This window comes from Oceanicella sp. SM1341 (assembly GCF_003448965.1).
Classification (GTDB): Bacteria; Pseudomonadota; Alphaproteobacteria; order Rhodobacterales; family Rhodobacteraceae; genus Paroceanicella.
The window spans coordinates 1-57,671 of the sequence record NZ_QRGC01000018.1; the positions used below are offsets into that span (position 1 = coordinate 1).

A 57,671-nucleotide genomic window follows, 5' to 3' on the forward strand; every position below is an offset into this window, starting at 1 on the left:
AGTGGGCGGTGATCCGGGCGGGCGCGTGCGCCCACGGGGCGGCCGGGCTGCGCGGCGCGTGGCGGGCAGCCCGCGCGGCGGGAGCGGCGGCGCGTGGTCTGTCGGAAGGGTTGCCCGCGCGATGAAGCGCGGGCCCGGTGCTGCAAGGCGCGGAGCCGGCGAGGAACCCGGCTGCACCCGGGCGGTCCGCGCCCGGGTCAGGAGGGCCGCGAGTGGCCTTCGCGGCCGGGGCACGGGGCCCGGCGCTGTCTCGGACCGTGTGGGGGCGCGGGGCCGGGGCACGGCGAACTCCGTCGCGCGCCGCGGGAGTTGCGAGGCAGGCGGCCGTTCGCTCCGCACCCGGCTGATCGTGGCAGGCGGCCGGCCGGGCGTGGGAGCGGGCGCGGCATGATCGGCCTGCTCACCCGCATCCCGCTGCGCGTGGCCCTGCGGCTGGTGCTGGCGCTGCAGGTGGGCCTCGGCATCGCGCTGGTGGTGGAGGACACGCGCGAATTCTGGGGCATGCCGGGCGCGCCCGACGGCCCGCTGCCCACCGCGCCGGTGAGCCCGGGCGACCAGACCCGCCGCTACGACCCCCGCGCCGTGCCGCGCGCCCCGGGCCGCGAGGCGCCGGGCGGGCCGGTGCGGTTCTCCGACCAGCCGGGCGACCTCACCTTCCGCTTCGAGGACGGGGGGGATCTGGGCCGCGTGCTGCTGCTTGAGGGGCAGATCGGGGCGGGGGACTCGGACCGGCTGGAGCGCGCGCTCGACGGCGTGGAGCCGCCCGACACGGTGGCGCTGCACTCCCCCGGCGGCGACGTGCGCGAGGCGCTGCGCATGGGCGCGCTGATCCGCGAGCGCGGCTTCGACACGGCGGTGACGGCGGGCGCGGCCTGCAACTCGGCCTGCCCGCTGCTGCTGGCGAGCGGGGTGGAGCGCATCGTCTCGCGCGAGGCCTGGGTGGGCATGCACCAGGCTTACATGGCGCCGGGCACGATCATCCCCTCGCGCGACGCGGTGATCTCGATCCAGGCGCTGCAGGCCGAGGTGCTGGCGCATTTCGAGGCGATGGGCGTCGACCCGCTGGTGCAGGTGCCGGCGCTGCGCACGCCGCCCGAGGAGGCCTATTTCCTCGTGCCCGAGGAGCTGGAGCGCTACCGCCTCGCCACCCGCATCACCGGCTGACCTGCCGGGCCTGCCGCGGCGTGCCGGGGCAGGGCGACGTCCCGTGCCCCGGGCTGCGGGCGTCCCGGCGCGCAGTCCGGTTGTCCATGAACGGCGGTGCGGGTGGCGGCTCCCGGAGGGTGGCCGCGGGGCCCGCCGGAGGTTCGGCGCCGTGACGCGCCCGCCCTCCGGAGCGGGCCGCTGTTCGGCTTGCGGGCTTTCGGAGCCGGAGGCGGGCATCGCCGGGTGCCGCCGCGCCCCGGGCGGCTCCGGTCCGGGCCGCCAGGCGGGGGAGGCGCTCCGGGGTGCGACGGGCTCGGAGAACCGCCGCCCGGTTGGCGCGATGGTCCCGAGGCCGCGCTGCAGCCGCGCGGTACGCGCGGCCGGGCCCAAACCGCAGGAGACCTGCCCGAAGGGCGGGGCGACGGAGGGCGGGAGGGCTCCGGCCGGGCGCCGCGCGGCCGCGGGCAGGGAGCGCTCCCGTGTCGGAATCACCTGTCGGTGTTTCCGCCTTTGGGCCGGGCCGGGCGCTGCGCGCCCGGCGGGCGCCCGGATCGGGGCGAGTGCCGTGGTCGGGCCCTGACCTGTCGGGCGGAACGCCCGCCTCGCCGAGGGGGCTTGCGCCCCCGCAGCTCGCCGGGCGTGGCGAAGGCCCCGGAGGGCCTCCGCCGGCGCGGCGCCCGGGGGGGGGGCTTCGCTCCGGCGATCGTGTTTGCCTGATCGGCGCGGCCAGGGTGCCGGGGCCGGGGCCGGCCCTTCCGCCCGGGCGACCAGCCCGGGCCGCGCCCGACCCTCCCCCCGGGGAGGGCGCGATGGCGATGTCGGGTGCCGCTCAGCCGTCGTCCGGGGCTTTCACGATAAACCGCCGACCACGCAGGTCGATGCGCCCACCCAGGGTCGGGCGCGGCCCTTCGCGCCTGGCGGACGCCCTGGGAGAGGCGGTGTGAAAGGGAAGTCGCGCGCCGGGTGGGGGCAGGGCATGCGGGCTCCCGGCTCCCGGCTCCCGGCTCCCGGCTCTCGGCTTCCCGCTGGCGCGGGTGGCGGGTTCGGGGCCGTGCGGGGGGCTGGGGGAGCCGGAAGGGGGGGCGGCTTCGGGCAGTGCGCCTGCATGCGGGGCCCGGGATTTCGCGCCGGTGGCGTTTCACGATTTCGTGCGGCGCGGGGGAGCGGGGGGTGACGAAACGGGAATGGGGGCCCGTGTGTGGCAGGGGAGGCCGGCGGGGCGGGGAGAGAGCGGCGGCAGGCGGTGTGGCCGGGGCATAGGCTCTGGATCGGGGCGGCGGTTGCGGGTAGACTGTGACAAATTCGAGAAAATCGAGGCAGTACTACAGGCAGATCCGAAAGGGCTGAATCCATGACAGACATGGTCTTCGGCACCGTTGCCGCCCGTCCGGGCGAGCCGGTGCTGTCGCGCTGGTGGCGGACGCTGGACCGCTGGACCCTCGCGGCGACGGTGGGGCTTTTCCTGATCGGACTGCTGCTCGCCCTCGCAGCCTCGGTGCCGCTGGCCGAGAAGAACAACCTGCCGCAGTTCCACTACGTGATCCGCCAGGTGGTGTTCGGCATCGTCTCGCTCGCCGGCATGCTCTGGCTGTCGATGCAGAACCCGGTGACCATCCGCAGGCTCGGGGTGCTGGGCTTCGTGGCGGTGTTCCTGTCGATCTGCGCGCTGCCGGTGCTGGGCACGGATTTCGGCAAGGGCGCGGTGCGCTGGTACTCGCTGGGCTTCATCTCGCTGCAGCCCTCTGAATTCGTGAAGCCGGTCTTCGTGATCCTGGTGGCCTGGCTGATGGCGGCGAGCTTCGACATCGCCGGCCCCCCGGGCAAGCTGCTCTCCTTCGTGATGGCGGCGGTGCTGGCCGCCCTGCTGGCGCTGCAGCCCGATTTCGGACAGGCCGCGCTGGTGCTCGCCACCTGGGGGATGATGTATTTCGTCGCCGGCGCCTCGATGCCGCTGCTGGTGAGCCTCGCGGGCGTGGTGAGCGCGGTAGGCTTCGTGGCCTACAACAACTCCGAGCATTTCGCCCGGCGCATCGACGGGTTCCTCGCCTCCGACGTGGACCCGACGACCCAGCTCGGCTTTGCCACCAACGCCATCCGCGAGGGCGGGCTCTTCGGCGTGGGCGTGGGCGAGGGCACGGTGAAATGGCGCCTGCCGGATGCGCATACCGACTTCATCATCGCCGTGGCGGTGGAGGAATACGGGCTCGTCCTCTGCGCGCTGATCATCGCGCTGTTCCTCGTGGTGGTGCTGCGCTCCTTCGCGCGGCTGCAGCGCGAGCGCGACCCGTTCGCGCGGCTGGCGGGCACCGGGCTCGCGGCGCTGTTCGGCATGCAGGCCTTCATCAACATCGGCGTGGCGATCCGGCTGCTGCCGGCCAAGGGCATGACCCTGCCGCTGGTGAGCTACGGCGGCTCGTCGCTGATGGCGGCGGGGATCACGCTGGGCTTCCTGCTGGCGCTCACCCGGCGCCGGCCGCAGGACGAGCTGACCGAGGCGCTGGTCGAGGGGCGGCGGCGGTGACGCCGGCTCCGCGCCCCGCCCGGCCGTCGCTCCCACCCGCCCGCCCCGCGCCGTCCGGCCGGGGCGCGGAGCCGGGGGCCCCGGCGTGAGCGAAAGACTGCTGGTGATTGCTGCCGGGGGCACCGGCGGCCACATGTTTCCCGCCCAGGCGCTGGCCGAGGAGATGCTGGCGCGCGGCTGGCGGGTGAAGCTTTCCACCGACGAGCGCGGTGCGCGCTATGCCGGGGCCTTCCCGGAGGCCGTGGTGCGCGAGGTGGTGGCCTCGGCCACCTTCGCGCGCGGCGGGCTGGCGGGCAAGCTCGGCGTGCCGCTGCGCATCCTCCGGGGCGTGCTGGCCGCGCGGCGGGCGATGCGGGCCGACCGGCCGGCCTGCGTGATCGGCTTCGGCGGCTACCCGGCCATTCCGGCGATGACCGCGGCCTGGGCGCTGCGCCTGCCGCGGCTGATCCACGAGGCGAACGGCGTGCCCGGCCGGGTGAACCGGCTCTTCGCGACACGGGTGAACCGGGTGGCCTGCGGCATCTGGCCCACGGCACTGCCCGAGGGCGCCGAGGCGGTGCACACCGGGAACCCGGTGCGTGCCGCGGTGCGGGCGCGGGCGGGCGCGGCCCTGCCGGGGATGGATGACCGCCTGTCGCTGCTGGTGATCGGCGGCTCGCAGGGGGCGAGCCTGTTCTCGAGGGCCGTGCCGGAGGCGGTGGCGCTGCTGCCCGCGCCCCTGCGCGCCCGGCTCGACGTGGCCCAGCAGGTGCGCGGCGAGGATGGCGGCGTGCTCGCCCGCTACCGCGAGCTGGGCGTGGCGGCCGAGACGGCACCCTTCTTCGAGGACGTGCCGGAGCGGCTGGCGCGGGCGCACCTGGTGATCTCGCGCTCCGGCGCCTCCTCGGTGGCGGATATCTCGGCCATCGGCCGGCCCTCGGTGCTGGTGCCCTTCGCCGCGGCGATGGACGACCACCAGACCGCCAACGCCCGCGGGCTGGTGGGCGCAGGTGCCGCAGTTGCCCTCGCGGAATCGGCGTTGACGCCGGAGGCGCTGGCAGGGCATATCGCCGCGATCCTGAATTCACCCGAGAAAGCCGCCGCGATGGCGGATGCCGCGCGCGCCGAGGGGCGCCCGGATGCCCATGTCCGTCTTGCCGATCTCGTCGAGGCCCTGTCCGGAGAGACCCTGTCGGGAGGCGGGGCCGCCTGAAGCATCGTTCCGAAGGAAACGCACCATGAGCCCAGCAACGCGCCTGCCCCAGGACATCGGCATCCTGCATTTCGTCGGCATCGGCGGCATCGGCATGTCCGGCATCGCCGAGGTGCTGCTCAACCTCGGCTACCGGGTGCAGGGCTCCGACCTGCGGGCCTCGAAGATCACCGAGCGGCTGGAGCGCATGGGCGCGGAGGTGTTCATCGGCCAGCGGGCGGAGAACCTCGGCGAGGCGGAGGTGGTGGTGATCTCCTCGGCCATCAAGCGCGGCAACCCCGAGCTCGACGCCGCCCGCGAGCGCGGCCTGCCGGTGGTGCGGCGCGCCGAGATGCTGGCCGAGCTGATGCGGCTCAAGAACAACGTCGCCGTGGCCGGCACGCATGGCAAGACCACCACCACCTCGATGGTGGCGGCCCTGCTCGACGCGGGCGACCTCGACCCCACGGTGATCAACGGCGGCGTGATCCATGCCTACGGCTCCAACGCCCGGCCCGGTGCGGGCGAGTGGATGGTGGTGGAGGCCGACGAGAGCGACGGCACCTTCGTGAAGCTGCCGGCCACCGTGGCCATCGTCACCAACATCGACCCCGAGCATCTCGACCATTACGGCTCCTTCGAGGGCGTGCGCGCGGCCTTCGAGACCTTCGTCTCCAACATCCCGTTCTACGGGCTGGCGGTGTGCTGCATCGACCATGCGGAGGTGCAGTCGCTGGTGGGCAGGATCGACGACCGGCGCATCCTCACCTACGGGTTCTCCCGCCAGGCCGACCTGCGGGCCGAGAACCTGCGCTACGAGGCCGGCGTCGCGCGCTTCGACGTGGTGTTCCAGGGCGAGGGCCACCGCATCGACGGGCTGAGCCTGCCGATGCCGGGCGACCACAACGTCTCCAACGCGCTCGCGGCCATCGGCGTGGCGCGCCACCTCGGCGTGTCGGATGACGAGATCCGCATGGCGCTGGGCGCCTTCGGCGGCGTGAACCGGCGCTTCACCCGGGTGGGCGAGGTGAACGGTGTCACCCTCATCGACGATTACGGCCACCACCCGGTGGAGATCGCCGCGGTGCTGAAGGCCGCCCGGCAGGCCACCACCGGCCGGGTGATCGCGGTGCACCAGCCGCACCGCTACTCGCGCCTGCACGACCTGATGGAAGACTTCTGCACCTGCTTCAACGACGCCGACGTGGTGGCGATCACCGATGTCTATGCCGCGGGCGAGACCCCGATCGAGGGCGCCTCGCGCGATGCCCTGGTGGCGGGGCTGAAGAGCCACGGCCACCGCCGGGCGCTGGCGATCACCGGCGAGCCCGACCTGGCCGCGCTGGTGCGCGCCGAGGCGGGGCCGGGCGACATGGTGGTGTGCCTCGGGGCCGGCACGATCAGCGCCTGGGCGCATGGGCTGCCCGCCGCCCTCGCCGAGGCCGAGGCGCCGGGGGCCGACACGCTGGTGTGAGCGCGGCCCGGGGGCCTTCGCCCCGCGGACCGTGACGGATGAAGCCTTCCGGGGCAGGGCGGTGCTTTCGCCCGGCTCCGGGGGCGGTTAAAGACGGTGCCATGACCCTGATCGCCGACACCCTGCCGCCCCTGCGCGGCACCCTCACCCCGGACCGCGACATGGCCGGCCTCTCCTGGCTGCGCACCGGGGGGCCGGCGGACATGCTCGCCCAGCCGGCGGACCGCGACGACCTCGCCGCCTTTCTCGCCGCCCTCGACCCCGGGGTGCCGGTGATGCCGGTGGGCGTGTGCTCGAACCTCATCATCCGCGACGGCGGCCTGCCGGGGGTGACCCTGCGGCTGGGGCGTGGCTTCAACGGCATCGAGATCCTGCCCGGTCACCGGGTGCGGGCCGGGGCCGCGGCGCTCGACGCCCATGTGGCGCGCAAGGCGGGCGAGGCGGGCATCGCGGGCCTCGAGTTCCTGCGCACCATCCCCGGCGCCATCGGCGGCGCGGTGAAGATGAACGCCGGCTGCTACGGCACCTACACCGCCGACGTGCTGGAGGAGGTGACCCTCCTCACCCGCGCGGGCGAGACCCGGCGCCTCACTCCCGCCGAGATCGGCTTCGCCTACCGCTCCTCCGCCCTGCCGGAGGGCTCGGTGGTGGTGGAAGCGGTGTTCGCCGGCCGGCCGGGCGACCCGGCGGAGATCGCCGCGCGCATGGAGGAGGCCCTCGCCCGCCGCGCCGCCAGCCAGCCGGTGAAGGAGCGCACCTGCGGCTCGACCTTCCGCAACCCCGCCGGTTTCTCCTCCACCGGCCGGGCCGACGACGTGCACGACCTCAAGGCCTGGAAGCTCATCGAGGATGCCGGCTGCCGGGGCCTCTCGCTGGGGGGCGCGCAGATGTCGCCCATGCATGCGAATTTCATGGTGAACACCGGCGGCGCCACGGCGGCAGACCTCGAGGACCTGGGCGAGGAAGTGCGCAAAAGAGTTTTGAATACCAGCGGAATAGCGCTAGACTGGGAAATAATGCGCGTCGGCCGTCGCGCACCGCTTTCCCCCGCCTCCGCCGCCCGCTGACCGACGTGTCGCCCGGGCCCTGACCGGGGCCGGCTGGGCAGGATGACGGGCGGGGCGGGCGGAAGCGCTTTCGGCGTGACGCCTCGCGCCGCAGGCGCGGTGACAGCCCCGCGCCGCAGGCGCGGAGACAGGAGTCCGCCGCAGGCGCGGTGACAGCCCCGCGCCGCAGGCGCGGAGACAGGAGTCCGCCGCAGGCGCGGTGACAGGCCCGCGCCCGAGGCGCGGTGAAAAGACCAGCCGCACGGCGATGCGGTGACCAGCCGGCGACCGGATTTCGGCGCGTCGGGAAACAGGCCCCGGAACAAGGGGCACGAGACCCCGGAAGCGGGGCAGAAAACGAGGCGGGCATGTCGAGCAGGACACAGCCCCGGATTGCGGTTCTGATGGGTGGCCCCTCGGGCGAGCGCGAGGTGTCGCTCGTCTCGGGTCGCGAATGCGCCGCAGCGCTCCGGAGCGAAGGATACGAGGTGGTGGAGATCGATGCCGGCGAAAGCCTGGTGGAGGATCTGCGCGCCGCCGCCCCCGATGTCGCCTTCAACGCGCTGCACGGGCGCTGGGGCGAGGACGGCTGTGTCCAGGGCCTGCTCGAGTGGCTGCGCATCCCCTACACCCATTCCGGCGTGCTGGCCTCGGCCCTCGCGATGGACAAGCTGCGCTCCAAGGATGCCTATGTCGCCGCCGGCCTGCCGGTGGCCGAGGCGATGCTGGTGCCCTCCGGGGAGATCAGCCGCGCCCACCCGATGCCGCCGCCCTATGTGGTGAAACCCTACAACGAGGGCTCGTCGCTGGGGATCTACTTCGTCTCCGAGGGGGCCAACGCCCCGGCGAAGATCGACGGCGCGATGCCCGAGCGGATGATGGTGGAGCAATACGTGCCGGGGCGCGACCTCACCGTGGCGGTGATGGACGGCCGCGCGCTCGCGGTCACCGACATCATCACCGAGGGCTGGTACGACTACTCGGCGAAATATACCGCCGGCGGCTCGCGCCACGTGGTGCCGGCCGAACTGCCCGAGGAGATCACCGCCGCCTGCCTCGACTATGCCGAGCGCGCCCATGCCGCCATCGGCTGCCGCGGCGTGAGCCGCACCGATTTCCGCTGGGACGAGAGCCGCGGCCTCGACGGGCTGGTGCTGCTGGAGACCAACACCCAGCCGGGCATGACCCCCACCTCGCTCGCGCCCGAGCAGGCGGCGCACAAGGGCATCTCCTTCGGCGCGCTCACCCGCTGGCTGGTGGAGGACGCCTCGTGCAGCCGCTGATCGCCGAGCGCGACACGCCGCCCCCCGCACCCGCCCCGGCCCCCGCGCCGAAGGTGAAGCGCGACCCCGCGCCCTCGCGCATCCGCTACCGGCTGGGCCGGCTCTGGCTGCGCCCCTGGGTGCGCGCCGCGGTGCGCATCTGGATCCCCACGCTGGTGCTGGGCGGCACCGGCTGGCTGCTGTTCTCCCAGCCCGAAACCCGTGCGGCCATCGACAGCGTGTACGCGAAGGCCGTCGACGCGGTGCGCGAGCGGCGCGAGTTCCGCCTCGTGGGCATGAGCATCACCGGCGCCTCGGAGCCGCTGAAGGCGCAGATCGCCGAGGCGGTGGGCGTGGCCTTCCCGGTCTCCTCGCTCGACCTCGACCTCGGCCAGGTGCGCGAGCGGGTCGAGGCGCTGGCGGCGGTGCGCGAGGCGCGCGTGTCGGTGGTGGGGGAGAACGTGCTCTCGCTCAACGTGATCGAGCAGCAGCCCGCCGCCATCCTGCGCGACGGGGCCGACCTGGTGCTGCTCGACACCGAGGGCCACCGCATCGCCCAGATCGCCGAGCGCGGGGTGCGCGCCGACCTGCCGCTGCTGCTGGGCACCGGGGCCGAGCGCTCGGTGCCCGAGGCGCTGGCGCTCCTGCGCATCGCCCGGCCCATCGTGGGGCGGCTGCGCGGCTTCGTGCGCGTGGGCGAGCGGCGCTGGGACATCGTGCTCGACCGCGGCCAGCGCATCATGCTGCCCGAGAAGGGCGCGCTCTCGGCGCTGGAGCGGGTGATCGCGCTGCAGCAGGCCGAGGACCTGCTCTCGCGCGATGCCACGCGCATCGACCTGCGTGACGGCGACCGCCCGGTGCTGCGCCTCACGCCTTACGCGATCGGCGAGATGACCCGCCAGCGCGAACCGGAACCGCAAGGAGAAGAGACATGAGTTCCCGCCTTTTCGAGAGCCAGCGCTACATGCGCGACCGTCTGCGCTCCGCGCTGCGGCGCGGCGTGGTGGGGGTGATCGATATCGGGTCCTCCAAGATCTCCTGCCTGATCCTGAAGGTGGACGTGGAGCGGCTCGACGCCCACCGCGCCGACGGGCTGGGCGCCCAGGGCGGGCTCGACGCGCTGCGCGCCATCGGCTTCTCCTCCACCCGCTCGCGCGGGGTGTCGATGGGCGAGATCGCGGTGATGGACGAGACCGAGCGCGGCATCCGCACCGTGCTCGCCCAGGCGCAGAAACACGCCAACCAGCGCGTGGACCAGGTGATCGTCTCCATCGCCGGCGGCCAGCCGCGCTCCTACGGCGTGTCGGGCGAGGTGGGGGTGGCCAATGGCGAGGTCTCGGCCATGGACATCGGCGCGGCGCTCGCGGCCTGCGACATGCCCTCCTTCGGCGAGGGGCGCGACGTGATCCACGCCCAGCCGGTGAACTTCACCCTCGACCACCGCACCGGCCTCGCCGACCCGCGCGGCCAGGTGGGCGCGCGGCTCTCGGTCGACATGCACATGCTCACCGTGAGCCATGCCGCCATCCGCAACATCGCCCATGTGGTCAAACGCTGCGACCTCGACCTCGCGGGCGTCGCGGTCTCGCCCTATGCCTCCGGCCTCTCGGCACTGGTGGAGGACGAGATGGAACTGGGGGCTGCCTGTGTCGACATGGGGGCGGAGACCACCTCGGTGTCCGTCTTCCTCAAGCGGCACATGATCTTCGCCGACATGGTGCGGCTCGGCGGCCAGCACATCACCCAGGACATCGCCCAGGCCTTCGCCGCCCCGGTGGAGGACGCGGAGCGCACCAAGACCCTGCACGGCGAGCTGCAGGCCACCGGCATGGACGACCGCGAGATGCTCGAGCTGCGCCGCATCGGCGCCGACCGCGAGTACGAGCGCCGGCAGATCTCGCGCACCGAGCTGATCGGGGTCATCCGCCCGCGCGTCGAGGAGATCCTCGAGGACGTGCGCGCCAGCCTCGACGCCGCCGGTTTCGAGTACCTCCCCTCCCAGCGCGTGGTGCTGACGGGCGGCACCAGCCAGATGCCGGGCATGGAGGACCTCGCCAGCCGCATCCTCGGCCGGCAGGTGCGCATCGGCCGGCCGCTGCGCATCCAGGGCCTGCCGCTGCCCGCCACCGCGGCGCCGTTTTCGGCCACCGTGGGCCTCGCCGCCTACGCCGCCCGGCCGCAGGACGAATGCTGGGATTTCGACCTTCCCGCGCGCCACGGCCCGCTGCGGCTGCGCCGCGCCATGCGCTGGTTCAAGGAGAACTGGTAAACCACGGGGCAGGGGCGATTTTACCCCTGCGAACAACCCCTTGGTTAACCATTTCGGGCCATTTTCGGCCATATTCCGGCGTGACCGGCCACTAAGTTTAGGTTAAACTTTCGAATCAACACCACATCGAGCCTGTGGAGGGCCGGGAGGCAACCGGCAACTACCTCTCCAGGAGCGGGTGGGAGGCGCCGCGCAAGCGGCACGAGAACGCCGCGAAAATGTGGCCGGGCAGAAAACACAGGCGGAATTGCTATGACCCTCAATCTGAGAATGCCGGAGGAGCGTGAACTGCGCCCTCGTATCACTGTGTTCGGCGTCGGCGGTGCCGGCGGCAACGCGGTGAACAACATGATCGCGAAAAACCTCGAGGGCGCCGAGTTCGTGGTGGCGAACACCGACGCCCAGGCCCTGCAGCAGAGCCGCGCGCCGCGCTCCATCCAGCTCGGGTCCGAGGTCACGCAGGGTCTTGGCGCGGGTGCGAAGCCCGAGGTCGGCTGCGCCGCCGCGGTGGAGAGCATCGAGGAGATCGTCGATCACCTCGCCGGCTCCCACATGTGCTTCATCACCGCCGGCATGGGCGGGGGCACCGGCACCGGTGCGGCCCCGATCATCGCCAAGACCGCGCGCGAGATGGGCATCCTCACGGTGGGCGTGGTCACCAAGCCCTTCACCTTCGAGGGCACCAAGCGCATGCGGATCGCGGAGAGCGGCATCAACGACCTGCAGTCGGTCGTCGACACGCTGATCATCATCCCGAACCAGAACCTGTTCCGCCTCGCCAACGAGAAGACCACCTTCACCGAGGCCTTCATGCTGGCCGATGACGTGCTCTACCAGGGCGTGAAGGGGGTCACCGACCTCATGGTCCGCCCGGGCATCATCAACCTCGACTTCGCCGATGTCCGCTCGGTGATGGACGAGATGGGCAAGGCGATGATGGGTACCGGCGAGGCCGAGGGCGAGGATCGCGCCATCCAGGCCGCCGAGAAGGCCATCGCCAACCCGCTGCTCGACGAGATCAGCCTGAAGGGCGCGCGCGGCGTGCTCATCAACATCACCGGCGGTGACGACCTCACCCTGTTCGAACTCGACGAGGCGGCCAACCGCATCCGCGCCGAGGTCGACCCGGAGGCGAACATCATCATCGGCTCCACGCTCGATCCCTCGATGGAAGGCGTGATGCGCGTGTCCGTGGTGGCGACCGGCATCGATGCAGTGGCCCGCGCCGAGGCGCCGCCGATGCCGCAGCGCCGCCAGGCCGAGGCCCCGCGCCCGGCCGCCGAGGAGGCCGCCCCCGCGCCGCAGGCCGAGGCCCCGGCCGAGCCGACCGCCGCGATCCACACCTTCGTGCCGCCGCAGAACCCGCATCACGAGGAGCCCGTGCAGCAGGCCGCCCCGGCCCCCGCGCCGGCCGAGCCGCAGTACGCGCCGCAGGCCGCGGCCGAGCCCGAGGTGGCCCGCCGCGGCGAGCCGTCGCCCGAGACCCTGCGCCGCCTGCAGGCCGCGGTGAACAAGGTTCCCGGCGAGCCGGCCGCCGCCGCCGCCGCCCCGCAGCGCCCGACCGCCGAGCAGGCCCACAGCCTCGCCCAGGCCGAGGAGCGCGGCGCGCTGAACCGGCTCATCCACCGCATGACCGGCCAGCAGGCCGCCGCCGGCCGCGAGGCCCCGGCCCCCGCCCCGGCCGAGCGTCGCCAGCCCGAGATGCGCCAGCCCGGCCGCCGGGTGGACGAGGACGAGCAGGCCCGGATCGACATCCCGGCCTTCCTGCGCCGCCAGGCGAACTGATCGCGAGATCCCTGTCCGGCACCGGCCCGCTTGCCGGTGCCGCCCCGCACCGGGCGCCGCCCGGCTGACCGGCCGCACCGCCTGCGGCAGCGCGGGGTCGGGCCCGCCTCTCCCTCGAGGCAAACCCGGACCACCTCGAGCCGGCCGCACCCCGCGGCCGGCTTTTCTCGTCTCCGGGCCTGCGCGAGTCGCCCGTCCCGCGCTGCCGCGAGGCGCGGGCAGGGGCCGCGCGCACGGCCCTGTTGCAGAATTCCGCACAAATTTCGTGATCGGCGCCCGCCGTGTCATCCGCGGCGCGGAACCGGCGGAAAACGCTCATGAACAGGGAGAATCGGAACACGGGCGGCCTGCCGCGCGTTGGCTCCTACACCGGGTGCGTGCAAACGAGCGCACCTCCTCCCGGGGCATGTTGCAGAGCGTCACAAAGAGTGAATTGAGCAGACAGGCCCCGCCGCCTATTTGATACTCGGACAATAGTTAAGAAAAACATCGAGCGCGGGTGAAGACATGCAAACCACATTGAGACGCGAATTCTCACTGGTCGGGACTGGCCTGCACTCCGGGCGTCCTGCACGGCTCACCGTGCGCCCCGCCATCGCGGAACACGGCATCTGGTTCAAGCGCGTCGACGTGCGGGACCGCGATGCCCTGGTGCCCGCCGCCTGGGACGCGGTGTCCGACACCACGCTCAACACCCGCATCGCCAATGCCTCCGGTGTCACCGTCTCGACCATCGAGCACCTGATGGCCGCGCTTTCGGGCTGCGGCGTGTCGAACGCGCTGGTGGAGATCGACGGGCCGGAAGTGCCGATCATGGACGGCTCCGCCCGGGTGTTCGTCGACGCGATCCGCGCCACCGGCCTGCGCAGCCTCAACGCGCCGCGCCGGGTCATCCGCGTGCGCAAGCGCGTGGAGGTGGAGCAGGGCGGCGCCCGCGCCATCCTCGAGCCCGCGGACCGGCTGGAGATCGACTTCGAGATCGAGTTCGCCGATGCCGCCATCGGCCACCAGCACAAGGCGCTGAGCATGGTCAACGGCACCTTCGCCGACCAGCTCTCCGACAGCCGCACCTTCTGCCGCCAGGAAGAGGTGGACATGATGCGCGCGCGCGGGCTCGCCCTCGGCGGCACGCTGGAGAACGCCATCGTGGTGGAGGACGGCCGGGTGCTGAACCCCGAGGGCTTCCGCCACGCCGACGAGTGCGTGCGCCACAAGATGCTCGACGCGGTGGGCGACCTCGCGCTGGCCGGCGCGCCGATCATCGGCCGCTACACCGGCATCCGCGCCGGCCACGGCCTCACCAACAAGCTGCTGCGCAAGCTGTTCCTCACCGACGGGGCGATCGAGTTCGTCACCGCCGCCGAGGACGCGCCCTACCTGCAGGGCTTCCACCAGCCGGCGCTCGGCCTCGCGGTCTGAGCCGGTACAGGTCGGAAGCACCGGCCGGAACACGTGCGAAGGGCCCGGAGCGGGCCGGAACGGGGCGCCTGAGGGGGCCGGTTCCGGCCGCTCCGGGCCCTTTTGCATGTCCGGCGGCGGGGTGGTATGGCCTGCACGAGATCGTGGGCGGCCCCGCGCCCCGATACCTTTTGGCAAGCCGGTTTTCTCGTGGTATGCCCGGTGCCGGACGGCAGGGGCGCCCCGGGGCGCCCGGCCAGGGATGAAGTTCTAAGAGGATGGTGATGGCTCAGTTTGGCAAGGCCCTGACCGGTGCGGCATGCGCAGTGATGATCCTGCTGGCAGGATGCAGCGGCAGCGACGAAGATCAGCTGACCCAGGACGACCGCCCGGCGGACCAGATCTACGCAGACGCGGAACAGCAGCTCGACCTCGGCAATGCCGAGGAGGCCGGGCAGCTCTTCGACGATGTCGAGCGGCTCTATCCCTACTCGAGCTGGGCCAAGCGCGCGATGATCATGTCGGCCTACGCCTATTACCAGGGCCAGCAGTTCGACAAGGCCGAGCAGGCGGCGCGCCGCTACCTCGACTTCTACCCCGCCGACAAGGACGCGGCCTATGCCCAGTACCTCATCGGCCTGTCCTACTACGACCAGATCGTCGACGTGGGCCGCGACCAGGAGCTCACCCTCAAGGCCCTGCGCGCCCTGCGCGAGACCGAGCTGCGCTACCCGGGCACCGAGTATGCCCGCCAGGCCAAGCTGAAATACGACCTCGCGATGGACCATCTCGCCGGCAAGGAGATGGAGATCGGGCGCTATTACCTCAAGCGCCACCACTACCTCGCCGCCATCAACCGCTTCCGCGCCGTGGTGGAGGAATACCAGACCACATCCCAGACCGCCGAGGCCCTGCACCGGCTGGTGGAGTGCTACCTCGCCCTCGGCCTCACCGACGAGGCCCAGACCGCGGGCGCCATCCTCGGCCACAACTTCGCCGCCTCCGACTGGTACCAGGACAGCTATGCCCTGCTCACCAACCGCGGGCTGCGGCCGGAGGCCACCGGCTCGGGCTGGCTGAAGTCGATCTACGACCAGGTGGTTCTGGGCCGCTGGCTCTGAGCGTTCCGGAAGGCACGACATGCTGCACGGGCTCACGATCCGCGACATCGTCCTGATCGAGGCGCTGGACCTCGGTTTCCGGCCCGGGCTCAACGTGCTCACCGGCGAGACCGGGGCCGGCAAGTCGATCCTGCTCGACGCGCTGGGCTTCGCGCTCGGCGGGCGGGGGCGCGGCTCGCTGTTGCGCGAGGGGGCGGCGAGCGGCTCGGTCACCGCCGAGTTCGACCTCGAGGAGGGGCATCCGGCGCGGGCCATCCTCGCCGAGGCCGGCCTGCCGGCGGGCGACGAGCTGATCCTGCGCCGCCAGATCGACGCCCAGGGCCGCAGCCGTGCCTTCGTGAACGATGCCCGCTGCGGGGCGGAGGTGCTGCGCGCCCTCGCCGACACGCTCATCGAGATCCACGGCCAGCAGGACGACCGCGGCCTGCTCGACCCGCGCAACCACCGCGCGCTGCTCGACCAGCACGCCGGCGCCGCGGCGCTGGTGGAGGACACCCGGGCCGCCTGGCGCGGGGTGAGTGCCGCGCGTCGCGCCCTCTCGGAGGCCCGCGCCGCGCAGGAGAGTGCCGCCGCCGATGCCGATTACCTGCGCCACGCGGTGGCCGAGCTCGCCGAGCTCGACCCCCAGCCCGGCGAGGAGGAGGCGCTCGACATCGCCCGCCGCCGCATGCAGGGCGCCGAGCGCATCCGCGAGGACGTGGCCCGCGCCGCCGAGGCGCTGGGCCCCTCCGGCGCCGAGGGGCTGATGGGCGACGCGAGCCGCTGGCTCTCCGGTGCCGCCGATGGCGCGGAGGGCGATCTCGACGAGGCGCTGGACGCGCTGGAGCGCGCGCTCACCGAGCTGGGCGAGGCGCAGCAGGGGGTGGAGCGCGCGCTCACCGCGCTCGATTTCAGCCCGCAGGAACTGGAGCTGGCCGAGGAGCGGCTCTTCGCCCTGCGCGGCCTCGCGCGCAAGCACCGGGTGATGCCCGACCAGCTGCCCGAGCTCGCCGAGGCGCTCACCGCCCGGCTGGCGATGATCGAGGGCGGGGAGGAGAGCCTCGCGGCGCTCGAGCGCGCCGTCACGGAGGCCGAGGCGCTCTATGACCGCCACGCGGGCGCGCTGAGCCGGCTGCGCGCCGAGGCGGCCGGGCGGCTCGACGCCGAGATCGTGGCCGAGCTCGCGCCGCTGAAGCTGGAGCGGGCGCGCTTCGTGACCGCCATCAGCCCGGCCGAGCCCGGGCCCGAGGGGCGCGACGAGGTGGTGTTCACCGTCTCGACCAACCCCGGCACCGCGCCCGGCCCGCTCAACCGCATTGCCTCGGGGGGCGAGCTGTCGCGCTTCCTGCTGGCGCTGAAGGTCTGTCTCGCGGCGCGCTCCGGCGGGCTGCCGATGGTGTTCGACGAGATCGACCGCGGCGTGGGCGGGGCCACCGCCGCCGCCGTGGGCCGCCGGCTGGAGGCGCTGGCCGAGGGCGGGCAGGTGATGGTCGTCACCCATTCGCCGCAGGTGGCCGCGCGCGGCGCGCATCACTGGCGCATCCGCAAGTCGGTGGAGGGCGGGCAGACCCGCACCGCCGTCGAGAAGCTCGACGCGGAGGAGCGCGGCGCCGAGATCGCCCGCATGCTTTCCGGCGAGACCGTCACCCCCGAGGCCCTCGCCGCCGCCCGCGCCCTCATCGAGAGCTGAGCCCCGCGGGGCGCCGGCGCGACCGTGCCGGCGGGCCCGGGGCGCCGACGGCCTGTCCGATACCGGGTGGCAGGCGCGCCGATGCGGCTTCGGCATCGCTGTTCGCGTCGCCTGTTCCGCAGGCCTCGGCCAGTGCCCCGATCCCGGTGTCAGCGCGCTACCTCCGGCGTGCCGCGCCCGGGCGCTGCGGTGGGATCGGCGCTTGGCGGCCGTGCGGCGAGCGGGCATGCTGGGGCCCGGTCAGGACGGGGAGGGCGCGGGTGAGATCCTTCGACGAAATCCATGCCATCGCCGCCGCGCGGAAGGGCGGGGCGGAGGCGCTGGAGCGGATGTTGCCGCAGCCCGTGGCGGTGGAGGCGTTGCGCGCCACCACGGATGACCGCTGGCTGTCGACCATGGCGCGCTGCCTGTTCCAGGCCGGGTTCAACTGGCAGGTGATCGAGGCGCGCTGGCCGGGCTTCGAGGCGGCGTTCGGCGGGTTCGACCCCGCCCGGGTGGCGATGTACCACGACGCGGAGATGGACCGGCTGCTCGCCGACAGCCGCATCGTGCGCAACGGCGCGAAGCTCGCCGCCGTCACCGCCAATGCCGGTTTCCTGCGTGCGATCGCGCAAGAGCACGGCAGCATGGGCGCCTTCGTGGCCGGCTGGCCGGTGTCGGACCATGCCGGGCTGCTGCGCCTGCTCTCGCAGCGGGGCGCGCGGCTGGGCGGGGTCACCGGCCAGCGGGTGCTGCGCGAGATGGGGCGCGACGGCTACCTGCTCTCCGCCGACGTGAGCGCGCGGCTGGTGGCCGAGGGGGTGGTGGCGAAGCCCCCGTCATCGCAGCGCGACATGGCGGCGGTGCAGGCGGCGTTCAACGCCTGGGGCGCGCAATCGGGGCGCAGCCTCGCGCAGATCAGCCGGGTGCTCGCCTTCAGCATCGGCTGAGCCGGGCTCTGGACGTCGCGCCCGCCCGGGCCTAGGCTCCGCGCCGGCCCGGGCCTGTTCCCGGCTGTCAGATCGAGAATCGGCCGATGCGCCTGTCGTTTTCCGCCGCGTGCGCCGCGGTGCTGCCCTGCCTCCCCGCCGCCCCCGTGCCGGCGCAGGAGGCGCCGCCCCATGTCTCCGAGAGCATCCTGCAGCGCCAGGAGGGCATGTACGCGATGGAGGCGGCGCTCGACGCGCTGGAGCGGATGACCGATGGCAGGCTCGCGCCCGACACCGGGCTCGCCATCGACCTCGCGGTGCGGCTGTCGGTCTGGGCCGGCAGCCTGGCCGACGCCTTTCCCGACACGCCGGCCAGCCGCTGGGGCCCCGCGAGCCGCGCGCGGCAGGAGGTCTGGACCGATCCCGGCGGCTTCCTCGCCCGGGCGCTGGCGCTGGAAGAGGCGACCGGCGCGCTCACCCGCGGGCTCGCCGCCGGGGGTGCCGCGCTGGTCGGCCCGCAAACCCGCGCGGTGCGCGCCGCCTGCACCGCCTGCCACGCCGGGTATCTCGCGCCCTGAGCCCCGAGCCTTGAGCCTTGAGCCCTGAGCCCTGAGCCCTGAGCCCGGGCGCAGGCGCGACGGCCGAGGGCAGGGGGCGGAGGCATGTCGGGCAGCCGGACCCGCCGAGGGCCATGGCGGGGCCCGCGCGCGGGGCGCGCGGGCGGGGGCGTCAGTTCACCTGCACCATCTTGCCGGGGTTGAGGATGTTGGTGGGGTCGAGCGCGCGCTTGATCTCGGCCATCACGGCCCAGGCGGCGCCGTGCTCCTCGTCCATGTATTTCATCTTGCCCAGGCCCACGCCGTGCTCGCCGGTCACGGTGCCGCCCATCTCGAGGGCGCGGGTGTTCATGCGGTGGGCGAGTTCCTTGGCCTCGGCCAGCTCGGCCGGGCTGTCGGGGTCGATGAGGATGGCGCAATGGTAGTTGCCGTCGCCGACATGGCCCAGGATGGTGGCCTCGAGCGAGCTTGCGTCGATGTCGGCGCGGGTGACGGCCACCGCCTCGGCCAGGCGCGAGATCGGCACGCAGACATCGGTGGTGAGCGCCCAGCAGCCGGGGCGCAGCGCCTTGGAGGCGTAGTAGGCGTTGTGGCGCATGTGCCAGAGGGCGTTGCGCTCCTCGGGCTTGTTGGTCCACTGGAAGTCGCCGCCGCCGAACTCGGCCACGATCTCGCCCACCCGTTCGGCCTGCTCGGCCACCGCGCTCTCCGAGCCGTGGAACTCGAGGAACAGGTGCGGCTTCTCGGGCATCGCGGTGCCGGCATGCACGTTGAAGCCGCGGATGGAGATGGAATCGACGAACTCGATGCGGGCCACCGGGATGCCCATCTGGATGACCATCTGCACGGCGCTCACCGCGGTCTCGATGTCCTCGAAGGCGCAGATGGCCGAGGAGATCGCCTCCGGCTGGCCGTGCAGCTTCACGGTGAGCTCGGTGATGATGCCCAGCGTGCCCTCGGAGCCGACGATGAGCCGGGTGAGGTCGTAGCCGGCCGAGCTCTTGCGGGCGCGCGAGCCGGTGCGGATGACGCGGCCGTCGGCCAGCACCACCTCGAGGGCGAGCACGTTGTCCTTCATCGTGCCGTAGCGCACCGCGGTGGTGCCGGAGGCGCGGGTGGCCGCCATGCCGCCGAGCGAGGCGTTGGCGCCCGGGTCGATGGGGAAGAACAGGCCGGTGGCGCGCAGCTCGGTGTTGAGCGCCTCGCGGGTGACGCCGGGCTGGATGGTGGCGTCGAGATCCTCGTCATGCACGGCGAGCACCTTGTCCATCCGGCTGAGGTCGAGGGTGATGCCGCCGTGGAAGGCGAGGGCGTGGCCCTCGAGCGAGGTGCCGGTGCCCCAGGCCACCACCGGGCAGCCTTCCTCGTGGCAGATCCTCATCACGCCGCTCACCTCCTCGGTGGTCTCGGGGAAGGCCACGGCATCGGGCAGGGTGACGGGGTAGTAGCTCTCGTTCTGGCCGTGGTGGTCGCGGATCGCCTCCGACGTGCTGAGACGGTCGCCCAGCAGGTTGCGCAGGCGGGCAATGGCGGTATCGTGCGGCATCGAAAGCTCCTCGGGCGTGCAAATCGGGCGTCACCATAGGCCCGCGCCGCCCGAGACGGAAGAGGACACCGCATGCCCGTCACCGACCGCCCCTTCACCGCCCCGGAGCAGACCGTCGAGCCCGGCTGGATCGACTACAACGGCCACATGAACGTGGGCTACTACTCCATCGCCTTCGACCGGGCGATCGAGCATTTCCTCACCGATGCGCTGGGGGTGGGCGAGGCCTGGGTGGCCGAGACCGGGCAGGGGCCCTACGCGCTGCAGAGCCACATCCACTACCTCGACGAGCTGCTGGAGGGGGCGGCCTTCCGGGTGAGCTTCCGCCTGCTCGACGCCGATGCGAAGCGGCTGCACGTTTTCGCCGAGATGACCCGGGTATCCGACGGCGCGCTCTGCGCCACGCTCGAGCAGCTGCTGATGAACGTCGATCTCACCACCCGCCGCTCGGTGGCCTATCCGGAGGCGGCGCAGGCCCGCATCGCGGCGCTGTGCCACGCCCATGCCGGGCTGGAGCGCCCCGCCCAGGCCGGCGCGCCCATCGGCATCCGCCGCAAGGGCTGAAGACGCGGTGCACGCACGGGGGGTTGCACTTTGTTGACCTATCCGTGATGAGATGATGGAGCACCCGCCCCGAAGCCCTTGCCGGACAACGCCTCTTGCCCCCGCTCTCCCGCCCGTTTGCCGATGCCCTGACCGATCTGCGGCGCGGCTGGCTGGCGCTGCGCACCCGGGGGCCGGGGCAGGCGCGCTTCTGGCTCATCGCGCTCGCGACCGGGCTGGTGGCGGGCTACGCGGCGGTGGCGTTCCGCCTCGCCATCTCGGCCATCCAGACCTTCCTCTACGGCGCGGATGACGCGACGCTGGCCACCACGCTCGCCTCCGCGCCCTGGTATCTCGTGGTGGCGATCCCGGTGCTGGGCGGGCTCGCGGTGGGGCTGCTGCTGCAGCGCTTCACCGCCGACGGCAAGGTGCACTCGGTGGCCAACGTGATCGAGGGCGCCGCCCTGCGCGACGGCCGGGTGGAGCGGCGGGCCGGGCTGGCCTCGGCGCTCGCCTCGCTCATCACCCTCTCCACCGGCGGCTCCACCGGGCGGGAGGGGCCGGTGGTGCATCTCGGGGCCGTCATCTCCTCCTGGGTGTCGGACCGCATCGGAGCCGACGGGCTGACCGCGCGCGACCTGATGGGCTGTGCCGCCGCCGCCGCCGTGGCCGCCTCGTTCAACGCGCCCATCGCCGGGGCGCTCTTCGCGCTCGAGGTGGTGCTGCGCCATTTCGCGCTGCATGCCATCGCGCCCATCATGGTGGCGGCGGTGGCCGGCGCGGTGGTGAGCCGGCTGCACATCGGCAACGTGCCGGAGTTCCACCTGCCGGTGAACCAGCTCGAATTCTACGTCGAGCTGCCCGCCTTCATGCTGCTGGGCCTGCTGAGCGGGCTGGTGGCCGCCATCCTCACCCGCTCGGTGATGCTGGCCGAGGGCGTGGCCGACACGGTGACGAAGGCGCTCGCCATCCCGCGCTGGGTGCGGCCGGGGGTGTCGGGCTTCCTGCTGGGGCTGCTGGCGCTGGGTTTTCCGCATATCATCGGCGTGGGCTACGAGACCACGAGCAGCGCGCTGCTGGGCGAGTTCGGCTTCTGGACCGCGGTGGTGCTGACCGCCACCAAGGTGCTGGCCGTCGCCCTCACCTTCGGCGGGCGGATGGGGGGCGGCATCTTCTCGCCCTCGCTGATGGTGGGCGCGCTCACCGGGCTTGCCTTCGGCCATGTCGCCACCGCGCTGATGCCCGGCGTCTCGGGCACCGAGGCGCTCTATGCGCTGGCCGGCACCGGGGCGGTGGCGGCAGGGGTGCTGGGCGCGCCGCTCTCCACCACGATGATCGTCTTCGAGCTGACGGGAGACTGGCAGACCGGGGTTGCGGTGATGGTGTCGGTCTCGCTCGCCTCTGCCCTCGCCAGCCGGCTGATGACCCGCTCCTTCTTCCTCACCCAGCTCGCGCGGCAGAAGAAGCCGGTGGCCCTGGGCGCGCAGGATTACATCTGCTCCACCCTGTCGCTGATCCCCTTCACCCGCCCCCTCACCCCCGAGGACGCGGTGCGGGTGGAGGCGCTGGTGGCCGACGGCCGCACGGTGGAGGAGCGCGAGACCCTCGACCACGCGCTCACCCTCTTCCACGGCGGTGCCGTGCCGGTGCTCGCCGTGCTGCGCGAGGGCCGGCCGGTGGCGCTGCTGCACGAGGCCGACGCGCTGCGCGCCTTCTCCGCCGCGCTGGTGAAGGCCGCGCGGGAGGAACATTCCTGAAGCGCGCCTCGCCCTGCGGTGGAGTGTCGCAGGGCTCCGTACAACCATAAGGGTAGATCGGCCGCCGCGGGGATGCCTCAATGCTCCGGGGCGCCGCGCAATGCCGCCGGCCGTCGCGCGGCTGACGCAATTCTGTTGCCTGACCCGGTCAGAGTGCCCCCCGAACAGGCCCCCCGTGCGCGGCACGGCACAGACCCCGAGGAACCGACCGATGGCGCTCACCGACCTTTTCTTTTCCGAATACGTCGAGGGCTCGAGCAACAACAAGGCGCTGGAGCTGTATAACCCCACCGGCGAGGCGATCGACCTCGCGGCCGGCGGCTACGTGATCGAGCTCTATTTCAACGGCAGCACCACGCCGACGAGCTTCGCGCTCACCGGCAGCGTGGCCCCGGGGGAGGTGTTCGTCTTCGCCCATGCCTCGGCCGACCCCGCCATCCTCGCCGTGGCCGACCAGACCACCGGCGCCGGGCTCTTCAACGGCGATGACGCGATCGTGCTGCGCAAGGGCGCGGAGGTGCTCGATTCCATCGGCCAGGTGGGCACCGACCCCGGCACGGAATGGGGCACCGGCGCGCCGGGCACGCAGGACATGACCCTGCGCCGGATCGCCTCCCTCACCGAGCCCGACACCGACCCCACGGACGCCTTCGACCCCGCCACAAGCTGGACCGCCACGGCCACGGACGATTTCTCCGGCCTCGGCAGCCATGACGCCACGGTGCCGCTGCTGATCAACGAGATGCAGGTCTCCACCTCCTCGACCGACTGGGAGTTTGCCGAGCTCTTCGGCGCGGCGGGCGCCAGTCTCGACGGCTGGAGCCTGGTCGGGCTCGACGGCGACAGCGGCGACAGCGGGACGGTGGACCTGGCCATCAGCCTCGACGGGGCGAGCATCGGCGCGGACGGGCTGTTCCTGCTCGCCAGCCCCGCCGCCGAGAGCGCCTACGGCGTGACGGCCGACCTCGCCATCGCCGACAACAGCTTCGAGAACGGCAATTCCACCTACATGCTGGTGCGCGATTTCACCGGTGCGGTGGGCGACGACCTCGACACCGACGATGACGGCACGCTCGACGCGACCCCCTGGGCCGAGGCCGGCGACGCCGTGTCCTTCACCGATGGCGGCGGCACCGCCTATGCCGCCGCGGTGATCGGGCCGGACGGCAGCTTCCTGCCCTCCGGCGGCTTCCGGGACGGCAACGGCGGCGCCTGGTCGGAGGCCCCGCTCAACTTCTCCACCCCCGACGGCACGCCCGGCGCCGACAACCCCGCCTCCGAGGACCCCGGCGACCCCGGCGACCCCGACCCGGAGGAGATCACCCTCATCTCCGCCGTGCAGGGGGAGGGCGATGCCTCGCCCCTCGACGGGCAGGTGGTGAAGATCCGCGCCGTGGTGACCGGCGATTTCCAGGACGGCGACGCGGATGACGGCCGCAACCTCTCCGGCTTCTACCTGCAGGAGGAGGACGCCGACGCCGACGGCAATGCCCTCACCTCCGAGGGGCTCTTCGTGTTCGACGGCGCCTTCGGCACCGATGTGCAGGTGGGCGACGTGGTGACCGTCGTGGGCACGGTGACCGAGTATTTCGGCCTCACCGAGCTCGGCTCCGTCAGCTCCGTGACCGTCGAGAGCTCGGGCAACGCGCTGCCGACCGCGACGGAGATCGACCTCTCCACCGCGGGCACCACCACCAACCAGGACGGCGACATCATCCCCGACCTGGAGTTTGCCGAAGGCATGCTGGTGAGCTTCACCGAGAGCCTCACCATCACCGAGATGTTCAACCTCGACCGCTTCAACGAGATCCGCCTCATCCAGGGCGAGCGGCCGATGCAGTACACGCAAGGTAACGCGCCGGACGCCGAGGGCTATGCCGCCTATCTCGAGCAGACCGGCCAGCTCTCCATCACCTATGACGACGGGCTGAACGAACAGAACGCCCCGGTGACCAACCTCGACGGGTTCGACCCGTTCACCACCGCCAACGCCCCCTCGATGGGCGACACGATCGGCAATCTCACCGGCGTGCTCGACTACCAGTGGGCCGGCAACTCCTCCTCCAACGCCACCTGGCGGGTGCGCGCCACCGAGGATGGCGAGAACGTGTTCGAGAACACCAACCCCGCCGACACCACCCCCGAGGACGTGGGCGGCGACATCAGGGTGGCGAGCCTCAACGTGCTCAACTTCTTCACCACCATCGACGAGAGCGGGGTCACCACCGCGCTGGGCCATGACCCGCGCGGCGCCGACACGGCGGAGGAATACCAGCGCCAGCTCGACAAGCTCGTCACCACCCTGGTGGAGATGGACGCCGACGTGGTGGGGCTGGTGGAGATCGAGAACGACCCGAACTCCACCCCCCTCGCCACGCTGGTGGCGGCGCTGAACGCCGAGCTGGGTGCGGGCACCTATGACTACGTGAACACCGGCACCGTGGGGGGCGACGCGATCACCGGCGCCTTCATCTACCGCACCGACAGCGTGGAGACCCGGGGCGATTTCGCGCTGCTCGACAGCGAGGCCTTCCTCGACCCGCTCGGCACCGGCTCCGAGCTCAACCGCCCGGCCATCGCCCAGTCCTTCCGCGATCTCGACAGCGGCAAGTCCTTCACCGCGGTGGTGAACCACCTGAAGTCGAAGGGCAGCCTCTCGGGCGACCCGGCGGACGAGGACCAGGGCGACGGCGCGGGGGCCAACAACGCCACCCGCCTTGCCGCGGCACTGGAGCTCGCCGCCTGGCTCGACACCGCCCCCACCGGCGAGAAGAGCGGCCGCACCATCATGCTGGGCGACTACAATTCCTACGCCATGGAAGACCCGGTGCAGGCGCTGATCGACGCCGGTTTCGTCGACCTCGCGCAGGAATTCATCGGCGAGGAGGCGTATTCCTACGTGTTCGACGGCTTCACCGGCACGCTCGACTATGCCTTTGCCAACGAACGCTGGGCGAGCCTGGTGGCCGGGGTCACCGAGTGGCACGCGAACTCCGACGAGGCCGACGCGCTCGACTACAACACCGATTTCGGCCGTGACCCGGGGATGTTCGACGGCGAGAGCCCGCTGCGCAACTCCGACCATGACCCGGTGATCGTGGGCATCAACCTCGTGGCCGACGTGCGCATCGCGATGCCCGACGGCGAGGGCGGCTGGGACCGGGTGGAGGGTTTCGCCCGGCTCGACCGCGCGCTCGCCGCCGCCGAGGACGGCTGGCGGGTGAACGTGGACGACGGTGCGGCGATCGGGGCCTTCGGTGCGCTCACCGTCACGGCCGACGCGCTCACCTTCCGCGCCGATGCGCCGGTCTCCGGCGTGCTGAGCTTGGGCGAGGGCGTGTTCGAGATCCGCCTGCGCGGCGAGGCGGGGATCGACGTGGCCGGCAATGACGGCGCCAACCTCGTGGTGGGCAGCCACGGCGACAACGTGATCGAGGGCGGGGCGGGCGACGACCGGCTGATGGGCCGCGACGGCGCGGACATCCTCTCCGGCGGCGCGGGCTTCGACATCCTGCGCGGCGGGGCGGGGGCGGACATCTTCCGCCTCGACCTCGGCGCGGAGGTGGACGTGGCGGCCGATTTCTCTGCCGCGGAGGGCGACCGGATCGACGTCACCGCCTTCGGCTACGCCGGCTTCGCCGAGCTGCAGGACGACCTCGCGGAGCGGCACGGCAACGTGGTGCTGGCCACCGAGACCGGCGAGGTGCTGCGCCTGCGCGACACCGCGCTCACCGACCTCGGGGCGGAGGATTTCATCTTCGTCATCGCCTGAGGCGCGCGGGCCGCCCCCCGGGGGGGCTCGTTACAATGTAACTGGCCGCTTGCCCGCCCGCCGGACAGCGGCTATCTGGGGGCTGAGCCCGAGCCCGGAGAGCCCCGAGATGCCGCGTCCGCCGAACTTCCTCGCCAGCCTGCTCGCGGCCCTTCTCGGGGCGGCGACGGCCGGCGCGGCGGCCGATGCGCCGCGGGTGGTCGTCGACATCGCGCCGGTGCGCAGCCTGGTGATGCAGGTGACCGAGGGGGTGGAGATGCCCGCGCCGGGCCTGCTCATCCGCTCCGGCGCCTCGCCGCATGACTACGCGATGCGCCCCTCCGAGGCGGGCATGCTGGCGGAGGCGGACCTCGTGCTGGTGGTGGGCCATGCGCTCACGCCCTGGCTGGAGAAGCCGCTGGGCTCGCTCGCCAGCCGGGCCTACGTGATCGAGCTTGCCGAGGTGCCGGGCCTGCCGCTGCCGCCCCTGCCGCCGGGGACCGATGTCACCTCGGCGAGCGGGGCGCATGCCGCCGTCGACGCGCATCTGTGGCTCAACCCCGCCGTGGCCCGCATCTGGCTGCCGGTGATCGCCGATGCCCTGGCCGAGACCGACCCGCCGAATTCCGCCCTCTACCGCGAGAACGCCGAGGCCGCGGTGGCGCGGCTGGCGGAGCAGGAGAGGGACATCGAGCAGCGCATGCGCCCGCTCGCCCGCCGGCCCTACATGGTGTTCCACGACGCCTACGGGCATTTCGAGCATCGTTTCGGCCTCGCGCATCTCGATGCCGTGCAGCACTCGGACGCGGGCCTGCCGGGCGCCGCGCATGTCTCCGGGCTGCGCGACGAGATCACCGCCGGCGGCGTGGTCTGCGTGTTCACCGAGCCGCAGCTCTCGCCCGCCATCGCCCGGCGGCTGGTGGAGGGCACTGGCGCGAAACTCGGCGTGATAGACCCGCTGGGCAGCACCCTCGCGCCCGGACCCGGCCTCTACGCGGCGCTGATCGAGGCGATGGCCGAGAGCTTCGAGACCTGCCTCGCCCCGGGAGAGATGGAGTAGTCGCCTCCCCGGAGGGGAGCAGGACCGGATATCCGGAGGGGAGCAGGACCGGACATCCGGAGGGGAGCAGGACCGGACATCCGGAGGCGCGGAAATGCCCCGGAGGGGCGCGCGCACACCGAGGCGGGCGGGCACGGTCCCGGGCGGCGCCCGGGGCGAGGGCTGCGCGTCGCTCCCGGGGGGCGGGTGTGTCGCATTGGGCGTATCGCCGGGGGGCCGGCCCGGTCTAGGCTGCCCCGGGGGGCTCCGGCCCCCCCGCGAGGCGGGGCAGCGGCGGGGAGAGCGGCATGGAGAGCGACGGCGGGCGACGCGGGCGGGGGCGCAGGGGCGGCGGGCAGGGCGGCACCGACCGCCGGGCAGCGGCAACGGCGCTGCGGCAATCGCCCTGGAGCCTGCCGGAGATCCTCGACAGCCCCACCACCCCGCTCACCGAGGAGGGCGTGCGCGCCATCGACGACGCGGCGATGCGCATCCTCGAGGAGATCGGCATCCTCTTCCTGCATGACGGCGCGCTCGACGTGCTGGCCCGCGCCGGCGCCACGGTGGACCGCGACAGCCGCTCCGTGCGCATGGACCGCGAGATGGTGCGCGCGCATATCGCGCTGGCGCCCTCCGCCTTCACCATCACGCCGCGCAACCCGGAGCGGGCGATCGGCATCGGCGGCCGGGGCACGGTGTTCGGCAATGTCTCCTCGCCGCCGAGCTGCTCCGACCTCGAGCGCGGAAGGCGCAGCGGCGACCGGGAGAGTTTCCGCGACCTCCTGCGCCTCACCCAGCATTTCAACTGCATCCATTTCAACGGCGGCTACCCGGTGGAGCCGGTGGACCTGCACGCCTCCACCCGCCATCTCGACTGCCTGCACGACATGCTCACCCTCACCGACAAGGCGGTGCATGCCTATGCGCTGGGCCCCGAGCGCATCGAGGACGCGATGGAGATGGTGCGCATCGCCGCCGGGCTGACGCCGGAGGAATTCGACGCGGCGCCGCGCATGTTCACCAACATCAATTCCTCGAGCCCGCTCAAGCATGACTGGCCGATGCTCGACGGGGCGATGCGGCTGGCGCGGCGCGGCCAGCCGGTGGTGGTCTCGCCCTTCACGCTCGCCGGGGCCATGGCGCCGGTGACGCTGGCGGGCGCCATCGCCCAGCAGACGGCCGAGGCGCTCTGTGCGCTGGTGCTCTGCCAGGCCATCCGGCCGGGCCTGCCGGTGGTGATGGGCTCCTTCACCTCCAACGTCGACATGCGCTCCGGGGCGCCGGCCTTCGGCACGCCGGAATACATGCGCGCCACGCAGATGTCGGGGCAGATGGCGCGGTTCTACGGCCTGCCGCTGCGCGCCTCCAACGCCTGTGCCGCGAACGCGCCCGATGCGCAGGCCGCCTGGGAGAGCGGCTTCTCGCTCTGGGCCTGTGTCTCGGGCGGGGCGAACATGGTCTACCACGCCGCGGGCTGGCTGGAGGGCGGGCTCTGCGCCTCCTACGAGAAATTCGTGATCGACTGCGAGATGCTCCAGCAGGTGATGCACTACAACCGACCCGTCGGCGTGAGCGAGGCCGACCTGGCGCTCGATGCCATCGCCGAGGTGGGGCCCTCGGGGCATTTCTTCGGCGCCGCCCACACCCAGGCCCGCTACCAGGAGGCGTTCTACGAGCCGTTCCTGTCGGACTGGCGCAACTACAAGGCCTGGGAGGAGGCGGGCGCGGTGCAGACCCCGGAGCGGGCGATGGCGCGCTGGAAACGCATCCTCTCGGAATACGAGCCGCCGGCGATGGACCCGGCCATCGCCGAGGAGCTGGCGGAATTCGTCGAGCGCCGGCGCCGGGAGGGCGGGGCGCCGACCGATTTCTGAGCCCCGGGCAGGCAAAACCCCCCGCGGCGAGGCCGCGGGGGGTGTCCGGTGTCCGGGTGCGCCGGCGCGCGGCGCCGCGGCCTCCGTCAGCTCGCCGGCACCACGTCGTAGACGGTGGTGACGATCTCGCCGGTGGGCGCGATCTCGACGAGGTTGTTGCCCACGCGGGCCCAGCGGGTGCCGCTCTGCGAATGCGGCAGCTCGCCGGAGATGCGCGACGGCACGGACTGCTCGCGCACCGTGGTCGGCATCATGTTGCCGGGGGTGAGCATCTGCAGCGTCGCCTCGTCGAGCTGGCCGCCGTGATGGACGTTGGAGCCGTAAGCCTCCTTCACGATGCGGGCCACCTGGTCCTCGGTCTGGAGCTGGGCGGCGAACTCGGCGCGGCCGATATGGGTCTTGAGGTCGCGCTCGTCGTGCACCATGCCGGGTGCTGCCACGGGCTGGGCGGGAACCACGGCGGCGGAGGAGGGCGCGGTGATCACGGCGGTGGGGCCGGGCACCACGTTGCCCTGCGGCGTGCCGGTGCCGTAGGTCTGGGCCAGGACGGGGCCGGATGCGATGACGCTCACGACCGCGGCGATGGGCAGAAAGGTCCGTTTCATGGCGGAGTTCCTCCTTTGCTCTGTGTTCTCAGTCCTTGCCCTGTTTTCTCGGGGCGTGTGCTGAGCCTTCGACCGCCCCCGGGCGGCCATCTGGGTGGAAAACGCCGGCCGCGGCGGATGGTTCCGGGCCCGATCCGCGGATTGGTCCGCCCGCCGGGCGCGACAGGCGTGCGGCAGGGAGGGCGGCGCCCCCGGGGCGCGCGCGCCGGCCCGGCTCCGGGATCTCGCGAGGCGGAGCAGCCGGCCGGCCGGCGGTCAGTCGCAGGTGAAGCGGTGGCTCCAGGGGCCCCAGTCTTCCCGGTCGATGCGGCGCTCGAGAAAGCCGTAGTCGTCCTGCGAGCCGCGGATCCGGCGCCAGATGTCCTCGCCGTACCAGTAGAGGCGCCGCGCTTCCGGGGCGATGGTCTCGGCGTAGACATAGTAGATCCGGTTGCGCGTGGACCCGACGACCGTGCTCTCGCCCGGCTCGAGCGGAAACCAGCCCCGGGTGCTCCAGTCTCCCTGCGTGTCCATCATGTTGACGCCCACCTGGATGCGCCGGTCACACCGGTTCACGAGGATGATCTCGAAGGCGCGCTCCCGCGCCCCGGCGGGGAGCAGCGGGGCGGCGGGGGCCACGGGGGCGGCGGGCGGCGCCGCGGCCGGAAGCACGGCGAGCATCGTCGCGAGAAGCACGGCGAGGCGGGAGGCGGGGAAGGGGGGCAGCGCTTTCATGAACATCTCCGCGGAACGGCCCCAGCCTAGCGGCCAGTGGTTGCGCGGAGGTTTCCGGAGCGGCGGAAGGGCGCGCCGGCCCGCCTGGGCCGGGCGCGGTGGTCTGCCCGGGCCGGCGGCGGCCCGGGAGGCAGCGGGGCAGGGCCCGCCGCGATCAGTTCTTCGACTTGTCGACGAGCTTGTTGGAGCCGATCCAGGGCATCATGGCGCGCAGCTTCTCGCCGACTTCCTCGATCTGGTGGGCGTCGTTGTTGCGGCGGATCGCCTTGAACATCGGCATGCCGGCCTTGTACTCGCGCATCCACTCGGACACGAAGCGGCCGTCCTGGATGTCTTTCAGCACCGATTTCATCCGCGCCTTGGTCTCGTCGTAGGGCAGGATCTGCGGGCCGGAGTGGTATTCGCCGAACTCCGCGGTGTTGGAGATCGAGTAGTTCATGTTGGCGATGCCGCCCTCGTAGATGAGGTCGACGATGAGCTTCACCTCGTGCAGGCACTCGAAATAGGCCATCTCGGGGGCGTAGCCCGCCTCGACCAGGGTCTCGAAGCCCATGCGGATCAGCTCGACGAGGCCGCCGCAGAGCACGGCCTGCTCACCGAAGAGGTCGGTCTCGCACTCTTCCTTGAAGTCGGTCTCGATGATGCCCGAGCGGCCGCCGCCGATGGCCGAGCAGTAGGAGAGGCCGATCTCGAGCGCGCGGCCCGAGGGGTTCTGGTTCACGGCCACGAGGCAGGGCACGCCGCCGCCCTTCACGAACTCGCCGCGCACGGTGTGACCGGGGCCCTTGGGCGCCATCATGATCACGTCGACGCCCGGCTTCGGCTCGATGAGGTTGAAATGCACGTTCAGGCCGTGGGCGAAGGCGATGGCCGCACCCTCACGCAGGTTGTCGTGGATATGGGCGTAGTAGGTCTCGGCCTGCAGCTCGTCGGGCATGCACATCATGATGACGTCGGCCCAGGCGGCGGCTTCGGCGATGCCCATCACCTTCAGGCCGGCGGCCTCGGCCTTGGCGGCGGAGGCGGAGCCGGGGCGCAGCGCGACGACCACGTTCTTGGCACCGGAATCGTTGAGGTTCTGGGCATGGGCATGGCCCTGCGATCCGTAGCCGACGATGGCGACGTTGAGGCCCTTGATCAGGTTGATGTCGCAATCGCGATCGTAATAGACGCGCATCTGGCGTTCCTTCTCTCTCTGGTGGTCTCTTGCCCGGCGCGCACGCCGGAAAAGGGGGGAGGGGCCGGGCCCGGGGGCCGCGGCCGCGTGGGGTGTCAGCCGTGGCCGCGCTCGCGCTCCAGCTTGCCGGGCCCGCGGGTGATGGCGGCGACACCGGTGCGCGCCACGTTCACCAGGCCCAGCGGGCGCATGAGCTCGATGAACGTGTCGATCTTGTCCGGCGCGCCGGTGATCTCGAAGACGAAGCTCTCCAGCGTGGTGTCGACGATATGGGCGCGGAACACCTCGCCCATGCGCATCGCCTCCACCCGGTCGGCGCCGGTGCCGCGCACCTTCACCAGGGCGAGCTCGCGCTCGACATGCGGCGCCTCCACCGTGAGGTCATGCACGTCGACCACCGGCACCAGCCGGCCGAGCTGCGCCTTGATCTGCTCGATCACCTCGGGCGTGCCGGAGGTGACCACGGTGATGCGGCTGAGATGCCCGAGGTGGTCGACCTCGGCCACGGTGAGGCTGTCGATGTTGAAGCCGCGGCCGGAGAACAGCCCGATCACGCGCGCCAGCACGCCGGACTCGTTGTCCACCAGCACCGCGATGATGTGGCGCTCCACGCGCTCGGCATGCGGGTCGCGCAGGTTGTAGGCGCTTTTCGAGGAGGCGCCTTTCTTGAGGGCGAGGGCGTTCATGTCCGTCTCTCCTTTGCCGCGCTCAGACCAGGACCGCGCCGGAGGTGTCGATGGCACCATCCGTCGAGGCCTCGCCGAGCAGCATCTCGTTGTGCGCCTTGCCCGAGGGGATCATCGGGAAGCAGTTCTCGTGCTTCTCGACCAGGCAATCGAGGATGAAGGGCCCGTCATGGGCCAGCATCTGGGCGATCGCGTCGTCGAGGTCGGCGGGGTCGGACACCTGGGCGCCCTTGGCGCCGAAGGCCTCGGCGAGCTTCACGAAATCGGGCAGTGCCTCCGACCAGGACTGCGAGTAGCGCTCGCCGTGCAGCAGCTGCTGCCACTGGCGCACCATGCCCAGCCGCTCGTTGTTCATGATGAACTGCTTCACCGGGGCGCCGTACTGCACGGCGGTGAGCATCTCCTGCATGGTCATCAGCCAGGAGGCCTCGCCGGCCACGTTGATGACCAGCGCCTCCGGATGGGCGATCTGCACGCCCACGGAGGCGGGCACGCCGTAGCCCATGGTGCCGAGGCCGCCGGAGGTCATCCAGCGGTTCGGCTCGTCGAAATGCAGGAACTGCGCGGCCCACATCTGGTGCTGGCCGACCTCGGTGCAGACGTAGCGGTCATGGTCCTTCGTGAGGGCCTCGAGCCGCTCCAGCGCGTATTGCGGCTTGATGACCGTGGGCGAGGGCTTGTAGGCGAGGCATTTCATCGCCCGCCAGCCGGAGATCTGGGTCCACCAGTCCTCGATCTCGGCGGCGCGGGTGCGCGCGCCCCGGGCCCGCCAGGCCTCCAGGATGTCGGAGAGCACGTTGGCGACATCGCCGATGATCGGCACGTCGACATGGATGACCTTGTTCACCGAGGAGGGGTCGATGTCGATGTGCACCTTGCGCGAGCGCGGCGAGAAGGCGTCGATGCGGCCGGTGATGCGGTCGTCGAAGCGCGCACCGACGCAGATCATCACGTCGCAATCGTGCATGGCCATGTTGGCCTCGTAGGTGCCGTGCATGCCCAGCATGCCCAGCCAGGCCTTGCCCGAGGCGGGGTAGGCCCCGAGCCCCATCAGCGTGGAGGTGACCGGGAAGCCGGTGGAGGCGGCGAGGTCGCGCAGCAGGCGGCTGGCCTCGGGGCCGGAGTTGATCACGCCGCCGCCGGTGTAGAGGATCGGGCGCTCGGCGCGCTCGATCAGCTCGACCGCGTCCATGATCGCGTCGGAATCGCCCTTCACCTGCGGGTTGTAGTTCCACGGCCGGGTGGGCTCGGTGCCGAAATAGGTGCCGGTGGCGAACTGCACGTCCTTGGGGATGTCGATCAGCACCGGGCCGGGGCGGCCGGAGGTGGCGACATGGAAGGCCTTGTGGATGGTCTCGCCCAGCTCGTCGGTGTCCTTCACCAGCCAGTTGTGCTTGGTGCAGGGCCGGGTGATGCCGACGGTATCGGCCTCCTGGAACGCGTCCGTGCCGATCATGAAGGTGGGCACCTGGCCGGTGAGCACGATCATCGGGATCGAGTCGAGCAGCGCGTCGGTCATGCCGGTGACGGCGTTGGTCGCACCCGGCCCGGAGGTGACGAGAACGACACCCGGCTTGCCGGTGGAGCGGGCATAGCCCTCCGCGGCATGGGTCGCGCCCTGCTCGTGGCGCACGAGGATGTGGCGAATGTCGTTCTGCTTGAAGATCTCGTCGTAGATGGGAAGCACCGCACCGCCGGGATAGCCGAATACGGTGTCCACACCCTGGTCCTTCAGGGCCTGAACGACAATCTGGGCACCGGTCATCTGACGGGTCATTGGTTCATCTCCATCTCGGCGCCGGAGGCGGGCGCCGGCAATAAAAAAACCCCCGGTCCGGGGGTCATGCGCGCGGGTCCTGCGGGGTGTCCTACCTCCGCCGGGGCGCGCGCTTCCCAAGTACGATGATGCTGATGGTCATGGGCATCTTTCCTCCGCGGCCCTAGATACCACCGGATTCCCGATGGTCAACCCATAAAAGCCCCGATTTGTGTCTCGAAAGGCCGAAAACTTGTCATTTTCTTGCGACAAACCCGGCTGCGGAGAAATTTCACGTATTCCGGCGGCCGACTCGCGTGCCTGTTGCGCTGCACACCGGGCTTGCCGCGATGCGGCGCGAACCGGTTGCCGCGACGCAAGAAATCCCTTTCGCAACGCGCGGGGGCGCTCCTATAGTCGGGGCAAGGGGAACACTACCAACCGGGAGAATCCGCATGAAAACCACTGCCCTCTGCCTCGTGTCTGCGCTTGCTCTCACGGCGGGCCAGGCCGCGGCTCAGGACAAGGTCCTGAACGTCTACAACTGGTCGGACTACATCGCCGAGGACACGATCGCGAAGTTCGAGGCGGCGACGGGGGCCAAGGTCAACTATGACGTCTACGACAGCAACGAGACGCTGGAGGCCAAGATGCTGGCCGGCAACTCGGGCTATGACGTGGTCGTGCCCACCTCCGACTTCCTGCGCCGGCAGGTGGGCGCGGGGGTGTACATGGAGCTCGACAAGTCCAAGCTGCCCAACCTCGCCAACATGGACGCGCAGCTGATGAAGAACGCCGCCGTCTATGACGAGGGCAACGCGCATTCGGTCGTCTACATGTGGGGCACCACCGGCATCGGCTACAATGTCGAGAAGGTGAAGGAAGCCCTGGGCGAGGACGCGCCGCTGAATTCCTGGGCGCTGGTGCTCGACCCGGCGAACGCCGAGAAGCTCGCCTCCTGCGGCATCTCGATGCTCGACGCGCCGACCGAGATCCTGCCCATCGCGATGAACTACGCCGGGCTCGACCCCCGCTCCACCGAGCGCGAGGATTTCGAGAAGGGCGCCGAGACGCTGATGGCCGTGCGCCCCTACGTGCGCTACTTCCACTCCTCCCAGTACATCAACGACCTCGCGAACGGCGATGTCTGCGTGTCGATCGGCTGGTCGGGCGACGTGTTCCAGGCCCAGGCCCGCGCGGCGGAGGCCGAGAACGGTGTCGAGATCAAGTACGTGATCCCCGACGAGGGCGCGCTGCAGTGGTTCGACATGCTGGCGATCCCGAAGGACGCGCCGCACCCGGACCTCGCGCTGGAGTTCATCAACTTCATCATGGACGCCCAGATCACCGCCGACATCACCAACTACGTGTGGTACGCGAACGCCAACGCCGCCTCGATGCCGATGGTCGACGAGGAGATCAAGTCCGACCCGGGCATCTTCCCCACCGAGGCCGCCAAGGAGCGGCTCTGGGGCGCGCCGGTGTATGACAGCAAGGTGGACCGCGTGGTCAACCGTCTCTGGACCAAGATCAAGACCGGCGAATGAGCCAGCAGCAGTCGCAGGGAGAGGCGCCGTTCATCCGCCTCTCCGGCATCACCAAGCGCTTCGGCGATTTCACCGCGGTGAACAATCTCTCGCTCGATATCCGCCGGGGCGAGCTGTTCTGCCTGCTCGGCGGCTCGGGCTCGGGCAAGAGCACCCTGCTGCGCATGCTCGCAGGCTTCGAGACGCCCGACGAGGGCGTGATCGAGATCGACGGCCAGCCGATGATCGGCGTCGGCCCGGCCGACCGGCCGGTGAACATGATGTTCCAGAGCTACGCGCTGTTTCCGCACATGAGCGTGGAGCGCAACGTGGGCTACGGCCTGCGGCAGGAGGGGGTGGCGAAGGCCGAGATCGCCGACCGGGTGTCGAAGATGCTCGACATGGTGCGCCTGAAGCCCTTCGCCTCCCGCAAGCCGCACCAGCTCTCGGGCGGCCAGCGCCAGCGCGTGGCGCTCGCCCGCGCGCTGGTGAAGCAGCCCAAGGTGCTGCTGCTCGACGAGCCGCTCTCGGCGCTGGACGCCAAGCTGCGCGAGGACACCCAGTACGAGCTGATGCAGATCCAGGACCGGCTCAAGACCACCTTCATCGTGGTGACCCACGACCAGGAGGAGGCGATGGTGCTGGCCGAGCGCATCGGCGTGATGGACCAGGGCGTGCTGGTGCAGGTCGACACGCCGCGGCACATCTACGAGTTCCCGAAAAACCGCTTCATCGCCGATTTCGTCGGCTCGGTGAACATGCTGGAGGCCGGCGTGCTCGGGCCCGGCGGGGCGCCGGGGCTGTTGCGGGTGGATTGCCCGGGCCTCGGCGGGGTGGTGGAGGCGGCCTGCGAGGCGGCCCCCGCCGCCGGCGCGAAGGCCTGGCTCGCGGTGCGCCCGGAGAAGATCACCCTGTCGCGCGATCTCACCGCCACCACGCTGCTCGGCCAGGTGGAGGAGCTCGCCTACCGGGGCGACATGACCCAGTACCGCATCCGCATGCCCTCGGGCGTGCGGCTGAAGGTGGCGCGCACCAACCGCGCCCGCGAGGGCGAGGCCCCGATCGACTGGGACGACCAGGTGAGCGTGAGCTTCTCGCCCCAGGGCGCGCTGGTGCTGACCGACTGAGCCCGGGAGCGCGCCGGGCGCGGGGGTGTCCCCGTTGATCCGGCCTGCCCGGTCAGATCGCGTGGACCCGGTCGCGTCGGCCCGGCTCCATCGGCCCGCCCACCCGGGCCTGATCCTGGCCCCGGCGTGCGTGCCCGGCCATCGCTCCGGCCCGGGCCAGGCCGTCGCTCGATGCCCGGGCGCCCCGCGGCGCAGGCTGCGCCGCCACAGCCGGCCCGGCCGGCAGAAGTCCGAGGGGGCACCTCCCGTGCCCCCGCACCCCAGACCACAAGCGGCCCCAGGGGCCGCTCCGGACCAGGGCCCCCGGGCCCGCAGAACAGGAGAGCGAGATGAGCGACACCCCCGGCCGCTCCCGCATCGGCAAGCGCCTGGTCATCGGCATCCCGATGGTCTGGCTGCTGCTGTTCTTCCTCATTCCCTTCGCCATCGTGCTGAAGGTCTCGCTCTCGGAGGGGATGATCGCCCAGCCGCCCTACGGGCCGATCCTGGAGTGGAGCGAGGACAGCTGGCTGCCCGCCTACGTGGGCTCGCTCTTCAACTACGAGTGGCTGCTCGACGACCCGCTCTACATCACCGCCTACCTCAACTCGATCTGGATGGCGCTGGTCTCGACCTTCTTCTGCCTCGTGATCGCCTACCCGATGGCCTACCTGATCGCGCGGTCCTCGCCCTCCACCCGCACCACGCTGCTGATGCTGGTGGTGCTGCCGTTCTGGACCTCGTCGCTCCTGCGCATCTACGCGCTGCTGGGGCTGCTGAGCCCCAACGGCTACATCAACACCGTGCTGCAATGGCTGGGGGTGATCGACGCGCCGCTGCAGATGCTGCAGACCGATTTCGCGGTCTATCTCGGCATCGTCTTCACCTATCTGCCGCTGATGGTGCTGCCGCTCTATGCCACGCTCGAGAAGCTCGACGAGAGCCTGCTCGAGGCCTCGGCGGATCTCGGCGCCTCGGGTTTCGGCACCTTCTGGCAGGTGACGCTGCCGCTCTCGGGGCCGGGCATCGCGGCGGGCTGCCTGCTGGTGTTCATCCCGGCGGTGGGCGAATACGTGATCCCGGCGCTGATGGGCGGGCCCGACCAGCTGATGATCGGCAAGGTGCTCTACACCGAGTTCTTCGGCAACCGTGACTGGCCGGTGGCCTCGGCGGTGGCGATCGCGATGCTCGCCTTCCTGGTGATCCCGTTCATGATGCTGCGCAATTCCTCGGCGCTGAGGGGAGAGGTGTGATGACCCGCGGACGGCTGTTCCTGCTTCTCACCGCGGCGGTGGGCTTCCTGCTGCTCTACGTGCCGCTGCTGATCCTGGTGATCTACTCGTTCAACGCCTCGCGGCTGGTCTCGGTCTGGGGCGGGTGGTCGACGCAATGGTACGTGGAGCTGTTCCGCAACCAGGCGGTGCTGAACGCGGCGTGGATCTCGATCCAGGTGGCGGTGATCTCGGCCACGCTGGGCACCGCGCTCGGCACGCTGGCGGGCTTCGTGCTGTCGCGCTTCGGGCGCTTCCGCTTCCGGCTGCTGTTCACCGGCATGGCCACGGCGCCCATCGTGATGCCGGAGGTGGTGACCGGCCTGTCGCTGCTGCTGCTGTTCATCTCGATGGAGCAGATCATCGGCTGGCCGTCGGGGCGCGGGCTGCTTACCATCATCATCGCGCATTCCACCTTCTGCCTCGCCTACGTGGCGGTGGTCGTGCAGGCGCGGCTCACCGATTTCGACCGCTCCATCGAGGAGGCGGCGCAGGATCTCGGCGGCCGCCAGCCCTGGATCTTCTTCCAGATCACCCTGCCGGTGATCGCGCCGGCGCTGATCTCGGGCTGGCTGCTGAGCTTCACGCTGTCCTTCGACGACCTGGTGATCGCGAGCTTCGTCTCCGGCCCCGGGGCCTCGACGCTGCCGATGCTGATCTTCTCCAAGGTGCGGCTCGGCGTGAGCCCGGACGTGAACGCGCTGGGCACGCTGATCATGGCGGTGGTGGCGCTGGGGGTGGTTCTCGGCGCCTGGCAGATGCGCCGCGCCGAGCGCATGCGCCGCCGCGACGAGCAGCGCGCCATGCGCGGCGACGCCTGAGAGGGCACCGGCCGTCGCGCGCGCGGCGAGCCTTCCCCTCGGGGGGCATCGAGCCCCCGCTCGGGGAACGGGCCGCGGGCGGCCCGGCGCCCGGGCCCGGCCGGTCTCACGGCGGGGCGGTGGCGCCCGTGGCCTTGTCCGCCATCTCGGAGATGCGGGGCGGGCGCGAGGCGTGGCTTGACAGGCGGTGTCAGGCATGGCCGGCTCTCCGGCTCTCCGGCTCTCCGGCTCTCCGGCTCTCCGGCTCTCCGGCTCTCCGGCTCTCCGGCTCTCCGGCTCTCCGGCTCTCCGGCTCTCCGGCTCTCCGGCTCTCCGCCCGAATGGGGCGGGTTCCGGGGCTTGGTCGGCATCGGCTTCTGCGAGATCTGGAGTCTGCAGTTCCCCTCCTGTCACCAGATCGGGGCGCGGGCTGCCTGGTGCTGAAGCAGGTCACGGGCCAGGCCTGCCCGGCGTTTGTCGGCTCCGGGGGTGATCGGGCTTCCAGCGCGCAGCGGCGCCAGCCGGGGCTCGGCTTCAGCGGCGCGACAGCCGGGTGGCCGGGAGGGCGCGGCGTGGCTTCGGGCCGTTTCCGGCTCTCGGCAGGCGGCTGAGGTGGGCCTCGGCCGAAAGGCCGCTGCGCTCAGTCCCCGGTGGTCAGCCGGCCGGGGTAGAGGGGCGCGTCGCCGGTGTAGCTGGCGGGGTCGAGGACGGTGTCCCAGTCGAGGGGCGCGTCGGTGAGGCCGGGGAGGGTGGCGCCGAGGGTGGTGCCGTGCGCGAGGGCCTCGGCGCAGGCCCGTTTCACGAGGGCCTGGGCCTCGGGGCGGGGCATGTGGGCGGAGAGGGCGAACACCGCCGCCTCGGCCATCATCATGCCGCTGGTTGCATCGATGTCGGCGCGCATGCGGTCCGGGTTCGCTTCGATCGTTTCGGCGAGCGCCCGGGCGTGGCGCAGGGCGGCGGCGCAGCCCATGCAGAGCGCGGGCAGGGCCATCCATTCCAGCGCCCAGGCGGCGCCGTCGCGCTCCTGGGCGTGGAGCATCGCGTTCTGGATGGTGGAAAGGTCGCCGCCGGCGCGCCGGGCGAGGGTGACCAGCGCCTCCGGCTCCACCGGGTTCGACTTGTGCGGCATTGTGGAGGAGGCGCCGCCGGTGCCGGCGGAGATCTCGCGGATCTCCGACTGGGTGAGGGCGATGATGTCGGTGCCCATCTTGCCAAGCGACCCGGTGACCATGGCGAGCCAGCCGGCGAGTTCGGCGATCGTGTCGCGCGCGGCGTGCCAGGGGATCGGCGAGGCGGCGAGGCGCAGCTCGGCCGCCACCCCCTCCATCACCTCGGTGCCGCGCCCGGCGAGGGCGGCGTTGGTGCCCGAGGCGCCGGCGAGGCTGACGGTGAGCAGGCGCGGGCGCATCTGCGCGAGCCGCTCGCGGTGGCGGGCGAGGGGCGCGGCCCAGACCGCGATCTTCGCACCCAGCGTGGTGGGCGTGGCCATCTGCGCGCGGGTGCGGGCGGCGAGCACGGTGCCCGCGTGGCGCGCGGCCTGCTGCGCGAGGGTGGCCTCGAGGGCCTCGAGCCGGCCCTCCATGATCTCGAGGAAGCGGCGCAGGCGCAGCACGAGGGCGGTGTCGATCACGTCCTGGCTGGTGGCCCCCCAGTGGATCCACTTCGCGTGCTCCGGGGCCTCCATGGCCTTGCGGAAGGCGGCGACGAGGGCGGGGGCGGTGACGCCGTCCTTCGCGGTGCCGGCGGCGAGGCCGGCGGGGTCGATCTGCACCTCGCGCGCGGCGCGGGCGATGAAGAAGGCGCTGTCCTGCGGGATGATCCCGAGCCGGCCCTGCACCTCGGCGAGCGCCCCCTCGAACAGCAGCATGGCGCGGAGCTGGGCGGTGTCGGTGAAGAGCGCCGCCGCCTCCGCGTCGCCGTAGAGCTCGCGGAACATCACGCTGTCGAAGGGGGAGATAGCCATGGAGCCTCGTATCGGAACAGGGCGCTGCGGGAGGAGGGGGCGAGGGGAGGGGGCCTCCCCTCCCCAATTACGTCAGGCGGCGCGGAGCGGGAGGCCGAGGATCTCGCGCGCCTGTTGCCAGGTGGCGACGGGGCGCTCGTATTTCTCGCACAGGTCGGCGGCCTTCTTCACCAGGGCGGCGTTGGAGGGCGCGAGGGTGGTCTTGTCGAGCCGCACGTTGTCCTCCATGCCGGTGCGCGTGTGGCCGCCGAGCTCGATCGACCATTCGTTCAGCGTCGCCTGGAAGCGCCCGATGCCGGCTCCGCACCAGGTGGCATCCGGGGCGAGGCGCTTCACCGTGCGGATGTAATACTCGAACGTGTCGCGGTCCACCGGCATCGCGTTCTTCACGCCCATCACGAACTGGATGTGCAGCGGGCCCTTCAGCCGGCCGTCCTTCTGCATCGCCACCGCCTGGTGGATGTGCGAGAGGTCGAAGGCCTCGATCTCCGGCTTCACCCCGTAGGTGAGCATCTCGGAGGCGAGCCAGTCCACGAGGTCGGGCGGGTTCTCGTAGACCCGGGTGGGGAAGTTGTTCGAGCCCACCGAGAGCGAGGCCATGTCGGGGGAGAGCGGCAGCATGCCGCCGCGGGTTTTCCCCGCGCCCGAGCGCCCGCCGGTGGAGAGCTGCACGATGAGGCCCGGGCAGTGCTTCTCCAGCCCCTCCTTCAGGGCGGCGAATTTCTCGGGGTCCGAGGAGGGGGTCTGGTCGTCGTTGCGCACGTGGCAATGGGCGATGGTGGCGCCGGCCTCGAAGGCCTCCTGCGTGCTCTCGATCTGCTCGGCGACGGTGATCGGCACCGCGGGGTTGTTCTCCTTCGTGGGCAGCGAGCCGGTGATCGCGACGCACAGGATGCAGGGATTGGACATGTCGGTTCTCCGGAAAGGCATTCGGGAGGGGAGTGCCTCCCCTCCCGGACCCACCCTACGGGCGGAGCCTGTGGCTGGTGTTGCGTCAGATGTCGAAGAAGATCGTCTCTTTCGGGCCCTGGAGGTGGATGTTGAACGTGTACTCCGCCTCCCCGGTCTTCTCGGCGACCAGCGTGGCCACGCGCACCTGGTGCTCGATGCGCATCAGGATCGGGTCGGCCTTCAGCGCCTCCTCGTCATCGGGGAAGTACATCCGGGTGTGCAGGCCGATGTTGATGCCGCGCGCCACCACCCAGAAGGTGATGTGCGGCGCCATCGGCCGGCCGTCGATGAAGGGCACGGTGCCCGGGCGCACGGTCTCGAACACGTATTCGCCGGTGGCCATGTCGCCGGGCGAGCGGCCGAAGCCGGTGAAGTTGGGGTCTGCCATGCCGCGCTTCTCCTGCGGGCTGGGGTAGAGCCCCTCGGCATCGGCCTGCCAGACCTCGATCAGCGCGTCGCGCAGGGGGGTTCCGGTGCCGTCGAACACCCGGCCGCGCACGGTGATGCGCTCGCCCTTCGTGTGCTCGTTCACCATCCGGCAGCCCAGATCCTCCGGGAAGACGCCGGTGATGTCGCAGAAATTCGGCACGCAGCCGATGTGCACGTAGGGGCCCGCGGTCTGCGACGCGGTTTCCTTCAGCTGGTCCAGGCCCTGCATCTCAGTTCCCCTCCATGCGGTTCTCGAACATCGTCGAGCGGCGGCCGCGCAGCACGATGTCGAACTTGTAGGCGCGCGCGTCCATCGGGATGGTGTTGTTCATGTCGAGCGGCGCGATCAGGCTCTCCACCGCCTCGCGCGAGGGGATGGTGTTCACGATCGGGCACTGCCAGATCATCGGGTCGCCCTCGAAATACATCTGGGTGATCAGCCGCTGCGCGAAGGCATGGCCGAAGACCGAGAAATGGATATGGGCGGGGCGCCAGTCGTTCACGCCGTTGGGCCAGGGGTAGGCGCCGGGCTGGATGGTGCGGAAGCGGTAACCGCCCTCGTCATCGGTGATCGCCCGCCCGCAGCCGCCGAAATTCGGGTCGAGCGGCGCGAGGTAGGTTTCCTTCTTGTGGCGGTAGCGCCCGCCGGCATTGGCCTGCCAGAACTCCACCAGCGCGCCGGGCACGCCGCGGCCGTTCTCGTCGAGCACCCGGCCGTAGACGATGATGCGCTGGCCGATGGCGCTCTCGCCGGGCTTCGCGTAATTGTGCACCAGGTCGTTGTCGAGCTCGCCCAGCATGTTGTGGCCGAACACGGGCCCGGTCATCTCCGAGATGGTGTTGTTGAGCGAGATCAGCGCCGCCTGCGGGCTGCGCTTCACGCTGGTCTTGTAGCCGGGCGCATAGGCGGGCGGGTGCCACTGCCTGTCGCGCTGGAAATATGCTCCGTCGGACATCGCTGTCGTCTCCTTCTCTCCCTGGGCGAGACCCTGGCGGGGGATGGGGCGCGGGGGCCGCGCGCCCGGGCGGGCTCAGGCGCCCTCCATCTCCGCGTAGGTCTGCTTGATGATCTTGATGGCGTGGTTCGCCTTGGGCACGCCGCAGTAGACCGCGACATGCAGCATCGCCTCGATGAGGTCTTCCTTGGTGGCGCCGGTGTTCGCGGTGGCGCGCACGTGCATGGCGACCTCGTCGAAATTCCCCATGCCCGCCAGCAGCGCCAGCGTGACGATGGAGCGCTCGCGCTTCGTGAAATGCGGGCGCGACCAGACCGAGCCCCAGGCGCCTTCGGTGATGAAGGTCTGGAACGGCTCGTCGAAGGGGGTCTTGGCGGCCTCGGCGCGGTTCACATGCGCGTCGCCGAGCACGGCGCGCCGCGTGGCCATGCCGGCGTCATATCTCTCGGACAAGGTCGGTCTCCTTCATGAAGGCGGTGAGCACGGCGGCGACATCGGCGGGCTGTTCCACGCAGGGCAGGTGGCCGGCGCCGCGCACGAGGTGGAAGCCCGCGCCGGGGATCAGCGCCGCGGTCTCGCGCACCAGGTCGGCGGGGGTGGAGCCGTCCTCGTCGCCGGCGATGGCGAGCGCGGGCAGGCTGAGGCGGCTGGTGCTCTCGATCAGGTCGGTGTCCTTGATGGCGTAGCAGCAGCCCACGTAGCCGTCCTCGGGCGTGCGGCACAGCATGTGGCGCCAGCCGGCGAGCTCGTCGGGGTTCGCCTCGCGGAAGGCGCGGGAGAACCAGCGCGACAGGATGTTCTCCTCCAGCGCCGCGATGCCGCCCTTGTGGATTTCCTCGATGCGGGCGTCCCACATGTCGGGCGTGCCGATCTTGGCGGCGGTGTTGGAGAGCACGAGGGCGGAGACCAGGTCCGGCCGCTCCGCCGCCAGCCCCTGGGCGATCTGCCCGCCGATGGACAGGCCCACCACCATCGCGCCGCTCACCCCGAGATGGTCGAGCAGCCCGGCGGCCTCGGCCACGAGATCGCCCATGTAATAGGGGGCGGCGGGGCATTCGGACAGGCCGTGGCCGCGCTTGTCGTAGCGGATCACCCGCAGGCCCTCAGGCAGCAGGGGCAGCACCCGGTCCCAGACGCGGAAATCGGTTCCCAGCGAGTTGATGAAGAGGATCGCGCGCCCGTCCTGCGGGCCCTCGACGGCGTAGTGGATCCTCACGCCGTTGATGGTTGCGATTTGCATAGCTGGTCCCCCCTTTTGAGTGGAGTATTTCCCATGTCGGTGTGGTTATGTAAAATGAAGAATAGAGCGATCACCATAACCAGAGGGTTATCATGAACCTCGACGCCAGGCTGCGTTTGCGACATCTCCGCTGTTTCGAGGAGATTGCGCGCCTCGGATCGGTGGGTCAAGCCGCCGAGATCCTGCACATTTCCCAGCCCGCCGCCTCCAAGACGCTGCGCGAGCTGGAGGAGATGCTCGACGTCACGCTGTTCGACCGCTCGGGCCGGCGGCTGCGCCTCACCCGCGCGGGGCTGCGCTTTCGCGAGCATGCGGGCGCAGCACTTTCCTCGCTGCGCCAGGGGGTTGCGGTGGTGACCGGCAAGCCGCGCAAGCCCATGCTGCGGCTGGGAGTGCTGCCCACGGTGGCGACCGGGGTGATGCCCAAGGCGGCGCTGAGCTTCTCGCAGAGCCACCCGCAGGTGCAGCTGCGCGTGTCCACCGCGCCGAACTGGTTCCTGCTCGAGCAGCTGCGCACCCATGCGCTCGACATGGTGGTGGGCCGGCTGGCGGCGCCCGAGCAGATGACCGGCCTCGTCTTCGAGCACCTCTACTCCGAGCAGATCGCCGCCGTGGTGCGGCCGGGCCACCCGCTGGCGCTCTCGGGCGACATCGGCGCGCTGGCCGACTACCCGCTGATCCTGCCGCCGCCGGGCGCGGTGATCCGCACCACGGTGGAGCAGTTTCTGCTGGCGCGCGGGCTGGGCGGGCTGCAGGCGCGCTACGAATCCGTCTCGCTGGCCTTCGGCCGGGCGGTGGTGCGCGAGTCCGACGCGGTGTGGCTCATCTCGCGCGGCGTGGTGGAGGAGGAGCTCTCCCTCGGCCGGCTGGTGGCCATCGGCCCCGGCGGCGAGGACTGGACCGGCCCGGTCGGCCTCTCCCTGCGCGGTAACGAAACCCCGACGGAGGAGTTGCACGCCCTCATCGAGGAGGTGCGCCGGGTGTGCGAGGGCCGCCGCCTTGCCGGGATCGACCCCGACTAGGCGGCTCCTGCGAAATGCCTGCTATCCGGCGCCCTGCCGCCGCGCTATCGTGACGGAATGACAGAAAAGCCGATGGCGAGCCGGGGCAAGTCCGAAACGGCGGACAGCCGCTCCGGCCAGGTGAGATCGATTTCGCGGGCCATAGCCATTCTGCGGTCCCTCGCGGCCAGCTCGGAAGGACTGACCCTCACCGAGACGGCCGAACGGGCCGGGCTTGCCGCATCCACCACGCACCGCATCCTCACCACTCTGGAGGGCGAGCGCTTCGTGCGCTTCGAGCCCGCCACCGGCCTGTGGCAGATCGGCGTCTCCGCTTTCACCGTGGGCGCCACCTTCGCGCGAAACCGCGACATCATCGCCCTCGCGCGCCCCTACCTGCGCCGGCTGATGGAGGTGACCGGAGAGACCGCGAACATCTACGTGGAAAGCGGCGGCGAGGCGATCTGCATGGCCCAGGTGGAGAGCCGCCACACCATGCGCGCCATCACCCAGGTGGGGGGGCGGGTGAAGATGCACTGGTCGGGCGCCGGCAAGGCGCTGCTCGCCACCATGCCCGACGAGCGGGTGCGCGCCATCCTCTCCGAGCAGGGCATGCCGGCGGCCACCCCGGCCACGCTCACCACCCCCGCGGCGATGCTCGAGGAGCTCGCCCGCATCCGCAGCGCGGGCGTCGCGCATGACGCGGAGGAATTCACCGAGGGCCTGCGCTGCCTCTCCGTCGCGCTGCGCGACGAGCAGGGCCAGGGGGTGGCGGCGGTGTCGATCTCCGGCCCGGTGACCCGCCTCACGCCCGCCCGCCTGCCCGGGCTGCAGGAGGTGCTCTGCACCATCGCCGCCGAGATCACCCGCGATTTCGGCGGCGGAGGGGAAAAGGGTGAAATTCGCTCTGGACGCGGTCAGGGGGCTTTGTTATAGACCGCCTCGCCCGAGGATGAAGGCTCTGTTCCGGCGTAGCTCAGTGGTAGAGCATCGGACTGTTAATCCGCTGGTCGTAGGTTCGAATCCTACCGCCGGAGCCAGAATCCTCGGGGAAAATCATCCGCTTAACGTTAGCCACTTGCTCGCCCCTCCCGGGGGTTGACGCTTCTTGCGGGGTGGTTTGACAATTTCCGTTCCCGCAAGCTTCGCTTTTCCCAGTGTCTCGCTGGTCTCGGCGGTCCTCCGATCCGGATTGGCGTTCCTCGAATGCGGCGCGGGCTCCGGCCCGTATCGGCGTGCCTTGGCCGGCGTGGGGCCGTGGGTCGCGTTGCGGTGGAAACGCCGGGCGGGCTGCGGCATGATGCGTCTGCCGGGAAGGGGGGCGCCGCAATGGGATATCGCATCAGGAAGGGCGACGCGGACATGCAGCAGGCGCTGCGCCGCATCGCGGGGGAGCAGATCGACCGCGCCCTGGCCGAGCTGGACGATGCCGCGCTGAGCCCCGCCGCCCGGGTGCACCAGATCCGCAAGCGCTGCAAGAAGCTCCGCGGCCTGCTGCGCCTCGTGCGGCCGGCCTTTTCCGGCTTCGGCGCCGAGAACGCCACCTTCCGCGACCTCGCCCGGCCGCTCTCCGGCGCACGCGACGCCGATACGCTGATCCGCAGCTACGATGCCCTGCTCGCCGCGCAGGAGGTGGACGACCGCCGCCGCTTCGCCGCGATTCGCGCCCGGCTCACCCGCGAGGCCGGGGAGGCGCACGGCGCCCCGGCGCTGGACGACCGGCTCGAGGACCTGCGCGCACAGATGCAGGAGGCCCGGCGCCGGGCGCGGGGCTGGAGCCTCGGGCACAAGGGGTTCAGGGCGCTGGCGGGCGGGGCCGGCAAGTCCTACGCCCGGGCCCGCGAGGCGATGCAGCACGCCTATGCCCTGCGCGAGGACGAGGCGCTGCACGACTGGCGCAAGTACCTCAAGGCGCACTGGTATCACGCCCGGCTGGCGAGCCGCATCTGCCCCGGCATGATGGAGCCGCACGCGGAGGGGCTCGACCGGCTCTGCACCCTGCTGGGCGATCACCACGACCTCTGCGTGCTCGACGCGCGACTCGCCGGCGCGCCTCTCGATTTCGGGCCGCGCACCGATGTCGAGGGCTTCCGGGCCCTGATCGGGGCGCGCAAGGCCGTGCTGGAGGAGGAGGCCTTCCGTGCCGGCCGGGTGCTGCTCGCGGAGCGGCGCGAGGCACTGGTACGGCGCTGGCGCGGCTACTGGAAGCTCTGGCGTGCCGGCCGGATGACGCGTGAGCGGCTGGTGGTGAAGGCGTGAGCGCCGCGTCGCGGCAGCCTTAATCAACCGGCAAGATCGGCTCTTTACAGTCTCTCCCGGGCCAGGTGACGGCGGTGCCGGAACGGTTCCGGGCGCCTGGCCGCAGGGCGATGGAGAGAATGGGTCGGTCACCTTACATTTTCGGAATGCGGGAGCGGATCATCCTGCTCCTCCTGTTGGTCTCGCTGTCGGGAATGGCCGCCATCGGCTTCGCGACCTACAATTTCGCGCGCCAGCAGATCGTGGACAGCTGGCTGTCCCAGCTCCGCCGCATGGTCACCCAGCAGGAGCGCGAGATCCTTCAGGTCACCGGCCACTGGACCGACAGGGTGCAGGCGCTCACCGCCGCCGAGCCGCTGCCCGCCGCCGCCGCCGCGCTGTTCATGAACGGCTCGCAGGAGGCGCTGGAAACGCTGCATGCGAGGCTGGTGGAGGCGTTCGGGTCGGTTCGCCTGCTCGAGCGGCTCACGGTATGCGGCGTCTCGGGCGGCGAGATCGCGGCCGTCGGCGCTCCGCCGGCGCGCACCGGGCGCTGCCAGGGCCTGGGCGGCCGGTCGGCCGAGCGCCCGCCCGGCATCATCGACCTGTGGTTCGACCCGGTGGAGGCGCGGCTGCACGTGCTGGTGGCGGACGTGCTGCGCCACGAGGGGGCGCGGGTCGGAACGTTGCTGGCGGTGTTCGACGCCTCGGAGCTGCTCGCCACGGTCGCCGGGCATGAGGAACTGGGCCGCAGCGGCGAGCTGCTCATCGTCCGGCGCGACGCCGAGGGCCGGGTGGAGGTGCTCACGCCGCGTCGCTATCCCGTCGGCTTCGGCCCGGGCCGGGCGGCGGGGGAGGACCCCGCGGTGCTGGCGGCGCTGCAGGGGCACGACATCGCCGAGGAAAGCACCGCGATGAGCGACCGGGAGGGTGTGCCGGTGCTGGTCGCCACCGGCTATGTCCCCGCGCTGGGCTGGGGCGTGGTGGCGCGGATCGGGCGCGACGACGCGCTGCGCCCCGCGCGCGAGCTGCTCGAGACCATGGGCTTCATCTTCGCGGTGCTCTCCGTGGCGGTGCTGGTCGTGGGCGTGGTGCTGGCGCGGATGATCACCCGGCCGACACTGCACCTCGCCGATGTGGTCCGCCGGATCATGGAAGGCGACACCTCGCGCCGTGCCGAGATCCTCTCGGCCGACGAGATCGGCTATCTCGCGCGCAGCTTCAACACCGCGATGGACTTCCTCGACCGCAAGACCCGCACCCTGGAGGAGAGCGAGGGGCGCATGCGTGCCGTCTTCGACACGACGGTGGACGGTCTGGTGACCATCGACGCGCATGGCACGATCGAGGCCTTCAACCGCGGATGCGAGGAGATCTTCGGCTACAAGGCGCGCGAGGTGCTGGGCCGCAACGTGAAATGCCTGATGCCGGAGCCCTACACCAGCGCCCATGACGGCTATCTGGAAGCCTATTCCCGCACCGGCCGGCGCCAGATCATCGGCACGGGGCGGGAAGTGTCGGGCCGACGCAAGGACGGCTCGACCTTCCCGCTCGAACTGTCGGTGAGCGAGGTGATGCTCGACGACCGGCGCATCTACTGCGGCATCCTGCGTGACATCTCCGAGCGCAAGGAGGCGGAGCACCGGCTCGCCCTCACCCTGGAAGACCTGCGCATCTCCAATGCCGAGCTGGAGAAATTCGCCTATGCCGCCTCGCATGACCTCAAGTCGCCGCTGCGCGCGGTCGAGCGGCTTACCCGCTGGCTGGAAGAGGACCTTGAGCCGCATCTCGATCAGTGCAACCGCGATCGCATGGAAAAGCTTCGCGGGCGGGTGATGCGGATGGAGCAGTTCCTCGACGACCTGCTCGAGTATTCCCGGGCCGGGCGCGCGGGCACGCCGGGCGAGCCGCAGAACCTCGGACAGATGATCGAGGACCTGCGGCCGCTGGTCGACATGCCCGACGACATGTCGCTCAGCATCGACCCCCGCCTCTATCACATCCTGCTGCCGCGCATGCCGCTCGAGCAGGTGTTCACCAACTTGCTGTCCAACGCGGTGAAGCACCATGGCGCGCCCGGCGGCAGCATTTCCGTGGGAGTGCGCGAACTCCCCGACGGTTACGAGTTCGCCGTGCGCGACGACGGTCCGGGCATTCCCGCCCGCTTCCATGACAGGGTGTTCGAGATGTTCCAGACACTGAAACCGCGTGACGAACGCGAGGGCAGCGGCATGGGGCTGGCCTTCGTGAAGAAGATCGTGACGGCCCGGCGCGGACAGGTGCGCATCCTGTCCGGAGAGGGGGAGGGCGCCTGCATCGTCTTCACCTGGCCGGTGGCCATGCCGCTGAAGATGCTTGCAAGGGAGGCCTGAAGCAATGCTGGGCGAAACTGTGAACATCCTCCTGCTCGAGGACGACGAGATCGACGCCGAGGAGGTGACCCGGGCCTTGAGGCGCCGGCAGATCGAGCATCCGCTCCACGTGGCCCGCGACGGGCTGGAAGGACTGGCCTGGCTGCGCGGCGAGAACGGCCTGGGCCCGCTCGCCGCCCCGCATCTCATCCTGCTCGACATCAACATGCCACGCATGAACGGGATCGAGTTCCTCGAGGCCTTGCGTGCCGACGCCCGGCTGCGCCGTTCGGTGGTCTTCGTGCTCACCACCTCCAACAGCGAAGAGGACAAGCATCGCGCCTACGGGCTGAACGCGGCGGGATACCTGCTCAAGAGCAGCAGGACCGACATGCACGCAGGCTTCGAAACCCTGATCGACAGCTACCTGCGCGCGGTGGCCTTTCCCAGCTGACCAGAGAGCGCGGTCTGCCTGCCCCGCGCGCGCGGCGGCGCGGCACCCGGGCGGGCGGGAGCAGGGGCGGGTGGGGCTGAGCATGCCGCGTGGGCTCGTTGCGTGAACGGGCGCGCCTGCTCCGGAGCTGAGGGAGGATGCGATGCGTCGGGAGCCTGAGCGGGGCCCGCGACGCCGCGCAATGCCTTGCCGCCGGGCGGTGGGCCGGTGCCCCCGAGACGCTCGCAGCGCAACAGTTGGCCTGCGCCGGGACTGCTCCCGCAGGCGCGGTCGATGCGCCTTGTGTCGCGGTCCGGGCGCGGGCGGGATCGGCAGAACTCCCGTGCCTCCGCGAGCAGGGCGGGCCGCGGAGCGACATGCCTTGTTACCGGGCGCCTGCCCGGCAGGCCCGCGTTCCGGCCTCTGCGCCGCTCGGGGCGGGGGGATCTCAGGACGCGACGGCGAAGACCGGCTTGCGGGGGCGACCGAGCAGGTAGCCCTGCACCTGGTCGCAGCGCTCGGCCCGCAGGATGGCGAGCTGCCGGTCCGTTTCCACGCCTTCGGCCAGCACGCTGATGTTCAGGCTCCGCCCCAGTGCCAGCACCGCGCGGATGATCGCCATGGCCTGGGCGCTCGTCTCGATCTCGGTGATGAAGCTGCGGTCGAGCTTGATCTTGCTGAACGGGAAGGAGCGCAGCGTGTCGAGCGAGGAATATCCGGTACCGAAATCATCGAGCGCGACCGAAACGCCGATGGCCGAGAGCCCCTGGAGAAAATCGATGGCCTGGCGCCGGTCGGAGATGATCGCGGTCTCGGTGATCTCCAGTTCGAGGCGCGAGGGCGGCAGCCCGGTTTCGTCGAGCACCCGCTGCACCAGCGGCACCACGTCGGCATGCGCGATCTGCACCGGGGAGAGGTTGACCGCGATGCGGTGCGGCTCGTCCCAGCGGGCTGCCTCGGCGCAGGCGGTGCGCAGCACCCATTCGCCGATGCGCAGGATGGCGCCGCATTCCTCGGCCAGCGGAATGAACACCAGCGGAGAGATCTGGCCATGCTCCGGGTGGTTCCAGCGCAGGAGCGCCTCGAAGCCGGTGGTCTCGCCGGTCTGGACGGATTTCTGCACCTGGTAGACGAGCTCGAACTCGTCGCGTTCGACCGCCGACCAGATGTCCTGCAGCAGCGCCCTGCGGTCGCGCGCGGCCTCATCCCGGCGCGGCTCGTAGTAGCAGGTGGAGGCGCCGATGTCGGACTTGGCGCGCACCATCGCGAGATCGGCGTTGTTGAGCAGCAGTTCGCGGTCGCCCGCGTCGGCCGGATAGACCGCGATGCCGATGCTCGCCCCGATGCCGATCTCCTGGCCCTCGATTTCGAGCGCGCCGTGCAGCGCCTGTTCGAGCCGGGTGACGAAATCCTGCAGCTCCTCCTCGTCGCGGAAGGCGCGGGCGGCGGCGAACTCGTCTCCCCCGATGCGCCCCAGCGCCTCGTCCTCGCGCAGCGTGGCACCGAGCCGCGAGGCGACGAGGCGCAGCACATGGTCGCCCGCGACATGGCCGTGCAGGTCGTTGATGTCGGTAAAGCGGTCGAGGTCGATCGCGGCGACCGCCACACGGTCGCGTGCCGGGTCGCAGGAGGCGATGAGCGCGTCCAGCCCCTCGATGAAATGCGCGCGGTTGCTCAGCCGGGTGAGCATGTCGTGGCGGCTCATGAAGAGGATGCGCTCCTCCGAGCGCCGGCGCTCGGTGATGTCCTCGAAGGTGGTGACCCAGGTGCCGTCGGCCATCACGCGGTGGGAGATCGACAGGATCAGCCCGTCGCGCAGCTCCTCGACCACGCTGGTGCCCGGCGCGCTCGCGAGCAGGGTGCGGTGGCGCCGGAAGGCGGCCTCGGCCTCGGCGTCGGTGCACGGCCCCAGGGTGAGGCGGATCACGTCGCGCAGGCTGGATTCGGGCGGGAGCTGATCCTCGCTCACCCCGAAGATCTCGAGGAAGCGGACATTGTGCAGCGCCAGCCTGCCGTCCCGGTCGAACAGGCACAGGCCCTGCGACATGTTCGAGAGGGCGAGGTCGAGCCGGTGGCTCACGGCGGCGATGCGGTCCGCGTCGGCCTTCTGGCGCGAGATGTCGCGGGTGATCTGGGCAAAGCCCATCAGCGTGTCCGCCTCGAACAGCGGATCGATCACGAGATGGGCCCAGAAGCGGCTGCCGTCGCGGCGCACCTGCCAGCACTCCCGCTCGTACTTGCCCTCGCGCAACGCGAGGTCGAGGGCGCGCGCGGGCTCGCCGGCGGCGCGGTCTTCCTCGGTGTGGAACACGGAGAAATGGCGCCCGACGATCTCGGCCTCGGAATAGCCCTGGGCGCGCTGGGCGCCGGTGTTCCAGTTGCTCACGATGCCGTCGGTGTCGAGCATGCACAGCGCGTAGTCGGTCACGCCCTGCACGAGCAGGCGGAAGCGCTGCTCGGAGCGGCGGTTGCGCAGCTCGGCCTCGTACTGGGCCGTGCGGTCCCGTGTGACCTTGGCGAAGCCCAGATGCCGGCCGTTCTCGAAGATCGGGTCGATCAGCACGCTGGCCCAGAAGCGCGTGCCGTCCTTGCGCATGCGCCAGCCCTCGGTCTCGAACTTGCCGTCGCGCAGCGCGGTCTGCAGGGCGAGGCGGGGGGCGAAGTTCGCCCGGTCCTCGGGCGTGTAGAAGCACGAGAAATGGCGGCCGACGATCTCGTCCTCGGTATAGCCCTTCGCGCGCTCCGCGCCCGCGTTCCAGTTGGTGACATAGCCTTCCGGGTCGAGCATGAAGATGGCGTAATCGACCACGGCGTTGACCAGGAGCCGGTAGAGTGCGTCCGAGGACCGGTCTGGCGGAAGGCTCGAGTTCATGTCAGCACACTCCGAAGCGAAAACCCTGGGCGGGGCACCATGCCGCGCACCGCGCTGCCGCGGCGGCCCCAGGCGGGCATACACGGCCCGCGGCTGTTCAGACGCAACGGAAACTCGCGGGCGGCACGCCACGCCGGGCACGTGCCGACTTCCCTCGCGGCGGGGGGAACGGCCCCTCGCCGCCAGGCGGTGGTCACAGAAACGAACGCCGAATGCACGCCTTGCTGTCTTCCCTTGTTCCCCCGGGATGTCCGCCCGGCGCTGACCCGCCGACCGCACCGGGGACGCACCCGTCAACCCCGCTGGCGGTGGCTGTTGCGGCACGCAATCGCCGCAGGCTTCCGCACATCGTGTCTCCGGACAGGTTCCCGGCTCCGCCCAGAATGCGGGCGAAACATTCAACCGAAGGTTTACTCACTCCAGCTTCAGCATCTCAGAAGCGTCGCAATCCTACCAGCATTGTATTGAAAACGGGGAGGGTTTTTTAACCCTGGGGGTGTTTCATGGCGCAAAGGTGGCGGTATCGCCCCAGTGTGGCGCGCGGCCGCTGCACCTCAGAGTTGTGTTTCCGGGGTGCGGCGGGTGGCTCAGAGCGCTGAAAGCCGGCCGGCGGACATGTCGCGCTTGCGTCCGAAACCGGGCAGGCGGCGCACGGCGAAGCCTGCGGTCGCGAGGGCGCGGCGCACGTGGCCGGCGGCCGAGTATGTGGCGAAGCTGCCGCCGGGCCGGGTGTGGCGGGCCACCTGGGCCAGCAGCTCGGGGCTCCACAGTTCGGGGTTGCGCGCCGGGCTGAACCCGTCGAGGAACCAGGCGTCGGCGGCGCCGGGCCAGGCGCGCAGCGTGTTGCGCGCATCCCCCACCACGAGGGTGAGCCGGGCGCCGGAGAGTTCCATCACCCCGCCCTCCTCGCGCCAGCCGGCGATGAGCGCATCGGCGAGGGGGCCGAGCTCGCGCCAGCGCGACAGGGCGCGGCGCATGTCCTCGCGCGGCAGCGGCCAGGCCTCGAAACTGGTGAACTGCAGGGCCGAGCGGTGGCCCGCGCCCAGCCAGGCCGCCCAGGCGGCGAGGAAGTTCAGCCCGGTGCCGAAGCCCAGCTCGGCGATGCAGAACCCCGGGACAAAGCGCTCCGGCAGGTCGTTTCCGGCCAGGAACACGTGGCGCGTCTCGGCCAGCCCGTCCTCCATCGAGAAGTAGGGATCCCCGAAGCGGGTGGAGACCGGGGTGCCGTTGTCCAGCCAGTCGAGGGTCTTTTGCATCCGGTCCTTCCCTGCCATACCCGGGCGGGCGCCGGCCCGCCGCCCTCCGATTTCTGTCATGTTTCGGGGCGCTGCGCGAGGGGCTGGCCGGGAAAGGGGGCACGGATGGAAGACGTGGTGATCCTGGGGGCAGGGGTTTTCGGCCTCTGGACCGCCTTCGCGGCGCTGGGCCGTGGCCGCGACGTGCTGCTCGTCGACAGGGCGGGCCCGGGCGCGGGCGCGAGCGGCGGGGTGATCGGCGCGCTCGCCCCGCACGTGCCCGAGCGCTGGAACGCGAAGAAGCAGTTCCAGCTCGAGGCGCTGCTGGGCCTCGGGGCGGCGCTGGGCGAGGCCGAGGCCGCGGGCGGCGGCTCGGCCGGGTACGGGCGGATCGGGCGCTGGCAGCCGCTCGCCACGCCGGAGGCGCGCGCGCGGGCCGGGGCGCGGGCCGGCGCGGCGGCGGAGCGATGGGGTGGGGCGGCGGGGATGGAGATCCTGCCGCCCGACGCGGCCGCCGGCTGGCTGGACCCCGCCGCGGCGCCCGAAGGGATCGTGGCCGACACGCTCACCGCCCGGCTCGACCCCGCGGCCACCTGCGCCGTTCTGGCACGGGCGGTGGCGGCGCGCGGCGGGCGGCTGCGCCGCGCCGAGGCCGTGTCGCTCGGGCCGGAGGGGGTGCGGCTCACGGAGGGCCGCCTGCGGGCCCGGCAGGTGGTGGTGGCCGCCGGGGCGGAGAGCTTCGCGCTGATGGCGCCGCTGCTCGGCGCGCTCGCCGGCGCCGCGGAGAAGGGCCAGGCGCTGCTGCTCGACGCGCCGGCGCCGGCCCTGCCGCTGCTTTACGGCGACGGTACCTACGTGTTGCCGCACGCCACCGGCGGCATTGCCGTGGGGGCGACGAGCGAGCGGGCCTTCACCGATCCGCTCGGCACCGACGCGCAGCTCGACGCGGTGCTGGAGCGGGCGTGCCGGCTGTGCCCGGCCATCCGCGGCGCGCCGGTGCTGCGGCGCTGGGCGGGGCTGCGGCCGCGCGCGCTGGGGCGCGATCCGATGCTGGGCCCCTTGCCCGGGGCGGAGGGGGTTTTCGCGGCGACGGGGGGGTTCAAGATCAGCTTCGGTATCGGGCATGCGGCAGGGGCGGCGGTGGCCGCCCAGCTCGACGGCGAGGATCCGGGGCTGCCGCCGGGCTTTGCGCCGGAGGCGCATCTCTCAATCGAATAGCCGCCGGAGGCGCATCGCTCGAGGGGATAGCTGCCGGGGGCGCACCCCGGCCCCCCGAACGCGAGCGCGGTGGTGCATCTCCCTGCCGCCCGAAGCCCGGCCGAAGCAGCGCCACCCGCGTGACGGGAGGCGTGCAGCGGCCGCGTCTCGCCGGGCCGCGACGCCGGGAGGATTGGTGCGCGATGTCATGAATTCCCGCATCGCGCGGGAATCGACATCAAACGACAGATTATGCATAGTCCGGGGAAACCAGCGGCCCCTCGCGGGCCCGACAAGAGAGAGGGGATACCCATGCTGCGCACTTCCTTGCCCGTTGCCCTGGTCGCGGGGCTTGCCTTCGCCGCGCCGGCGCTGGCGGCGGATGAATTCATCACCGTCCAGTCGACCACCTCGACGCAGAATTCCGGGCTCTACGACTACCTGCTGCCGATCTACACCGGGAAGACCGGGGTGGAGGTGCGCGTGGTCGCCGTGGGCACCGGCCAGGCGATCAAGAACGCGATGAATTGCGATGGCGACGTGCTGTTCGTGCACGCGAAGCCCGCGGAGGAGAAATTCGTCGCCGACGGCTACGCCGCCCAGCGCACCGACGTGATGTACAACGATTTCGTCATCGTGGGCCCGGCGGCGGACCCGGCCGGGGTGAAGGGCTCGAACGACGTGGTGGCCTCGCTGGAGAAGATCGCGGGCGCCGAGGCGCCCTTCGCCTCGCGCGGCGATGACAGCGGCACCAACAAGGCCGAGCTCATCCTGTGGCAGGACGCCGGCATCGACCCCGCCGCCGCCTCGGGCAGCTGGTACCGCGAGACCGGCTCGGGCATGGGCGCCACGCTCAACACCGCCGTGGGCATGAACGCCTACAGCCTCACCGACCGCGCCACCTGGATCAGCTTCGAGAACAAGGGCGATTTCGAGGTGCTGGTGGAGGGCGACGAGAAGCTGTTCAACCAGTACGGCATCATGGCCGTGAGCCAGGACAAGTGCCCCGGCGTGAAGGCCGAGGCCGCGCAGCAGTTCGTCGACTGGGTGCTCTCGCCCGAGGGGCAGGAGACCATCGCCGGCTACAAGGTGAACGGCCAGGAGCTGTTCTTCCCGAACGCGCCGAAAAGCTGAGGCGCGCGGACGCCAGGGCCCCGGCCCCGCAGATCGCGACGGCCCGCCCCCATCCGGGGCGGGCCGTTTGCTTTTTCCGGGGCCGCCCCCATCCCGGGTGGGCCGTTTGCCTTCCGGGGGCCGCGCCGCCCGAGGCGGACCATCTCCTTTCAGTGGTGGCCCCGCGCCGGGAGCGGCCGTCGGCCGTTCGAGCGGGCCCCGCCGGTGGCAGGCCGACTGCCGTTCGGGTGATGCCCGCGGCCAGAGAGAGCCGTCCGCCGTTCGAGAGGGGCCCCAGCGGGGACGGGGCGTCTGCTGTCCGGGGGGCCGCCCGCGCACGCGGGCGGCGGCGCGTCAGTCGCGCCAGACCGGGTTGGTCCAGGCGCGGCGGCCGGCGGCGTCGATCACCGTCACCCGGGCCCAGGGGCTCGCCGCAACCCGGCCGAGCGGGATGCGCACCCGGGTCATCGAGGCGCCGTGGCGCGTGGCGGTGCCCGAGCCCTGGCCCTGCACCACGATCACCGAGGCGGGGGAGCAGGCCACCTCCATCTCGTCACCTTCCAGGCTCAGGTCGGTGATTTCGGGCCCGGTGCTGGCGTAGTAGGCGCCGGCTTTCAGGGCCGCGAGCAGGGCCTCGGGGGTGTTTTCCTCGGCCTTCACCATGGTCCAGCCGCCGAAATGGTCGGGCGCGTGGAAATGCGCGTCGTCGGTGGCCACAAGCCCGAGGCGCCGGCCCTCGGTGAGGAGCAGGTCGAGCGTGTGCAGCCCGTCGCCCCGGTCGCATTCCACCGCGCAGCCGTGGTTGTAGACCTCCACCGCGTGGGCGGCCTCGATGGAGCGGGCATCCGCCTCGGTGAGGCCCGACCAGTGCGGGTGCGCCACCGCCACGAAGGCCCCCGCCGCCCGGGCGCGGGCCGCGATCTCGGCGCCGCTTTCCTGGTCGGGCACGGGGGAGAAGGAGGGCGAGTTCGAGGGCGCGAAATCCGCCGGCAGGCCGACGGCGAGGATGTGCCACAGCTCGCCGTTCGCCATGGCGCCGGAGTGCAGCTCGGCGCCCGGGATGGTGGTGAACCGGTTGGTGCGGAAGCCTTCCGTGGGCGTGATCGGATAGCCGAAGGCGCCGACGAAATGGTCGGTGAGGCTGATGAAGTCATAGCCCTCCGCCGCGTAGCGCGCACAGACCTCGGCGGGCGGCAGGGCGCCGTCGGAGCGGT

45 protein-coding genes and 1 tRNA gene (1 of these 46 running past the window's edge) are annotated in these 57,671 nt (G+C 71.5%); 31 read left to right on the plus strand and 15 right to left on the minus strand.

All coding sequences use genetic code 11. The features are described from left to right. Window positions 1-387 precede the first annotated feature (387 nt). The 14 genes from D3P35_RS15955 (at window position 388) to D3P35_RS16020 (ending at window position 18,348) form a co-directional block, all read left to right on the plus strand. Entirely contained in the window at window positions 388-1,164 is a 777-nt protein-coding gene (locus D3P35_RS15955; RefSeq protein ID WP_118135743.1) for a hypothetical protein, read from the plus strand. Window positions 1,165-2,497: 1,333 nt separating this feature from the next. Continuing rightward, window positions 2,498-3,667 carry a putative peptidoglycan glycosyltransferase FtsW gene (locus tag D3P35_RS15960; RefSeq protein WP_118135744.1) on the plus strand — a complete coding sequence of 390 codons (1,170 nt, stop codon included), beginning with the start codon at window positions 2,498-2,500 and terminating at the stop codon, window positions 3,665-3,667. Between the two features lie 85 nt (window positions 3,668-3,752). Further along, a complete protein-coding gene (murG, locus tag D3P35_RS15965; protein ID WP_118135745.1) occupies window positions 3,753-4,859 on the plus strand; it encodes an undecaprenyldiphospho-muramoylpentapeptide beta-N-acetylglucosaminyltransferase in 1,107 nt (368 codons plus the stop codon). Window positions 4,860-4,884: 25 nt separating this feature from the next. Further along, the gene (murC, locus tag D3P35_RS15970) at window positions 4,885-6,312 is read left to right on the plus strand and encodes a UDP-N-acetylmuramate--L-alanine ligase (RefSeq protein ID WP_118135746.1); all 1,428 of its coding nucleotides are present in this window, start codon (window positions 4,885-4,887) and stop codon (window positions 6,310-6,312) included. 101 nt (window positions 6,313-6,413) lie between these two features. After that, entirely contained in the window at window positions 6,414-7,379 is a 966-nt protein-coding gene (gene murB, locus D3P35_RS15975; protein ID WP_118135747.1) for a UDP-N-acetylmuramate dehydrogenase, read from the plus strand. A gap of 347 nt (window positions 7,380-7,726) precedes the next feature. Next, window positions 7,727-8,641, plus strand: a complete 915-nt coding sequence (locus D3P35_RS15980) for a D-alanine--D-alanine ligase (protein WP_118135748.1) — start codon at window positions 7,727-7,729, stop codon at window positions 8,639-8,641. Further along, window positions 8,629-9,555, plus strand: a complete 927-nt coding sequence (locus tag D3P35_RS15985; protein ID WP_118135749.1) for a cell division protein FtsQ/DivIB — start codon at window positions 8,629-8,631, stop codon at window positions 9,553-9,555. The genes D3P35_RS15980 and D3P35_RS15985 overlap by 13 nt, the downstream gene beginning before the upstream one ends. Beyond that, entirely contained in the window at window positions 9,552-10,889 is a 1,338-nt protein-coding gene (gene ftsA, locus D3P35_RS15990) for a cell division protein FtsA (RefSeq protein WP_118135750.1), read from the plus strand. The genes D3P35_RS15985 and ftsA overlap by 4 nt, the downstream gene beginning before the upstream one ends. Before the next feature lie 252 nt (window positions 10,890-11,141). Continuing rightward, the gene (ftsZ, locus tag D3P35_RS15995; RefSeq protein ID WP_118135751.1) at window positions 11,142-12,674 is read left to right on the plus strand and encodes a cell division protein FtsZ; all 1,533 of its coding nucleotides are present in this window, start codon (window positions 11,142-11,144) and stop codon (window positions 12,672-12,674) included. 507 nt (window positions 12,675-13,181) lie between these two features. Next, a complete protein-coding gene (gene lpxC, locus D3P35_RS16000; protein ID WP_118135752.1) occupies window positions 13,182-14,093 on the plus strand; it encodes a UDP-3-O-acyl-N-acetylglucosamine deacetylase in 912 nt (303 codons plus the stop codon). A gap of 263 nt (window positions 14,094-14,356) precedes the next feature. Then, complete coding sequence (locus D3P35_RS16005; RefSeq protein ID WP_118135824.1) at window positions 14,357-15,193, plus strand: outer membrane protein assembly factor BamD; 837 nt, start codon at window positions 14,357-14,359, stop codon at window positions 15,191-15,193. A gap of 19 nt (window positions 15,194-15,212) precedes the next feature. After that, complete coding sequence (gene recN / locus D3P35_RS16010; RefSeq protein ID WP_118135753.1) at window positions 15,213-16,862, plus strand: DNA repair protein RecN; 1,650 nt, start codon at window positions 15,213-15,215, stop codon at window positions 16,860-16,862. 260 nt (window positions 16,863-17,122) lie between these two features. After that, window positions 17,123-17,791, plus strand: a complete 669-nt coding sequence (locus D3P35_RS16015; RefSeq protein WP_118135754.1) for a DNA-3-methyladenine glycosylase I — start codon at window positions 17,123-17,125, stop codon at window positions 17,789-17,791. Window positions 17,792-17,877: 86 nt separating this feature from the next. Next, the gene (locus D3P35_RS16020; protein WP_118135755.1) at window positions 17,878-18,348 is read left to right on the plus strand and encodes a cytochrome c; all 471 of its coding nucleotides are present in this window, start codon (window positions 17,878-17,880) and stop codon (window positions 18,346-18,348) included. Between the two features lie 151 nt (window positions 18,349-18,499). On the opposite strand, the gene D3P35_RS16025 is transcribed toward D3P35_RS16020, so the two are convergent. Beyond that, a complete protein-coding gene (locus tag D3P35_RS16025; protein ID WP_118135756.1) occupies window positions 18,500-19,873 on the minus strand; it encodes an FAD-binding oxidoreductase in 1,374 nt (457 codons plus the stop codon). A gap of 72 nt (window positions 19,874-19,945) precedes the next feature. Between D3P35_RS16025 and D3P35_RS16030 the strand changes: the two genes are divergently transcribed. From D3P35_RS16030 to D3P35_RS16050, 5 genes are all read left to right on the plus strand, one after another. Beyond that, on the plus strand, window positions 19,946-20,437 hold the full coding sequence (locus D3P35_RS16030; protein WP_118135757.1) for a thioesterase family protein: 492 nt from the start codon (window positions 19,946-19,948) through the stop codon (window positions 20,435-20,437). A gap of 95 nt (window positions 20,438-20,532) precedes the next feature. Beyond that, complete coding sequence (locus D3P35_RS16035) at window positions 20,533-22,173, plus strand: chloride channel protein (protein ID WP_118135758.1); 1,641 nt, start codon at window positions 20,533-20,535, stop codon at window positions 22,171-22,173. Between the two features lie 211 nt (window positions 22,174-22,384). Then, window positions 22,385-25,945: an ExeM/NucH family extracellular endonuclease gene (locus tag D3P35_RS16040; RefSeq protein WP_118135759.1), complete on the plus strand. Its 3,561-nt coding sequence runs from the start codon at window positions 22,385-22,387 to the stop codon at window positions 25,943-25,945. Window positions 25,946-26,054: 109 nt separating this feature from the next. Next, window positions 26,055-26,984, plus strand: a complete 930-nt coding sequence (locus D3P35_RS16045) for a zinc ABC transporter substrate-binding protein (protein ID WP_118135760.1) — start codon at window positions 26,055-26,057, stop codon at window positions 26,982-26,984. Between the two features lie 287 nt (window positions 26,985-27,271). After that, window positions 27,272-28,837, plus strand: coding sequence for a trimethylamine methyltransferase family protein (locus tag D3P35_RS16050; RefSeq protein WP_118135761.1), 1,566 nt, complete (start codon window positions 27,272-27,274; stop codon window positions 28,835-28,837). Between the two features lie 86 nt (window positions 28,838-28,923). Here D3P35_RS16050 and D3P35_RS16055 read toward each other — a convergent pair whose 3' ends face one another. The 5 genes from D3P35_RS16055 to D3P35_RS16075 form a co-directional block, all read right to left on the minus strand. Beyond that, entirely contained in the window at window positions 28,924-29,442 is a 519-nt protein-coding gene (locus tag D3P35_RS16055) for a hypothetical protein (protein ID WP_118135762.1), read from the minus strand. 255 nt (window positions 29,443-29,697) lie between these two features. After that, window positions 29,698-30,156 carry a DUF1036 domain-containing protein gene (locus D3P35_RS16060; protein WP_118135763.1) on the minus strand — a complete coding sequence of 153 codons (459 nt, stop codon included), beginning with the start codon at window positions 30,154-30,156 and terminating at the stop codon, window positions 29,698-29,700. A gap of 154 nt (window positions 30,157-30,310) precedes the next feature. Beyond that, on the minus strand, window positions 30,311-31,432 hold the full coding sequence (ilvC, locus tag D3P35_RS16065; RefSeq protein WP_118135764.1) for a ketol-acid reductoisomerase: 1,122 nt from the start codon (window positions 31,430-31,432) through the stop codon (window positions 30,311-30,313). Further along, entirely contained in the window at window positions 31,429-32,019 is a 591-nt protein-coding gene (gene ilvN, locus D3P35_RS16070; protein ID WP_118135765.1) for an acetolactate synthase small subunit, read from the minus strand. Before ilvN ends, ilvC begins: the two co-directional genes overlap by 4 nt. Before the next feature lie 22 nt (window positions 32,020-32,041). Beyond that, window positions 32,042-33,796, minus strand: coding sequence for an acetolactate synthase 3 large subunit (locus D3P35_RS16075; RefSeq protein ID WP_118135766.1), 1,755 nt, complete (start codon window positions 33,794-33,796; stop codon window positions 32,042-32,044). A gap of 434 nt (window positions 33,797-34,230) precedes the next feature. Between D3P35_RS16075 and D3P35_RS16080 the strand changes: the two genes are divergently transcribed. The 4 genes from D3P35_RS16080 (at window position 34,231) to D3P35_RS16095 (ending at window position 38,499) form a co-directional block, all read left to right on the plus strand. After that, window positions 34,231-35,322 carry a polyamine ABC transporter substrate-binding protein gene (locus D3P35_RS16080; RefSeq protein ID WP_118135767.1) on the plus strand — a complete coding sequence of 364 codons (1,092 nt, stop codon included), beginning with the start codon at window positions 34,231-34,233 and terminating at the stop codon, window positions 35,320-35,322. After that, window positions 35,319-36,428, plus strand: a complete 1,110-nt coding sequence (locus D3P35_RS16085) for an ABC transporter ATP-binding protein (RefSeq protein WP_118135768.1) — start codon at window positions 35,319-35,321, stop codon at window positions 36,426-36,428. The genes D3P35_RS16080 and D3P35_RS16085 overlap by 4 nt, the downstream gene beginning before the upstream one ends. A 329-nt stretch (window positions 36,429-36,757) precedes the next feature. Then, on the plus strand, window positions 36,758-37,660 hold the full coding sequence (locus D3P35_RS16090; RefSeq protein WP_118135769.1) for an ABC transporter permease subunit: 903 nt from the start codon (window positions 36,758-36,760) through the stop codon (window positions 37,658-37,660). Next, window positions 37,660-38,499 (plus strand): ABC transporter permease subunit, encoded by an 840-nt coding sequence (locus tag D3P35_RS16095; protein WP_118135770.1) that lies wholly within the window; start codon window positions 37,660-37,662, stop codon window positions 38,497-38,499. The genes D3P35_RS16090 and D3P35_RS16095 overlap by 1 nt, the downstream gene beginning before the upstream one ends. 619 nt (window positions 38,500-39,118) lie before the next feature. Here D3P35_RS16095 and D3P35_RS16105 read toward each other — a convergent pair. The 6 genes from D3P35_RS16105 to pcaD form a co-directional block, all read right to left on the minus strand. Then, on the minus strand, window positions 39,119-40,441 hold the full coding sequence (locus tag D3P35_RS16105; RefSeq protein ID WP_118135771.1) for an adenylosuccinate lyase family protein: 1,323 nt from the start codon (window positions 40,439-40,441) through the stop codon (window positions 39,119-39,121). A 72-nt stretch (window positions 40,442-40,513) separates the two neighbouring features. Next, window positions 40,514-41,350, minus strand: coding sequence for a 3-keto-5-aminohexanoate cleavage protein (locus D3P35_RS16110; RefSeq protein WP_118135772.1), 837 nt, complete (start codon window positions 41,348-41,350; stop codon window positions 40,514-40,516). An 85-nt stretch (window positions 41,351-41,435) separates the two neighbouring features. Beyond that, window positions 41,436-42,050, minus strand: a complete 615-nt coding sequence (gene pcaG / locus D3P35_RS16115) for a protocatechuate 3,4-dioxygenase subunit alpha (protein ID WP_118135773.1) — start codon at window positions 42,048-42,050, stop codon at window positions 41,436-41,438. Between the two features lies 1 nt (window position 42,051). Then, window positions 42,052-42,777, minus strand: coding sequence for a protocatechuate 3,4-dioxygenase subunit beta (gene pcaH / locus D3P35_RS16120; RefSeq protein WP_118135774.1), 726 nt, complete (start codon window positions 42,775-42,777; stop codon window positions 42,052-42,054). Window positions 42,778-42,852: 75 nt separating this feature from the next. Beyond that, on the minus strand, window positions 42,853-43,206 hold the full coding sequence (gene pcaC, locus D3P35_RS16125; protein ID WP_370031598.1) for a 4-carboxymuconolactone decarboxylase: 354 nt from the start codon (window positions 43,204-43,206) through the stop codon (window positions 42,853-42,855). A gap of 7 nt (window positions 43,207-43,213) precedes the next feature. After that, window positions 43,214-44,017: a 3-oxoadipate enol-lactonase gene (gene pcaD / locus D3P35_RS16130; RefSeq protein ID WP_118135776.1), complete on the minus strand. Its 804-nt coding sequence runs from the start codon at window positions 44,015-44,017 to the stop codon at window positions 43,214-43,216. A gap of 92 nt (window positions 44,018-44,109) precedes the next feature. On the opposite strand from pcaD, the gene pcaQ reads away from it, so the two are divergent. The 6 genes from pcaQ to D3P35_RS16160 all read left to right on the plus strand — a co-directional run bounded on the left by pcaQ (window position 44,110) and on the right by D3P35_RS16160 (window position 50,061). After that, entirely contained in the window at window positions 44,110-45,039 is a 930-nt protein-coding gene (gene pcaQ, locus D3P35_RS16135; RefSeq protein WP_118135777.1) for a pca operon transcription factor PcaQ, read from the plus strand. 72 nt (window positions 45,040-45,111) lie between these two features. Further along, entirely contained in the window at window positions 45,112-45,954 is an 843-nt protein-coding gene (locus tag D3P35_RS16140; protein ID WP_198670651.1) for an IclR family transcriptional regulator, read from the plus strand. A 29-nt stretch (window positions 45,955-45,983) separates the two neighbouring features. Further along, window positions 45,984-46,058, plus strand: a tRNA-Asn gene (locus tag D3P35_RS16145). Between the two features lie 289 nt (window positions 46,059-46,347). Next, window positions 46,348-47,277: a CHAD domain-containing protein gene (locus D3P35_RS16150; protein ID WP_118135779.1), complete on the plus strand. Its 930-nt coding sequence runs from the start codon at window positions 46,348-46,350 to the stop codon at window positions 47,275-47,277. A gap of 146 nt (window positions 47,278-47,423) precedes the next feature. Further along, window positions 47,424-49,628: a PAS domain S-box protein gene (locus D3P35_RS16155; protein ID WP_157982175.1), complete on the plus strand. Its 2,205-nt coding sequence runs from the start codon at window positions 47,424-47,426 to the stop codon at window positions 49,626-49,628. Between the two features lie 4 nt (window positions 49,629-49,632). Further along, window positions 49,633-50,061, plus strand: a complete 429-nt coding sequence (locus D3P35_RS16160; protein WP_198670652.1) for a response regulator — start codon at window positions 49,633-49,635, stop codon at window positions 50,059-50,061. A 427-nt stretch (window positions 50,062-50,488) separates the two neighbouring features. Here the strand turns inward: D3P35_RS16160 and D3P35_RS16165 are convergent, their stop codons facing one another. Both D3P35_RS16165 and mnmD read right to left on the minus strand, forming a co-directional pair. Beyond that, the gene (locus D3P35_RS16165) at window positions 50,489-52,912 is read right to left on the minus strand and encodes an EAL domain-containing protein (RefSeq protein WP_118135781.1); all 2,424 of its coding nucleotides are present in this window, start codon (window positions 52,910-52,912) and stop codon (window positions 50,489-50,491) included. 587 nt (window positions 52,913-53,499) lie between these two features. Next, entirely contained in the window at window positions 53,500-54,168 is a 669-nt protein-coding gene (gene mnmD / locus D3P35_RS16170; protein ID WP_157982176.1) for a tRNA (5-methylaminomethyl-2-thiouridine)(34)-methyltransferase MnmD, read from the minus strand. Window positions 54,169-54,273: 105 nt separating this feature from the next. Between mnmD and D3P35_RS16175 the strand changes: the two genes are divergently transcribed. Together D3P35_RS16175 and D3P35_RS16180 are read left to right on the plus strand one after the other, a co-directional pair. After that, on the plus strand, window positions 54,274-55,365 hold the full coding sequence (locus D3P35_RS16175; protein ID WP_118135783.1) for an FAD-binding oxidoreductase: 1,092 nt from the start codon (window positions 54,274-54,276) through the stop codon (window positions 55,363-55,365). A gap of 291 nt (window positions 55,366-55,656) precedes the next feature. Then, the gene (locus D3P35_RS16180; protein WP_118135784.1) at window positions 55,657-56,478 is read left to right on the plus strand and encodes a substrate-binding domain-containing protein; all 822 of its coding nucleotides are present in this window, start codon (window positions 55,657-55,659) and stop codon (window positions 56,476-56,478) included. A 333-nt stretch (window positions 56,479-56,811) separates the two neighbouring features. Here D3P35_RS16180 and D3P35_RS16185 read toward each other — a convergent pair whose 3' ends face one another. After that, window positions 56,812-57,671: the 3' portion of a PHP domain-containing protein gene (locus D3P35_RS16185; RefSeq protein ID WP_118135785.1), read on the minus strand. The gene runs 64 nt beyond the window's last position; only the last 860 of its 924 coding nucleotides appear in the window; its start codon lies beyond the right edge, outside the window; its stop codon occupies window positions 56,812-56,814.

Excerpts from the sequence above, each read along its gene's own strand:
- D3P35_RS15955 (WP_118135743.1), top strand. The coding sequence starts at position 388 with ATGATCGGCCTGCTCACCCGCATCCCGCTGCGCGTGGCCCTGCGGCTG.
- D3P35_RS15960 (WP_118135744.1), top strand. The coding sequence starts at position 2,498 with ATGACAGACATGGTCTTCGGCACCGTTGCCGCCCGTCCGGGCGAGCCG.
- murC (WP_118135746.1), top strand. The coding sequence starts at position 4,885 with ATGAGCCCAGCAACGCGCCTGCCCCAGGACATCGGCATCCTGCATTTC.
- murB (WP_118135747.1), top strand. The coding sequence starts at position 6,414 with ATGACCCTGATCGCCGACACCCTGCCGCCCCTGCGCGGCACCCTCACC.
- D3P35_RS15980 (WP_118135748.1), top strand. The coding sequence starts at position 7,727 with ATGTCGAGCAGGACACAGCCCCGGATTGCGGTTCTGATGGGTGGCCCC.
- ftsA (WP_118135750.1), top strand. The coding sequence starts at position 9,552 with ATGAGTTCCCGCCTTTTCGAGAGCCAGCGCTACATGCGCGACCGTCTG.
- ftsZ (WP_118135751.1), top strand. The coding sequence starts at position 11,142 with ATGACCCTCAATCTGAGAATGCCGGAGGAGCGTGAACTGCGCCCTCGT.
- lpxC (WP_118135752.1), top strand. The coding sequence starts at position 13,182 with ATGCAAACCACATTGAGACGCGAATTCTCACTGGTCGGGACTGGCCTG.
- D3P35_RS16005 (WP_118135824.1), top strand. The coding sequence starts at position 14,357 with ATGGCTCAGTTTGGCAAGGCCCTGACCGGTGCGGCATGCGCAGTGATG.
- recN (WP_118135753.1), top strand. The coding sequence starts at position 15,213 with ATGCTGCACGGGCTCACGATCCGCGACATCGTCCTGATCGAGGCGCTG.
- D3P35_RS16020 (WP_118135755.1), top strand. The coding sequence starts at position 17,878 with ATGCGCCTGTCGTTTTCCGCCGCGTGCGCCGCGGTGCTGCCCTGCCTC.
- D3P35_RS16025 (WP_118135756.1), bottom strand. The coding sequence starts at position 19,873 with ATGCCGCACGATACCGCCATTGCCCGCCTGCGCAACCTGCTGGGCGAC.
- D3P35_RS16030 (WP_118135757.1), top strand. The coding sequence starts at position 19,946 with ATGCCCGTCACCGACCGCCCCTTCACCGCCCCGGAGCAGACCGTCGAG.
- D3P35_RS16040 (WP_118135759.1), top strand. The coding sequence starts at position 22,385 with ATGGCGCTCACCGACCTTTTCTTTTCCGAATACGTCGAGGGCTCGAGC.
- D3P35_RS16045 (WP_118135760.1), top strand. The coding sequence starts at position 26,055 with ATGCCGCGTCCGCCGAACTTCCTCGCCAGCCTGCTCGCGGCCCTTCTC.
- D3P35_RS16050 (WP_118135761.1), top strand. The coding sequence starts at position 27,272 with ATGGAGAGCGACGGCGGGCGACGCGGGCGGGGGCGCAGGGGCGGCGGG.
- D3P35_RS16055 (WP_118135762.1), bottom strand. The coding sequence starts at position 29,442 with ATGAAACGGACCTTTCTGCCCATCGCCGCGGTCGTGAGCGTCATCGCA.
- D3P35_RS16060 (WP_118135763.1), bottom strand. The coding sequence starts at position 30,156 with ATGAAAGCGCTGCCCCCCTTCCCCGCCTCCCGCCTCGCCGTGCTTCTC.
- ilvN (WP_118135765.1), bottom strand. The coding sequence starts at position 32,019 with ATGAACGCCCTCGCCCTCAAGAAAGGCGCCTCCTCGAAAAGCGCCTAC.
- D3P35_RS16075 (WP_118135766.1), bottom strand. The coding sequence starts at position 33,796 with ATGACCCGTCAGATGACCGGTGCCCAGATTGTCGTTCAGGCCCTGAAG.
- D3P35_RS16080 (WP_118135767.1), top strand. The coding sequence starts at position 34,231 with ATGAAAACCACTGCCCTCTGCCTCGTGTCTGCGCTTGCTCTCACGGCG.
- D3P35_RS16085 (WP_118135768.1), top strand. The coding sequence starts at position 35,319 with ATGAGCCAGCAGCAGTCGCAGGGAGAGGCGCCGTTCATCCGCCTCTCC.
- D3P35_RS16090 (WP_118135769.1), top strand. The coding sequence starts at position 36,758 with ATGAGCGACACCCCCGGCCGCTCCCGCATCGGCAAGCGCCTGGTCATC.
- D3P35_RS16095 (WP_118135770.1), top strand. The coding sequence starts at position 37,660 with ATGACCCGCGGACGGCTGTTCCTGCTTCTCACCGCGGCGGTGGGCTTC.
- D3P35_RS16105 (WP_118135771.1), bottom strand. The coding sequence starts at position 40,441 with ATGGCTATCTCCCCCTTCGACAGCGTGATGTTCCGCGAGCTCTACGGC.
- D3P35_RS16110 (WP_118135772.1), bottom strand. The coding sequence starts at position 41,350 with ATGTCCAATCCCTGCATCCTGTGCGTCGCGATCACCGGCTCGCTGCCC.
- pcaG (WP_118135773.1), bottom strand. The coding sequence starts at position 42,050 with ATGCAGGGCCTGGACCAGCTGAAGGAAACCGCGTCGCAGACCGCGGGC.
- pcaH (WP_118135774.1), bottom strand. The coding sequence starts at position 42,777 with ATGTCCGACGGAGCATATTTCCAGCGCGACAGGCAGTGGCACCCGCCC.
- pcaC (WP_370031598.1), bottom strand. The coding sequence starts at position 43,206 with ATGGCCACGCGGCGCGCCGTGCTCGGCGACGCGCATGTGAACCGCGCC.
- pcaD (WP_118135776.1), bottom strand. The coding sequence starts at position 44,017 with ATGCAAATCGCAACCATCAACGGCGTGAGGATCCACTACGCCGTCGAG.
- pcaQ (WP_118135777.1), top strand. The coding sequence starts at position 44,110 with ATGAACCTCGACGCCAGGCTGCGTTTGCGACATCTCCGCTGTTTCGAG.
- D3P35_RS16140 (WP_198670651.1), top strand. The coding sequence starts at position 45,112 with ATGGCGAGCCGGGGCAAGTCCGAAACGGCGGACAGCCGCTCCGGCCAG.
- D3P35_RS16150 (WP_118135779.1), top strand. The coding sequence starts at position 46,348 with ATGGGATATCGCATCAGGAAGGGCGACGCGGACATGCAGCAGGCGCTG.
- D3P35_RS16155 (WP_157982175.1), top strand. The coding sequence starts at position 47,424 with ATGCGGGAGCGGATCATCCTGCTCCTCCTGTTGGTCTCGCTGTCGGGA.
- D3P35_RS16160 (WP_198670652.1), top strand. The coding sequence starts at position 49,633 with ATGCTGGGCGAAACTGTGAACATCCTCCTGCTCGAGGACGACGAGATC.
- D3P35_RS16165 (WP_118135781.1), bottom strand. The coding sequence starts at position 52,912 with ATGAACTCGAGCCTTCCGCCAGACCGGTCCTCGGACGCACTCTACCGG.
- mnmD (WP_157982176.1), bottom strand. The coding sequence starts at position 54,168 with ATGCAAAAGACCCTCGACTGGCTGGACAACGGCACCCCGGTCTCCACC.
- D3P35_RS16175 (WP_118135783.1), top strand. The coding sequence starts at position 54,274 with ATGGAAGACGTGGTGATCCTGGGGGCAGGGGTTTTCGGCCTCTGGACC.
- D3P35_RS16180 (WP_118135784.1), top strand. The coding sequence starts at position 55,657 with ATGCTGCGCACTTCCTTGCCCGTTGCCCTGGTCGCGGGGCTTGCCTTC.